This window comes from Streptomyces sp. NPDC019937 (genome assembly GCF_040631655.1).
Taxonomy (GTDB): domain Bacteria; phylum Actinomycetota; class Actinomycetes; order Streptomycetales; family Streptomycetaceae; genus Streptomyces.
Window position 1 is genome coordinate 1 of the sequence record NZ_JBEYAL010000043.1, and the last position, 54,443, is coordinate 54,443.

61 protein-coding genes, 1 tRNA gene and 1 pseudogene (1 of these 63 running past the window's edge) are annotated in these 54,443 nt (G+C 71.1%); 28 read left to right on the forward strand and 35 right to left on the reverse strand.

Annotated features, from left to right (window positions below):
- Positions 1-121: 121 nt before the first annotated feature.
- Positions 122-2,917, reverse strand: a complete 2,796-nt coding sequence (locus ABZ562_RS33145; protein WP_361486850.1) for a penicillin acylase family protein — start codon at positions 2,915-2,917, stop codon at positions 122-124.
- Between the two features lie 259 nt (positions 2,918-3,176).
- Between ABZ562_RS33145 and ABZ562_RS33150 the strand changes: the two genes are divergently transcribed.
- The 5 genes from ABZ562_RS33150 to mscL all read left to right on the forward strand — a co-directional run bounded on the left by ABZ562_RS33150 (position 3,177) and on the right by mscL (position 7,505).
- Positions 3,177-4,697 (forward strand): potassium/proton antiporter, encoded by a 1,521-nt coding sequence (locus tag ABZ562_RS33150; protein WP_361486853.1) that lies wholly within the window; start codon positions 3,177-3,179, stop codon positions 4,695-4,697.
- Positions 4,698-4,819: 122 nt separating this feature from the next.
- Positions 4,820-5,191 (forward strand): FmdB family zinc ribbon protein, encoded by a 372-nt coding sequence (locus ABZ562_RS33155; protein WP_361486855.1) that lies wholly within the window; start codon positions 4,820-4,822, stop codon positions 5,189-5,191.
- 97 nt (positions 5,192-5,288) lie between these two features.
- A complete protein-coding gene (locus ABZ562_RS33160; protein WP_361486856.1) occupies positions 5,289-6,137 on the forward strand; it encodes an S-methyl-5'-thioadenosine phosphorylase in 849 nt (282 codons plus the stop codon).
- A 150-nt stretch (positions 6,138-6,287) separates the two neighbouring features.
- Entirely contained in the window at positions 6,288-6,926 is a 639-nt protein-coding gene (locus ABZ562_RS33165; protein ID WP_361486858.1) for an RcpC/CpaB family pilus assembly protein, read from the forward strand.
- A gap of 93 nt (positions 6,927-7,019) precedes the next feature.
- Positions 7,020-7,505 carry a large conductance mechanosensitive channel protein MscL gene (gene mscL, locus ABZ562_RS33170; RefSeq protein WP_361486860.1) on the forward strand — a complete coding sequence of 162 codons (486 nt, stop codon included), beginning with the start codon at positions 7,020-7,022 and terminating at the stop codon, positions 7,503-7,505.
- Positions 7,506-7,521: 16 nt separating this feature from the next.
- Here the strand turns inward: mscL and ABZ562_RS33175 are convergent, their stop codons facing one another.
- Both ABZ562_RS33175 and ABZ562_RS33180 read right to left on the reverse strand, forming a co-directional pair.
- Positions 7,522-7,710, reverse strand: a complete 189-nt coding sequence (locus ABZ562_RS33175) for a hypothetical protein (RefSeq protein ID WP_361486862.1) — start codon at positions 7,708-7,710, stop codon at positions 7,522-7,524.
- Between the two features lie 3 nt (positions 7,711-7,713).
- Complete coding sequence (locus tag ABZ562_RS33180) at positions 7,714-8,256, reverse strand: AMP-binding protein (RefSeq protein ID WP_361486864.1); 543 nt, start codon at positions 8,254-8,256, stop codon at positions 7,714-7,716.
- Between the two features lie 202 nt (positions 8,257-8,458).
- Here ABZ562_RS33180 and ABZ562_RS33185 point away from each other — a divergent pair, with 202 nt between their 5' ends.
- Together ABZ562_RS33185 and ABZ562_RS33190 are read left to right on the forward strand one after the other, a co-directional pair.
- Positions 8,459-9,607 (forward strand): P1 family peptidase, encoded by a 1,149-nt coding sequence (locus ABZ562_RS33185; protein WP_361486867.1) that lies wholly within the window; start codon positions 8,459-8,461, stop codon positions 9,605-9,607.
- A gap of 79 nt (positions 9,608-9,686) precedes the next feature.
- Positions 9,687-10,607, forward strand: a complete 921-nt coding sequence (locus ABZ562_RS33190; protein ID WP_361486870.1) for an FAD-dependent oxidoreductase — start codon at positions 9,687-9,689, stop codon at positions 10,605-10,607.
- Between the two features lie 7 nt (positions 10,608-10,614).
- On the opposite strand, the gene ABZ562_RS33195 is transcribed toward ABZ562_RS33190, so the two are convergent.
- The 3 genes from ABZ562_RS33195 to ABZ562_RS33205 form a co-directional block, all read right to left on the reverse strand.
- Positions 10,615-12,756: a fructose-specific PTS transporter subunit EIIC gene (locus ABZ562_RS33195; protein WP_361486872.1), complete on the reverse strand. Its 2,142-nt coding sequence runs from the start codon at positions 12,754-12,756 to the stop codon at positions 10,615-10,617.
- 85 nt (positions 12,757-12,841) lie between these two features.
- Positions 12,842-13,786, reverse strand: coding sequence for a 1-phosphofructokinase (pfkB, locus tag ABZ562_RS33200; RefSeq protein ID WP_361486874.1), 945 nt, complete (start codon positions 13,784-13,786; stop codon positions 12,842-12,844).
- On the reverse strand, positions 13,783-14,544 hold the full coding sequence (locus tag ABZ562_RS33205) for a DeoR/GlpR family DNA-binding transcription regulator (protein ID WP_361486877.1): 762 nt from the start codon (positions 14,542-14,544) through the stop codon (positions 13,783-13,785). The genes pfkB and ABZ562_RS33205 overlap by 4 nt, the downstream gene beginning before the upstream one ends.
- Before the next feature lie 237 nt (positions 14,545-14,781).
- Here ABZ562_RS33205 and ABZ562_RS33210 point away from each other — a divergent pair.
- Positions 14,782-15,536 (forward strand): annotated as a pseudogene (locus ABZ562_RS33210) (SDR family oxidoreductase).
- A 146-nt stretch (positions 15,537-15,682) separates the two neighbouring features.
- Here ABZ562_RS33210 and ABZ562_RS33215 read toward each other — a convergent pair.
- Positions 15,683-16,684, reverse strand: coding sequence for a sigma-70 family RNA polymerase sigma factor (locus ABZ562_RS33215; protein WP_361486880.1), 1,002 nt, complete (start codon positions 16,682-16,684; stop codon positions 15,683-15,685).
- Positions 16,685-17,029: 345 nt separating this feature from the next.
- On the opposite strand from ABZ562_RS33215, the gene ABZ562_RS33220 reads away from it, so the two are divergent.
- Entirely contained in the window at positions 17,030-17,443 is a 414-nt protein-coding gene (locus ABZ562_RS33220; RefSeq protein WP_361486883.1) for a hypothetical protein, read from the forward strand.
- A 33-nt stretch (positions 17,444-17,476) separates the two neighbouring features.
- Here ABZ562_RS33220 and ABZ562_RS33225 read toward each other — a convergent pair whose 3' ends face one another.
- The gene (locus ABZ562_RS33225; protein ID WP_361487069.1) at positions 17,477-18,238 is read right to left on the reverse strand and encodes a class III extradiol ring-cleavage dioxygenase; all 762 of its coding nucleotides are present in this window, start codon (positions 18,236-18,238) and stop codon (positions 17,477-17,479) included.
- A 134-nt stretch (positions 18,239-18,372) separates the two neighbouring features.
- Between ABZ562_RS33225 and ABZ562_RS33230 the strand changes: the two genes are divergently transcribed.
- Positions 18,373-18,921, forward strand: a complete 549-nt coding sequence (locus tag ABZ562_RS33230) for a MarR family transcriptional regulator (protein WP_361487072.1) — start codon at positions 18,373-18,375, stop codon at positions 18,919-18,921.
- A gap of 72 nt (positions 18,922-18,993) precedes the next feature.
- Here ABZ562_RS33230 and ABZ562_RS33235 read toward each other — a convergent pair whose 3' ends face one another.
- Together ABZ562_RS33235 and ABZ562_RS33240 are read right to left on the reverse strand one after the other, a co-directional pair.
- The gene (locus ABZ562_RS33235) at positions 18,994-20,514 is read right to left on the reverse strand and encodes an MFS transporter (RefSeq protein WP_361486886.1); all 1,521 of its coding nucleotides are present in this window, start codon (positions 20,512-20,514) and stop codon (positions 18,994-18,996) included.
- 202 nt (positions 20,515-20,716) lie between these two features.
- Positions 20,717-21,382, reverse strand: a complete 666-nt coding sequence (locus ABZ562_RS33240) for a helix-turn-helix domain-containing protein (protein WP_361486888.1) — start codon at positions 21,380-21,382, stop codon at positions 20,717-20,719.
- Between the two features lie 263 nt (positions 21,383-21,645).
- On the opposite strand from ABZ562_RS33240, the gene ABZ562_RS33245 reads away from it, so the two are divergent.
- Positions 21,646-22,971, forward strand: a complete 1,326-nt coding sequence (locus tag ABZ562_RS33245; RefSeq protein WP_361486890.1) for a M6 family metalloprotease domain-containing protein — start codon at positions 21,646-21,648, stop codon at positions 22,969-22,971.
- Here the strand turns inward: ABZ562_RS33245 and ABZ562_RS33250 are convergent.
- Positions 22,937-23,563, reverse strand: a complete 627-nt coding sequence (locus ABZ562_RS33250) for a TetR family transcriptional regulator (protein ID WP_055548583.1) — start codon at positions 23,561-23,563, stop codon at positions 22,937-22,939. The two genes, ABZ562_RS33245 and ABZ562_RS33250, sit on opposite strands and share 35 nt — an antisense overlap.
- Positions 23,564-23,702: 139 nt before the next feature.
- Here ABZ562_RS33250 and ABZ562_RS33255 point away from each other — a divergent pair, with 139 nt between their 5' ends.
- The 11 genes from ABZ562_RS33255 to ABZ562_RS33305 all read left to right on the forward strand — a co-directional run bounded on the left by ABZ562_RS33255 (position 23,703) and on the right by ABZ562_RS33305 (position 34,164).
- Complete coding sequence (locus ABZ562_RS33255) at positions 23,703-23,858, forward strand: hypothetical protein (RefSeq protein ID WP_199830898.1); 156 nt, start codon at positions 23,703-23,705, stop codon at positions 23,856-23,858.
- A gap of 3 nt (positions 23,859-23,861) precedes the next feature.
- On the forward strand, positions 23,862-24,140 hold the full coding sequence (locus tag ABZ562_RS33260) for a DUF4190 domain-containing protein (RefSeq protein WP_361486895.1): 279 nt from the start codon (positions 23,862-23,864) through the stop codon (positions 24,138-24,140).
- A 78-nt stretch (positions 24,141-24,218) separates the two neighbouring features.
- A complete protein-coding gene (locus tag ABZ562_RS33265; protein WP_361486897.1) occupies positions 24,219-25,337 on the forward strand; it encodes an aromatic ring-hydroxylating dioxygenase subunit alpha in 1,119 nt (372 codons plus the stop codon).
- The gene (locus ABZ562_RS33270) at positions 25,334-25,534 is read left to right on the forward strand and encodes a hypothetical protein (protein WP_361486899.1); all 201 of its coding nucleotides are present in this window, start codon (positions 25,334-25,336) and stop codon (positions 25,532-25,534) included. The genes ABZ562_RS33265 and ABZ562_RS33270 overlap by 4 nt, the downstream gene beginning before the upstream one ends.
- Positions 25,531-26,520 carry a PDR/VanB family oxidoreductase gene (locus ABZ562_RS33275; RefSeq protein WP_361486902.1) on the forward strand — a complete coding sequence of 330 codons (990 nt, stop codon included), beginning with the start codon at positions 25,531-25,533 and terminating at the stop codon, positions 26,518-26,520. The genes ABZ562_RS33270 and ABZ562_RS33275 overlap by 4 nt, the downstream gene beginning before the upstream one ends.
- 174 nt (positions 26,521-26,694) lie before the next feature.
- Complete coding sequence (locus ABZ562_RS33280; protein WP_361486905.1) at positions 26,695-27,720, forward strand: ABC transporter substrate-binding protein; 1,026 nt, start codon at positions 26,695-26,697, stop codon at positions 27,718-27,720.
- 76 nt (positions 27,721-27,796) lie between these two features.
- Positions 27,797-28,687, forward strand: a complete 891-nt coding sequence (locus ABZ562_RS33285) for a siderophore-interacting protein (RefSeq protein ID WP_361486908.1) — start codon at positions 27,797-27,799, stop codon at positions 28,685-28,687.
- Positions 28,688-28,899: 212 nt separating this feature from the next.
- Entirely contained in the window at positions 28,900-30,471 is a 1,572-nt protein-coding gene (locus ABZ562_RS33290; protein ID WP_361486910.1) for an aspartate aminotransferase family protein, read from the forward strand.
- 32 nt (positions 30,472-30,503) lie between these two features.
- A complete protein-coding gene (locus tag ABZ562_RS33295) occupies positions 30,504-31,808 on the forward strand; it encodes a lysine N(6)-hydroxylase/L-ornithine N(5)-oxygenase family protein (protein WP_361486912.1) in 1,305 nt (434 codons plus the stop codon).
- Complete coding sequence (locus tag ABZ562_RS33300) at positions 31,805-32,377, forward strand: GNAT family N-acetyltransferase (RefSeq protein WP_361486914.1); 573 nt, start codon at positions 31,805-31,807, stop codon at positions 32,375-32,377. Before ABZ562_RS33295 ends, ABZ562_RS33300 begins: the two co-directional genes overlap by 4 nt.
- The gene (locus ABZ562_RS33305; RefSeq protein ID WP_361486916.1) at positions 32,374-34,164 is read left to right on the forward strand and encodes an IucA/IucC family siderophore biosynthesis protein; all 1,791 of its coding nucleotides are present in this window, start codon (positions 32,374-32,376) and stop codon (positions 34,162-34,164) included. Before ABZ562_RS33300 ends, ABZ562_RS33305 begins: the two co-directional genes overlap by 4 nt.
- 53 nt (positions 34,165-34,217) lie before the next feature.
- On the opposite strand, the gene ABZ562_RS33310 is transcribed toward ABZ562_RS33305, so the two are convergent.
- The gene (locus ABZ562_RS33310; RefSeq protein WP_361486918.1) at positions 34,218-35,474 is read right to left on the reverse strand and encodes a sialidase family protein; all 1,257 of its coding nucleotides are present in this window, start codon (positions 35,472-35,474) and stop codon (positions 34,218-34,220) included.
- 315 nt (positions 35,475-35,789) lie between these two features.
- On the opposite strand from ABZ562_RS33310, the gene ABZ562_RS33315 reads away from it, so the two are divergent.
- The 3 genes from ABZ562_RS33315 (at position 35,790) to ABZ562_RS33325 (ending at position 37,156) form a co-directional block, all read left to right on the forward strand.
- Positions 35,790-35,862 (forward strand) — tRNA-Arg (locus ABZ562_RS33315).
- A 526-nt stretch (positions 35,863-36,388) separates the two neighbouring features.
- Complete coding sequence (locus ABZ562_RS33320) at positions 36,389-36,643, forward strand: helix-turn-helix transcriptional regulator (RefSeq protein WP_361486921.1); 255 nt, start codon at positions 36,389-36,391, stop codon at positions 36,641-36,643.
- Positions 36,644-36,739: 96 nt separating this feature from the next.
- Positions 36,740-37,156: a hypothetical protein gene (locus tag ABZ562_RS33325; RefSeq protein ID WP_361486924.1), complete on the forward strand. Its 417-nt coding sequence runs from the start codon at positions 36,740-36,742 to the stop codon at positions 37,154-37,156.
- Here ABZ562_RS33325 and ABZ562_RS33330 read toward each other — a convergent pair.
- The 4 genes from ABZ562_RS33330 to ABZ562_RS33345 form a co-directional block, all read right to left on the reverse strand.
- Entirely contained in the window at positions 37,153-37,725 is a 573-nt protein-coding gene (locus tag ABZ562_RS33330) for a hypothetical protein (protein ID WP_361486927.1), read from the reverse strand. The genes ABZ562_RS33325 and ABZ562_RS33330 overlap by 4 nt on opposite strands.
- A 143-nt stretch (positions 37,726-37,868) precedes the next feature.
- Positions 37,869-38,054 carry a hypothetical protein gene (locus ABZ562_RS33335; RefSeq protein ID WP_361486929.1) on the reverse strand — a complete coding sequence of 62 codons (186 nt, stop codon included), beginning with the start codon at positions 38,052-38,054 and terminating at the stop codon, positions 37,869-37,871.
- A complete protein-coding gene (locus tag ABZ562_RS33340) occupies positions 38,051-38,242 on the reverse strand; it encodes a hypothetical protein (RefSeq protein ID WP_361486932.1) in 192 nt (63 codons plus the stop codon). The genes ABZ562_RS33335 and ABZ562_RS33340 overlap by 4 nt, the downstream gene beginning before the upstream one ends.
- On the reverse strand, positions 38,242-38,658 hold the full coding sequence (locus ABZ562_RS33345; protein WP_361486935.1) for a hypothetical protein: 417 nt from the start codon (positions 38,656-38,658) through the stop codon (positions 38,242-38,244). The genes ABZ562_RS33340 and ABZ562_RS33345 overlap by 1 nt, the downstream gene beginning before the upstream one ends.
- A gap of 146 nt (positions 38,659-38,804) precedes the next feature.
- Between ABZ562_RS33345 and ABZ562_RS33350 the strand changes: the two genes are divergently transcribed.
- The 3 genes from ABZ562_RS33350 to ABZ562_RS33360 are packed head-to-tail and all read left to right on the forward strand — an operon-like array spanning position 38,805 to position 40,709.
- Positions 38,805-39,983 carry a helix-turn-helix transcriptional regulator gene (locus ABZ562_RS33350; protein ID WP_361486938.1) on the forward strand — a complete coding sequence of 393 codons (1,179 nt, stop codon included), beginning with the start codon at positions 38,805-38,807 and terminating at the stop codon, positions 39,981-39,983.
- A gap of 1 nt (position 39,984) precedes the next feature.
- The gene (locus tag ABZ562_RS33355; protein WP_361486939.1) at positions 39,985-40,434 is read left to right on the forward strand and encodes a GNAT family N-acetyltransferase; all 450 of its coding nucleotides are present in this window, start codon (positions 39,985-39,987) and stop codon (positions 40,432-40,434) included.
- 41 nt (positions 40,435-40,475) lie between these two features.
- The gene (locus tag ABZ562_RS33360; RefSeq protein ID WP_361486941.1) at positions 40,476-40,709 is read left to right on the forward strand and encodes a hypothetical protein; all 234 of its coding nucleotides are present in this window, start codon (positions 40,476-40,478) and stop codon (positions 40,707-40,709) included.
- A gap of 49 nt (positions 40,710-40,758) precedes the next feature.
- Here the strand turns inward: ABZ562_RS33360 and ABZ562_RS33365 are convergent, their stop codons facing one another.
- The 19 genes from ABZ562_RS33365 to ABZ562_RS33455 form a co-directional block, all read right to left on the reverse strand.
- Entirely contained in the window at positions 40,759-41,457 is a 699-nt protein-coding gene (locus ABZ562_RS33365) for a collagen-like protein (protein ID WP_361486944.1), read from the reverse strand.
- Entirely contained in the window at positions 41,454-41,708 is a 255-nt protein-coding gene (locus tag ABZ562_RS33370) for a hypothetical protein (protein WP_361486946.1), read from the reverse strand. The genes ABZ562_RS33365 and ABZ562_RS33370 overlap by 4 nt, the downstream gene beginning before the upstream one ends.
- Positions 41,709-41,717: 9 nt before the next feature.
- A complete protein-coding gene (locus ABZ562_RS33375; protein ID WP_361486949.1) occupies positions 41,718-41,966 on the reverse strand; it encodes a holin in 249 nt (82 codons plus the stop codon).
- Positions 41,967-41,982: 16 nt separating this feature from the next.
- Positions 41,983-42,735: a peptidoglycan-binding protein gene (locus tag ABZ562_RS33380; RefSeq protein WP_361486952.1), complete on the reverse strand. Its 753-nt coding sequence runs from the start codon at positions 42,733-42,735 to the stop codon at positions 41,983-41,985.
- Between the two features lie 3 nt (positions 42,736-42,738).
- Positions 42,739-42,966 (reverse strand): hypothetical protein, encoded by a 228-nt coding sequence (locus tag ABZ562_RS33385; RefSeq protein ID WP_361486954.1) that lies wholly within the window; start codon positions 42,964-42,966, stop codon positions 42,739-42,741.
- 67 nt (positions 42,967-43,033) lie between these two features.
- On the reverse strand, positions 43,034-44,659 hold the full coding sequence (locus ABZ562_RS33390) for a right-handed parallel beta-helix repeat-containing protein (protein ID WP_361486957.1): 1,626 nt from the start codon (positions 44,657-44,659) through the stop codon (positions 43,034-43,036).
- 9 nt (positions 44,660-44,668) lie between these two features.
- Positions 44,669-47,812, reverse strand: coding sequence for a hypothetical protein (locus ABZ562_RS33395; RefSeq protein WP_361486960.1), 3,144 nt, complete (start codon positions 47,810-47,812; stop codon positions 44,669-44,671).
- Positions 47,813-47,825: 13 nt separating this feature from the next.
- A complete protein-coding gene (locus tag ABZ562_RS33400) occupies positions 47,826-49,988 on the reverse strand; it encodes a hypothetical protein (protein WP_361486962.1) in 2,163 nt (720 codons plus the stop codon).
- A gap of 25 nt (positions 49,989-50,013) precedes the next feature.
- The gene (locus ABZ562_RS33405) at positions 50,014-50,247 is read right to left on the reverse strand and encodes a hypothetical protein (protein ID WP_361486965.1); all 234 of its coding nucleotides are present in this window, start codon (positions 50,245-50,247) and stop codon (positions 50,014-50,016) included.
- A 104-nt stretch (positions 50,248-50,351) separates the two neighbouring features.
- Positions 50,352-50,723, reverse strand: a complete 372-nt coding sequence (locus tag ABZ562_RS33410; RefSeq protein ID WP_361486968.1) for a hypothetical protein — start codon at positions 50,721-50,723, stop codon at positions 50,352-50,354.
- 4 nt (positions 50,724-50,727) lie between these two features.
- The gene (locus tag ABZ562_RS33415; RefSeq protein ID WP_361486970.1) at positions 50,728-51,150 is read right to left on the reverse strand and encodes a phage tail tube protein; all 423 of its coding nucleotides are present in this window, start codon (positions 51,148-51,150) and stop codon (positions 50,728-50,730) included.
- Between the two features lie 4 nt (positions 51,151-51,154).
- The gene (locus ABZ562_RS33420; RefSeq protein WP_361486973.1) at positions 51,155-51,562 is read right to left on the reverse strand and encodes a DUF3168 domain-containing protein; all 408 of its coding nucleotides are present in this window, start codon (positions 51,560-51,562) and stop codon (positions 51,155-51,157) included.
- Positions 51,559-51,933, reverse strand: coding sequence for an HK97-gp10 family putative phage morphogenesis protein (locus ABZ562_RS33425; protein WP_361486975.1), 375 nt, complete (start codon positions 51,931-51,933; stop codon positions 51,559-51,561). Before ABZ562_RS33425 ends, ABZ562_RS33420 begins: the two co-directional genes overlap by 4 nt.
- A gap of 16 nt (positions 51,934-51,949) precedes the next feature.
- Positions 51,950-52,276 carry a hypothetical protein gene (locus ABZ562_RS33430; protein WP_361486977.1) on the reverse strand — a complete coding sequence of 109 codons (327 nt, stop codon included), beginning with the start codon at positions 52,274-52,276 and terminating at the stop codon, positions 51,950-51,952.
- A gap of 10 nt (positions 52,277-52,286) precedes the next feature.
- The gene (locus ABZ562_RS33435; protein WP_361486980.1) at positions 52,287-52,625 is read right to left on the reverse strand and encodes a phage head closure protein; all 339 of its coding nucleotides are present in this window, start codon (positions 52,623-52,625) and stop codon (positions 52,287-52,289) included.
- Positions 52,622-53,215 (reverse strand): hypothetical protein, encoded by a 594-nt coding sequence (locus ABZ562_RS33440; protein WP_361486982.1) that lies wholly within the window; start codon positions 53,213-53,215, stop codon positions 52,622-52,624. The genes ABZ562_RS33435 and ABZ562_RS33440 overlap by 4 nt, the downstream gene beginning before the upstream one ends.
- 13 nt (positions 53,216-53,228) lie before the next feature.
- A complete protein-coding gene (locus ABZ562_RS33445; RefSeq protein WP_361486985.1) occupies positions 53,229-53,738 on the reverse strand; it encodes a hypothetical protein in 510 nt (169 codons plus the stop codon).
- Positions 53,738-54,127: a hypothetical protein gene (locus ABZ562_RS33450; RefSeq protein ID WP_361486987.1), complete on the reverse strand. Its 390-nt coding sequence runs from the start codon at positions 54,125-54,127 to the stop codon at positions 53,738-53,740. The genes ABZ562_RS33445 and ABZ562_RS33450 overlap by 1 nt, the downstream gene beginning before the upstream one ends.
- A 17-nt stretch (positions 54,128-54,144) precedes the next feature.
- Positions 54,145-54,443: the 3' end of a P22 coat protein - protein 5 domain protein gene (locus tag ABZ562_RS33455; protein WP_361486989.1), read on the reverse strand. Its footprint extends 562 nt past the window's final position; 299 of the gene's 861 nt are visible here — the last part of the coding sequence; the start codon falls outside the window, past its right edge; it ends in the stop codon at positions 54,145-54,147.

Genomic DNA, 54,443 nt, shown 5'->3' on the forward strand with positions numbered 1-54,443 from the left:
GGTCATCAGGTACGCGCCGTCGCCGGAGGCGAACTTCTTGTGCCGGAAGGTTCGCGGGCTCCCTCCCCTGGCCGGGGGCGGGAGAGGCCCGCAGCGGGCCGTCTGCGGCCTCAGGGGCGCCTCAGGGAGTGAGGGCCAGCTGATCGTCGGTGGACTTGTCCACCGCGGTCTTGCTGAACGCCCAGGGCAGCAGCTCGCCCTTCGCCCACTTCTCGGTCTGGTCCGTGTAGTGCGCGTTGTAGGCGTGGCCGGAGGCGCCGGTGAGGTTGATCCACCGCGACTTGTCGAAGTTGTCCAGGTTGACGACCATCCGCATCGACGGCACCCAGGTGACGTCGTAGCCGCCCGCCGCGTTCCAGCCGGTCGCGTTGACCGCCGCCTCGCCGCCCGCGAGGTCCCACGGGCCGCGGTTCAGCATCCACTGGACGACCCCCGGGCCCTCGGTGCCCAGCGTCTGGTTCTTCAGCGTCAGCCGGTGCAGCCGGCCCCAGCTCCAGGTGTTGATGTTCTTGCCCAGCTTGGCGGTCAGCTCGGAGCGCGCGTTCTTCATGGCCTGGGCGAGGAGCTGGTCCCGGTTGGTCGCGCCCGGGTGGTTGCGGGTCCCGGCGGTCTTCCACCAGTCGTTGCCCGGCTCCTTGATGAGCTTCCGTACGACCTCGTACCAGCGGTCGCCGCCGTCGGGCTGGGCCTGGTCGGCGTCGCGCGTACCGCATTCGCGCACCAGGCGGGTGTTCCCGTCCAGGTCCTCCAGCGGACCGGAGTCCCCGGCCGGCCGCACCCGCAGGCACTGCCCCTTGACCCGCAGCTCCTTGGGCAGCTTGTCGCCGAAGGCGAGCATCAGGGTGTTGCGCCAGACGGAGTTGAAGTACGCGGCGGCCGCCGAATCGGCGTCCTGGGTGTAGTCCCAGCCCTCCAGGAGCTTCTGGGCCTCGCGGACGAACGGGTCCTTGACGTTGATCTTCAGCAGATAGGGCGTCAGCACCTTGGCGATCTCGCTGCTGTTGTCCGTCTGCAGGGACTGCATGTCATCCGTGGAGATCTTCCCGCCGTCCTTGATCTTGGATTCGATCAGGTCGGTGATGCGCTGGCTCCGCGCGCCGTATCCCCAGTCGTCGGTCAGCAGGTACGGATACTTCTTCTTGTCTATGACGGCCTGGTTGGCGGTGACGATGTAACCGCGGTCGGGGTTGTACTCCCAGGGCAGCGCCGACTGCGGAATGAACTTCGACGACCACCGGTAGCGCGAGTCCCAGCCGGGCGCCGGGTAGCGGCCGTCGCCCTCGTTGCGCACCGGAATCCTGCCCGGCGCCTGGTAGCCGATGTTGCCCTTGGTGTCGGCGTAGATGAGGTTCTGGGCGGGGACCGCGAAGTCGCGGGCCGCCTTGCGGAACTCGTCGAAGTTGCGCGCGGAGTTCAGCCCGAAGACCGCGTCCATGCTGTTGGACGGGGACAGGGCGGTCCACTTCAGGGCGACCGCGTAGCCGTCGCCGCGGTCGGGGGCCACATCGTCGGCCCCGCTGCCGACCGGCGCGCTCTTGCCGACGTTCGTCAGCTCGTCGTCCCGGTCGGAGACGATCGGCCCGTTGTTGGTGCTGCGTACCGTGATCGTGCGGTTCTTGCCGCCCGCGACCTTGATGGTCTCCTCACGGCTGCGGAACGGGACCTGCTTGCCGTCGTAGAGGTAGTGCGTCGCGGTGACCTTCTCCAGGTAGAGGTCGCTGACGTCGGCACCCAGGTTGGTCATGCCCCAGCTGATGTTCTGGTTGTGGCCTATGACCACGCCGGGCATCCCGGAGAAGGTGTAGCCCGCCGCGTCGAACGGGCACTTGCTGCTGACCTGGTTGCAGTGCAGGCCCATCTGGTACCAGACGGACGGCAGCTGGGGCGCCAGGTGCGGGTCGTTGGCCAGCAGCGGCTTGCCGGTGGTCGTGTACTTGCCGGAGACGACCCACGAGTTGGAGCCGATGCCGCTGCCGTTGGGGCCGAGCAGCGCCGGAACCTTCTCCAGGGTCTTCGACATCGACGTGAGCCGGCTCTGCAGCCCCTGGGTGGCTCCGCCCACCCCGCTCGGGACGCCGGTGGATCCCGCCGCGCCGCCCGTGGCGCCGGTGGACCCCGTGGCGCCCGCTGTGCCCGTCGACGTCGCCTTGGGGTCGAACTCGTCGGTGGCCTCGTTGAGCGCGCCGCCCTGGACGATCGGCTTGTTCCGGCTGTACGGATACGACGGGTACAGCTCTTCTATCTGCTTGGCGCTCAACCGGCTCGACGCCAGGGCGCGGTCCACCTCGTCCTGCATATTGCCGCGCAGGTCCCATGCCATGGCCTTGAGCCAGGCGACCGAGTCGACCGGGGTCCACTTCTCGGGCTTGTAGCCGTCGTTCTTGAAGTCCAGCGCCGCGTATTCGACCGACAGCGCCTTGCCCTCGTGATCCTTGAGGTAGGCGTTGACGCCGTCGGAGTAGGCCCGCAGATACTTCTTCGTCGACGGCGACAGCTTGGTGTCGTATTCCTGCTGCGCCACCCGGCGCCAGCCCATGGTGCGCAGGAACGCGTCGGTCTCCACCTGGCCGGAACCGAACATCTCGGAGAGCCGACCGGCCGTCATATGACGGCGGACGTCCATCTCCCAGAAGCGGTCCTGGGCCTGGACGAAGCCCTGGGCGCGGAACAGGTCCTCGGGTGAGTCGCCGTAGATCTGGGGTATGCCATTACCGTCGCGCTTGACCTGGACGGGATCGGAAAGCCCCTTGAGCTGCAGCGACCCCGTGGTCTCCGGGAAAGAGGCCCGCACGGTACTGATACTCCAGTACGTGCCGAAGCCGAGACCCCCCACGAGCAGCAGCACGACTGCGATCACGATCAGGCGGAGACGTCGGCCCTTCTTCTTGGGAGAAGAGCCGGTTTTGTTGGCGGGCATCGCTGTCCTTCGAGGGGCAGGGTGATCCTGGAGTGCTGGAGCAACCATAGGCGCAGGGCTGTCGCCGCCCCTACGCGGAGTCATGACTGACGCCGTCCACCGGCCACCGGACCGGGCCTCCCGCAGGTCTCCCACACCTCCGCGGGCGGCCCGTGTGGAAGGCCCGCGTCAAGAACCCGTAAAATGTTAGGTAAGGCAATGAAGTTCCGGTCGGCCGGGAACCGTTCATCTCGTCCCCGAAGGTCCTCCCGCCGCTCATGTGAGAAAGGTTCGGCCCCTGACTGTCCACCACCTCAATGAACTGCTGCTGGTCTGCTCTCTCGTCCTGCTCGTCGCGGTGGCGGCCGTAAGGATCTCCTCGCGCAGCGGGCTCCCCACCCTGCTGCTGTACCTCGGGATGGGCGTCGCCCTCGGCTCGGACGGGCTCGGCGTCACCTTCAACAACGCCGAACTGACGCAGGTCATCGGCTATGCCGCGCTGGTGGTGATCCTGGCCGAGGGCGGCCTGGGCACCAAGTGGCGCGAAATCAAACCCGCGCTGCCGACGGCCGCCGTGCTGTCGACCGCGGGCGTCGCGGTGAGCGTGGGGGTCACCGCGGCCGCGGCGCACTATGTGGTGGGGCTGGACTGGCGGCAGGCGCTGATCATCGGCGCGGTGGTGTCCTCCACGGACGCGGCGGCGGTCTTCTCCGTGCTGCGCAAGGTGCCGCTGCCCAAGCGGCTCACCGGCATCCTGGAGGCCGAATCGGGCTTCAACGACGCCCCAGTGGTGATCCTGGTCGTCGCCTTCTCCAGCCAGGGTCCGATCGACCACTGGTACGTCATGATCGGCGAGATAGCGCTGGAGCTGGCGATCGGCGCCGCCGTCGGACTGGCGATCGGCTGGCTCGGCTCGTACGGCCTGCGCCGGGTGGCGCTGCCCGCCTCGGGTCTGTACCCGATCGCGGTGATGGCCATCGCGGTCGTCGCGTACGCGGGCGGGGCGCTGGCACACGGCTCCGGCTTCCTCGCCGTCTACCTGGCCGCGCTCGTCATGGGCAACGCGAAGCTGCCCCACTGGCCGGCCACCCGCGGCTTCGCCGAGGGGCTCGGCTGGCTCGCCCAGATCGGCATGTTCATCCTGCTCGGACTGCTGGTGACGCCGCACGAACTGGCCGACGACATCTGGCCGGCCATCGTCGTCGGCCTGGTGCTGACCGCGGTCGCCCGGCCGGTGTCGGTGGTGGTCAGCACGATGCCGTTCCGGGTGGCGTGGCGGGAGAAGGCCCTGCTGTCCTGGGCCGGGCTGCGCGGCGCGGTGCCCATCGTGCTCGCCACCATCCCCATGGTCGGCGCGGTGCCCGACAGCCGCCGGGTCTTCAACATCGTCTTCGTCCTGGTGATCGTCTACACCCTGGTCCAGGGGCCGACGCTGCCCTGGCTCGCCACCCGGCTGCGGCTGGAGGAGACGGAGGGCACCGCGGACCTGGGCATCGAATCGGCGCCGCTGGAGCGGCTGCGCGGGCATCTGCTGTCGGTGTCGATCCCCAAGGACTCCCGGATGCACGGGGTGGAGGTCGCCGAGCTGCGGCTGCCGCCCGGGGCCGCGGTCACCCTCGTCGTCCGGGACGGCGCCAGCTTCGTCCCCCTGCCCTCGACCGTGCTGCGGCGCGGCGACGAACTCCTGGTCGTGGCCACCGACCCGGTCCGGGACGCGGCCGAGCAGCGGCTGCGGGCGGTCGGCCGGGGCGGCAAGCTGGCGGGCTGGCTGGGCACCGGGACGGCTGGCGGCAATGGCTGAGGACATGGCTGACGGCGTGGCGTAGGTCACCGTATGCCGTACCGCAGTGGACTGGCGGGCCGGAATACTGCACTATGGAGCGTCGTTAGCACTCAATGAGTGAGAGTGCCAGGAGGAAGTACGTGCCGACCTACCAGTACCAGTGCACCGAGTGCGGCGAGGGCCTCGAGGCGGTGCAGAAGTTCACCGACGACGCGCTCACCGAATGCCCCCAGTGCCAGGGCCGCCTGAAGAAGGTGTTCTCCGCGGTCGGCATCGTCTTCAAGGGCTCCGGCTTCTACCGGAACGACAGCCGCTCCTCGTCCAGCGGTTCGAGCGGCAGCTCGGCGAAGTCCGCGGCGAAGAGCGACAGCGGCTCGTCGTCGGACAAGACCTCGTCGTCTTCGTCCTCCTCCTCGGACACCTCCTCGGGGTCGTCTTCTTCCTCGTCTTCGTCGTCGACGTCTTCTTCTTCGTCGTCGTCATCGTCGAGCAGCACCAGCTCGGCCGCCTGACCTCGTACGCATCGCGCCCCCGTCCGCTTCCCGAGGGAAGCGGACGGGGGCGCGATGTGTTCCGGCGCCGCCCGCCGGGGCTGGCTAGGGTGATCGCATGGCCGAGACGAGCAGCGCACACGCAGACATAGGGGTCATCGGAGGGTCGGGGTTCTACGCCTTCCTCGACGACGTGACCGAGATCACCATGGAGACTCCCTATGGGGCTCCGAGCGATTCGCTCTTCCTCGGCGACATCGCGGGGCGGCGGGTCGCCTTCCTTCCCCGGCACGGGCGCAAGCACCATCTGCCGCCGCACCGGATCAACTACCGCGCCAACCTGTGGGCCCTGCGCGCGGCCGGAGTGCGGCAGGTGTTCGGGCCGTGCGCCGTGGGCGGACTGCGGCCGGAGTACGGGCCGGGGACGCTGCTGGTGCCGGACCAGCTGGTGGACCGCACCAAGGCACGCACCCAGACCTTCTTCGACGGTGAGCCGCTTCCGGACGGGCGGGTGCCGAACGTGGTGCACACGACCTTCGCCGACCCGTACTGCCCGGTGGGACGGCGGGCCGCGGTGGCGGCGGCACGCGGACGCGGCTGGGAGCCGGTGGACGGCGGGACGATGTGCGTGGTCGAGGGGCCGCGCTTCTCCACGCGGGCGGAATCGCGCTGGCACGCCGCCCAGGGCTGGTCGGTGGTCGGGATGACCGGACATCCGGAAGCGGTACTCGCCCGCGAACTGGGGCTGTGCTACACGTCTTTGACGCTGGTCACCGACCTGGACGCGGGGGTGGAGACGGGTGAGGGCGTCTCGCACGCCGAGGTGCTGAAGGTGTTCGGCGAGAACGTCGGGCGGCTGCGCGAGGTGCTCTTCGACGCGGTGAGCGGGCTTCCGGACAACGCCGACCGGGACTGCCTGTGCGCGCACGGGCACGAGGGCTGGGAACTGGGGATAGAGCTGCCGTAGCGGGCGGGCTGGGAGGGGTGCGCGCTCGTGTGGGGGACCGAGTTGTCCACAAGGCGGCGGCCGTCCACAGGCCCCGGCGGGATCGGGCGGGGACGGGCATGGTGAGGGGGCCAGAAGCTCCCGGCTCCTCACGGCAGGCGGTGTTGTGCCATGTCCCACCCGTTCTCCCCGTCCCCGTGCCCCGCGTCCTCGTTCCCGTCCCCCGCGTCCCCGCTCCGCGCGCCTTCTCCGCCGTCCCGTGCCACTCCCCCGGCCCGCGCGGTGCCGCCCTTCGGTCCGGTGCGGGTGGCGCGCGACGGGGGATACCGGCTGCGGCGGTCCGTGCGGCGACGGCGGCGCTCCATGGCGGCCGGGCTGGCACTGACGGCCGCCGCGCTCGCCGCCGCGGCACCGTCCGGTCAGGGCTCCGCGCGCCCGGAGCCCTCCCCCACCACCGCGGCCCGGAGCCGGTACGAGCCGTCGCACCCCGCCACGGTGTCCGCGCCCGTCCGGATCGCCGACGCGGCGGCGGTGCGGCTGCTGCACCCCGGCGACCGGGTGGACGTGCTGGCCGCGCCCACGTCCGAGGCCGTCCGGCGCCACGGCTCCGGTGCCCCGGCGCGGGTGGTCGCGCGCGGGGTCCGGGTGGCCTCCGTCCCCGGCCTCCGGGGCGGTGATCCGCCGGCGGTCGGGGTGGACGAACCGGATGCCGGGGCGCTGGTGGTGCTCACGGTGCCGCGTCCGGCCGCCGCCGACCTCGCCGGGGCCGAGGCCACCTCACGTCTGGCGGTGACCCTGTGCCGCTCCTGACACGCATGCCTCACCTCATGGGCCGAATCGACGCCGGTGTAGGTTGCGGAACCGTCCGCTCCTGCACCGTGGCGGCGAGAGAAAGGCAGTGGGTTGAGCACAGAGAAGGTGCCCGAGGAGAAGCAGAGCGTCCTGGAGGGCTTCAAGGCCTTCCTGATGCGCGGCAATGTGATCGACCTCGCGGTCGCGGTCGTCATCGGAGCCGCCTTCACCGCCGTCGTGAACTCCATAGTGAAGGGCTTGATCAATCCCATAGTCGGCGCCTTCGGCACGAAGGACCTGGAGAAGTACCGCTCCTGCCTCAAGGCGCCCTGCGAGACCAACGCGGCGGGCGAGGTGGCGCGCGGCATCCCGATCCTGTGGGGCAGCGTGCTGTCCGCCGTGCTGACCTTCCTCATCACCGCGGCGGTGGTGTACTTCCTGATGGTGCTGCCGATGTCGCGCTATCTGGCGCGCAAGGCCGCCCGGGAGCAGCGGGCGGAGGAGGAGCTGGCCGAGACGGAGGCCGAGGAGATCATCTTGCTCCGCGAGATCCGGGACGAGCTGGTGGCCCGCCGCGAAGGCGGCCCCAGCACCTGATCCAGCGCCTGCTCGGTCAGAGGTGGTGGGGCGGCTTCTCGTCGAGGAACCGGGCCAGATCCGCGGCGCTGTCGGCGCCGTGTCCGCCGGGAGTCCGCTCGCCCCACCCGCGGTCCGTGTCGTCCGAGGACGGCTGCGCCAGAGGGTCGTCGAAGATCAGCGCGGCGGCCGGATCGCGCGGTCCTGGGTCGGGGGCATCGCTCATGGCTCAAGCGTACGACCGCGGCAGCGGTTCGGTGTACCGGCCGAGCTCGTCGTGCCACCACAGGTCCCGGCCCGGCTTCCAGGACACCGGGCGGCCGAGGCGGTGCACGACCAGCACGTTCCGGACGCCGGGGCAGCCGGTGAGCGCCCGGTCGACGAGCTGCTTGAGCGGGTGCTGCTCGCCGCAGCGCTGTTCCCCGTCCGCGGTGATGACGATCTTGGCGTCCATCTCCCTGATCCGGTCGCGCAGTTCGTGCGGGCGCAGTCCCACCGGCAGGCTGCCGCGTACGACGTCGAGGCGGCCGCAGGCGAGCGTGGCGATCACGGATTCGGGCACCAGCGGCAGATGGACCGCCACCCGGTCACCGGCCCGGACTCCGAGCCGGGTGAGGGCGGCGGCGGCCCTGGCGGCCTGGTCGAGCAGTTCGGCGTGGGTCAGCTCCTCGGTGCAGTCGGGCTCGCTGATCCACCGGAGGGCCACTCGGGAGGTCTGCCGCGTGGCGGCGGCCAGGGTCGGGAGCTCCTCCGTCCGGGAGGCACGAGGCACGGCGGTATTCCTTGAGGCGGGGACGAACGGCATACCGCACAGCCTGCTGGCACGTCATCAACATCTGATGAACGACCGCTATATGAGGTGGAGATGGCCCGGCGCACGCAGCCCGGAGGTGCCCGCGGGAGCCCTCGTTCCGGGGCCGGTCACGCCTCGGTGCCCGACCATGACACGAGCCACCGTGCTACGCATAGCGTTCATGGATGCCGAGCGAACCACCCATGACTCCCCGCAACCCGGCCGGGCCGACGCACTGACGGATGTACCCGGGCTGCGCGTCGGCCATGCGCAGCGCACCGGAGGCGGATGGCTGACCGGAACGACCGTCGTGCTGGCCCCCGAGGGCGGCGCGGTCGCCGCCGTCGATGTGCGCGGCGGCGGCCCGGGCACCCGGGAGACCGACGCCCTCGATCCGCGCAATCTCGTCCAGCGCGTGGACGCCGTCGTGCTGACCGGCGGCAGCGCCTTCGGACTGGACAGCGCCTCCGGGGTGGCCGGCTGGCTGGAGGAGCACGGCCGCGGCTTCCGGGTGGGCCCCGATCCGGCGCAGGTCGTCCCGGTCGTCCCGGCGGCCGCCCTCTTCGACCTGGGCCGGGGCGGCGACTGGCGGGCCCGGCCGGGTGCCGACCTGGGCCGGGAGGCCGCCGAGGCGGCGGCCCGCTCGGAGCCGGGCGCGCCGGTGGCGCAGGGCAACGCGGGTGCGGGCGCGGGCGCGGTGGCCGGTGGGCTCAAGGGCGGCATGGGATCGGCGTCGCTGGTGCTGCCGTCCGGTGCCACGGTGGCCGCGCTGGTGGCGGTCAACGCGGTCGGATCGGTGGTCGACCCGCGGACCGGAGCGCTGTACGGGCAGGGGTATGGGCCGTCCGGTGATGCCGGGGCCCACCGCCCCGGTGGGGAGGAGCACGCGGAGGCGGCGCGCCGCCTGGCCGCCGCGCGGGCCGAGTCGGAGCGGCGCCAGGCCGCGTCGGTGCGGCCTCCGCTGAACACGACCCTGGCCGTGGTCGCCACCGACGCCGCGCTCAACCGGGCCCAGGCGCACAAGCTCGCGGGCACGGCGCACGACGGTCTGGCCCGGGCGATCCGGCCGGTGCATCTGATGTCCGACGGTGACACCGTCTTCGCCCTGGCCACCGGTGATCGCCCGCTGGTGCCGGAGGAGAGCGGGGACGGTGCGGAGGATCCGGCGTTCGGGGTGCACCGGGAGGCCGGGGCGCTGAACGAGGTGCTGGCGGCGGGGGCGGACGCGCTCACCCGGGCCGTGGTCAAGGCGGTGCTGGCGGCGGAGGGCGTGGACGGTCCGGGCGGGGTCTTCCCCGCGTACCGGGATCTGTACGGCGGACCGTTCTGAGCGGATGTCCGTCGGGCGGGCGAGAGGGCCCGAGTCGGGCCGAGAAGGGCTGAGCGGGATGAGAGGGAGGGGGATCACCATGGAGGCCGATCTGCTGGTTGTCGGCGGCGGTCCGGCGGGCTGTGCGGCCGCCGTGATGGCGGCGAGCCTCGGGATGCGGTCCGTCCTCGTCGAGTCGGGCGACGCGCTGTGCGGTGCGCTGCGGCGCATCCCGGTGGTGAACAACGTCCTGGGCTTCACCACCGGCCCGGGGATGGCGGCGGCGATCAAGGCCGACGTGGAGGGGTGTGACCTCTGCCGGGTCGCACTCGGGCGGCGGGCCACGCGGATCGAGGCGTTCGAGGACCGGGTGGAGGTGACGGTCCAGGGCCCGGGGGCGGCCGGCGCGCGGCTGACCGCGCCGTATGCCGTCGTCGCCACCGGGGTGGGGCCGCTGGCGCCCGCCGCCACCGGGTGGCTCTCGGGAGCGGAGGGCCGGGAGCTGCCCCAGCTGTGGGAGGCGGACGCCGCCGCGATCACCGGCCGCACGGTTCTGGTCCTCGGCGCGGACCGCCCACTGGGCACCCTCACCCGTGCCCATCCGGGCCTGCGGACCCGGTTCCTGGTCGCCCATCCGCCCGAGGACACCTACAAGACCGAGGAGATCGGGCAGGACGCCCGGGTGGAGCTGGTGGCCGTGCGGCGGCTGGAGTTGGGGCCTCCGTCCGCGCCGCCGCGGGCCGAGGCGCTGACCGTCGCGGGCGAGCGGCGTGCCCTCACGGCCGACCTGGTGTTCCTGAATCTGGGCAGCGCCCCGGCGCCGCCCGCCGGGTCCCTCGTCACCGGCGGGTCCGGCTACTGCCCGCCCGGGCGCCAGCCCCCACGTATCCGTACGGCCGGTGATCTGCGCTCCGCCCGCTTCCAGCGGATCGCGACCGCGATGGGCTCAGGCAGCGAGGCCGCGCTCAGCGCCTACTACGCTGCGCGCGGCCTCGCCACGGATGGGGTGGGGGATGGCTGAGATGGGGTCAGACCGCGACCGCCACCTTCTCCTCGTCCCCGGCGGCGCCCTTCGCGAAGGCGTCACCACCGGCCGTGGCCGTGGCGCCGGCCTCCGTCTTCTTCCGCAGCCCCTTGAGGAAGACCACCAGTCCGGCCGTCACCACCGTGCCCGCCACGATGGCCAGCAGGTAGAGGAACGGCTGACCGATCAGCGGGACCACGAAGATGCCGCCGTGCGGGGCGCGCAGCGTGCAGCCGAAGGCCATCGACAGCGCACCGGTGATCGCGCCGCCCACCATCGAGGAGGGGATCACCCGCAGCGGGTCGGCCGCCGCGAACGGAATGGCGCCCTCGCTGATGAAGGAGGCGCCCAGCACCCAGGCGGCCTTGCCGTTATCCCGCTCGGTCTTGGTGAACAGCTTCCCGCGCACGGTGGTGGCCAGCGCCATCGCCAGCGGCGGGACCATACCGGCCGCCATCACCGCGGCCATGATCTTGAGGCTGCCGTCGCTCGGGTTGGACACCGCGATGCCGCCGGTGGCGAAGGCGTACGCGACCTTGTTGACCGGGCCGCCGAGGTCGAAGCACATCATCAGGCCGAGGATCACGCCGAGGCCGATGGCGTTGGCGCCGGAGAGTCCGTTGAGCCAGTCGGTCATCGCCCCCTGGGCGGAGGCGATGGGCTTGCCGATCACCACGAACATCAGGAAGCCGACGATCGCCGAGGAGATCAGCGGGATCACCACGACCGGCATGATGCCGCGCAGTGCCGCCGGGACCTTGAACCGCTGGATGCCCATGACGACCGCGCCCGCGATCAGGCCCGCGGCCAGACCGCCGAGGAAGCCCGCCTTGATCGTGGTGGCGATGAAGCCGCCGACGAAACCGGGCACGAGCCCGGGCCGGTCGGCCATGCCGTAGGCGATGTATCCGGCCAGGACCGGCACCAGGAAGGTGAAGGCCGCGCTGCCGATCTGGAAGAGCAGCGCCGCCCAGCTGGCGGTCTCGGTCCACACGAAGTGGTCCGCGACCGACTTGGCGTTGGCGATCTCGTAGCCGCCGATCGCGAAGGCGAGCGCGATGAGCAGGCCGCCCGCGGCGACGAACGGGACCATGTAGCTGACGCCCGTCATCAGCCACTTGCGCAGCCGGGTACCGAAGTGGTCGCCGCCCGCGTCCATCGGGGCGGAGCCGTCCGAGGCGTCATCGGCCGCGTCCGCCGGTGCGCTGGTCTCGCCGCGCGCCGCCTTGTCGCGCGCCTCGGCCACCAGCTCCGCCGGGCGGTTGATGCCCGCCTTGACCCCGACGTCCACCGTCGGCTTCCCGGCGAACCGCTCCTTGTCCCGGACCTCCACATCGTGCGCGAAGATCACCGCGTCGGCGGCGGCGATGGTGGCGGCGGGCAGCTTCTCGAACCCGGCCGAGCCCTGGGTCTCCACGACCAGATCGACACCGGCCTCACGGGCGGCGTTCTCCAGCGACTCGGCGGCCATGTAGGTGTGCGCGATGCCGGTGGGACACGAAGTGACGGCGACGATCCGGAAGGGCGCCGCCGCGGCAGCCGGTGCGGGCGTGGCCCCGGCGGCCTCGGAGACCCCGGTCGGCGCGGAGGCCCCGGTCGGCTCCGCCGGGCCGTTCGCCGCGTCCTTCGGCTCCTCGGCCGCGGGCTCCTCCTCGGCGCTGTCCGGGGCGCTGGCCGCGGCACTGTCCGGGGCCGCGGAGGGTTCCTCGTCACCGCGGATCAGGGCGGCCGCCCGGGCCGGGTCGTCGGCGGCCCGCAGGGCGCCGGTGAACTCGGCGTTCATCAAAGAACGGGCGAGGCTGGACAGGATCGTCAGGTGATCGCTGTCGGCACCCGCGGGGGCCGCGATCAGGAAGATCAGGTCGGCCGGTCCGTCCGGCGCGCCGAAGTCGATCCGGGTCGCGCTGCGCCCGAAGGCCAGCGTCGGCTCGGTGACATGCTCGCTGCGGCAGTGGGGTATGCCGATGCCGCCGTCCAGGCCGGTCGGCATCTGCTCCTCGCGGGCCGCCACGTCGGCGAGGAAGCCGTCGAGGTCGGTGACCCGGCCCGCCGCGACCATGCGCTCGGCGAGCGACCGGGCGGCGGCTTCCTTGGTGTCGGCGGACAGGTCAAGGTCGACCAGATCCGCGGTGATCAGCTCACTCATCTCGCGGCTCCCTTGGGTGCGATACCGCCCTGGGGCAGGCGGGCGGAGGGGGTGGGGACTGGGGGGTGGGAGTGGGTCGGGCCGGTCACGCGGGCTCCTTGAGCACGCGTTCCAGCGGGACGTCCGACGTCGTGGTGACGGCGGACGGGTCCAGGTCGGCCGGGGTCGGCATCGCGCTGCCCGGCAGTTGTACGGCGGCCGCGCCATGGGCCACGGCCGAGGCGAGCGCGGCGGCTCCGGTGCCGCCCGCGGCGAGGAATCCGGCGAGCGAGGCATCGCCCGCACCGACATTACTGCGGACGGTCGCGACCTTGGCCGTACCGAAGTAGGCACCGGTCCCGTCGACCAGCAGCTGGCCGTCGGCGCCGAGGCTGGCCAGGACGGCGCGGGCACCCAGCTCGCGCAGCTCCTCGGCGGCCTTGACCGCCTCGCCCACGGTGGCGATCGGGCGGCCGACGGCCTGGGCGAGTTCCTCGGCGTTGGGCTTCACCACATCGGGGCGCTCGCGCAGGGCCGCGGTCAGGGAGGGGCCGGAGGTGTCCAGGGCGATCCTGGCGCCCGCGCGGTGGGCCCGGGCGACCAGCTCGGCGTACCACTCGGGGGCGAGCCCGCGCGGAAGGCTGCCGCAGCAGGCGATCCAGTCGGCGTCGGCGACCCGGCTCCGTACCGCCTCCAGCAGGGCCTCGGCCTCGGTGTCGCTCAGCTCGGGCCCGCTCGCGTTGAGCTTGGTGAGGGTGCCGTCCGGCTCGGCGACGGAGATGTTGACCCGGGTCGAGCCGCGCACCGGCACACCCGCCGCCTCGATGCCCAGCTCCTCGAGCAGCCGCGCCAGCAGCGCACCCTCGGGTCCGCCGAGCGGCAGCGCCGCCACGGTGCGGTGCCCGGCGGCGGCCACGGCGCGCGAGACGTTGACGCCCTTGCCGCCGGGATCGACGCGGTCGGTGGTGGCCCGCAGCACGGCGCCGCGCTCCAGCACCGGGATCTCGTACGTACGGTCCAGGCTGGGATTGGGGGTGACGGTGAGGATCATGCGCGTACTACTTCCGTGCCCTGCTTTTCGATGGCGAGGGCGTCCTGTGGGCTGAGACCGGTGTCCGTGATGAGCAGGTCGACATGGTCGAGGCCGCCGAAGCGGGCGAAGTGCTCCTGGCCGTACTTGCCGGAGTCGGCGAGCAGCACGACCCGGCGGGCGGAGCCGATCATGGCGCGCTTGACGGCGGCCTCCGCGAGGTCGGGGGTGGTCAGCCCGCTGTCCGGGGAGAAGCCGTTGGTGGCGAGGAAGACCACATCGGCCCTGATCTCGCCGTAGCCGCGCAGTGCCCAGGCGTCGACGGCGGCCCGGGTGCGGTGGCGGACCCGGCCGCCGACCAGGTGCAGGGCAATGCCGGGGTGGTCGGCGAGCCGGGCGGCGATCGGCAGCGCGTGGGTGACCACGGTGAGCCCGGCTTCCAGGGGGATGGCGGCGGCGAACCGGGCCGCCGTCGACCCGGCGTCGATGATCACGCTGCCGTCGGCGGGGAGTTCGGCGAGGGCGGCGCGCGCGATACGGTCCTTCTCGTCGGCGGCGGTGCTCTCGCGCTCGGCGAGGTCGGGCTCGAAGTCGAGACGTCCGGCCGGGATCGCGCCCCCGTGCACGCGGCGCACCAGACCGGCCCGGTCGAGGGCCCGCAGATCACGCCGCACGGTCTCGGCGGTGACCTGGAACTCCTCGGCGAGGGACAGGACATCCACCCGTCCGCTGTCGCGGGCGAGCCGGAGGATCTCCTGCTGACGCTCCGGTGCGTACATGTGGGTTTACGTCCCTTCCATGCCCGAACCTGTGATTTCGCGGCCAGATTACGTCGCCACTTCCGGAAAGTAAACAGACTCGGGCACGAAACAAACTCGACCGGACAGACTCGGGCCAGCTTCGAAAGCTGGGCCAGATCCCCGGCGCACCCCGCCAGGACCAGACATGTCCGAGGGCATCACAGCACACCCGGGCATCCCTCATCTTCATCGCATTCCTCGCATCCGGGAGCGGACATGACACTCGGCGGCAAAGTGGCCCTGATCACCGGAGGCAACCGCGGCATCGGCGGGCCATCGCCCTCCGGCTCGCCGAGGACGGCGCCGATGTCGCCCTGACCTACCACCATCAGGCCGGCCGCGCGGCCGACCTCGTCGAACGGATCAAGGCGCTGGGCCGCCGGGCCCTGGCCGTCCGGGCGGACAGCGCGGACCCGGCGGCGGCGCGGGCGGCCGTGGCCGGGGCCGCCGCCGAATTCGGGCGCCTGGACATCGTGGTCAACAACGCGGGCGTGCGAGCGCTCGGCCCGCTCACCGAGCTGTCGCCGGAGGACGTGGACCGCATCCTGGACGTCAACGTCCGGGCGCCGTTCCTGACCGCCCAGGCGGCGGTCGAGCGAATGGCCGACGGCGGGCGGATCATCACCATCGGCAGCTGCATGGCCGAGCGCGTCGCCTTCCCCGGCGGCAGCCTCTACGCGACCAGCAAGACCGCCCTGACCGGCCTGACCGGCCTGACCGGCCTGACCAAGGCGCTCGCCCGTGAGCTGGGCCCGCGTGGGATCACCGTCAACCTGATCCACCCCGGCCCGATCGACACCGACATGAACCCCGCCGACGGCGACAGCGCCGCCCTGCAAAGCGGCTTGACCGCGCTCGGCCGCTACGGACTGCCGTCGGAGGTGGCCGCGACCGTCGCCCATCTCGCGGGCGAGAGCGGCCGCTACATCAGCGGGGCGTCGATCGCCGTGGACGGCGGCTTCGCAGCCTGAGCAGCCTGACGGGAGCCGCCCGACGAGAGTCACCCGATCGCGAGTCACCCGATCAGGCAAGGAAGAGCCCCGGCGCTCGGGGGAGTGCGCCGGGGCTCGGTCTATGGGGTCTGTGACGTGCGGTCGGATCCATGCGGCGCGGCGGCTCAGGCCGCGGCGTCGAAGCCGGTCTGACGGGCCATCTTCTTCAGTTCAAGCAGCGCGTGCTTCTCGATCTGACGGATGCGCTCACGCGTGAGCCCATGCTGCTTGCCGACCTCGGTGAGCGTGCGCTCCCGCCCGTCATCGATGCCGTACCGCGCCTTGATGATGGAGGCGGTCCGGTCATCGAGGCGGCCGATGAGGTCTTCCAGCTCCTCGCTGCGCAGCAGCGTCATCACCGACTGCTCGGGCGAGACGGCCGAGGTGTCCTCCAGCAGGTCGCCGAACTGGGTCTCGCCCTCGTCGTCGACCGACATGTTGAGGCTCACCGGGTCGCGCGCCCAGTCCAGCACGTCCGAGACCCGCTCCGGCGTGGAGCCCAGCTCCTCGGCGATCTCCGAGTGCTCCGGATCGCGACCGTGCTCACGGTTGAACTCACGCTGCACCCGGCGGATCCGGCCCAGCTCCTCGACCAGGTGGACGGGCAGCCGGATCGTGCGGGACTGATCGGCGATCGAGCGCGTGATGGCCTGGCGGATCCACCACGTGGCATACGTCGAGAACTTGAAGCCCTTGGTGTAGTCGAACTTCTCCACGGCGCGCACCAGGCCCGCGTTGCCCTCCTGGATCAGGTCGAGCAAGGGCAGACCACTGCGCGGATAACGGCGGGCCACGGCCACGACCAGGCGCAGATTCGAGCGGATGAAGACATCCTTCGCGCGGGCACCCTCGGCGGCGATGGCCTCGAGCTCCTCTCGGCTCGCGCCCGCGGCTCCGGCGTCCTCGACCTCCCCGTCCAGAATCTGCTGGGCATATACACCCGCCTCGACAGCCTGGGACAGCTCGACCTCCTTCGCCGCGTCCAGCAACGGGGTGCGAGCGATCTCGTCGAGATACATGCCGACCAGGTCGCGATCGGCGATCTCCCCGCCTGTGGCGCGAACACTGTTGGCCCCCTCAGCACCACCGGTGGTGGCCTGATTGCGGGCGACGGCACGGGTTGCCATGCGTGCTCCCTTACAGATGGATCGGGCGCGGACTATGAACGGACCTTCCCTGGCCGGGTGCCCCGTCCGATGGAAACAACGACTGGAATCCGGACAGAATTCCCAAGCCGCGCCCACCTTTTTACGATCATGCAGTACCCTGTGCCGCCACAGGGGGTTCAGCGCGAGGCGACAGCGTCGAGAAACGCAGGTCAGGGGCGCCGACCGCGCCGGAGCGGCCACCTTTCCCCCGCCTTCCCACCCGCGCCTCTCATCCCACAAGACGGATCCCATGGCCTTCTGGTTGCCCGGACCGGTTGCCGGAGGCCCGGGGCGGGTGTGCGCTTGAGGGGAGGAGGTCCTGCCATGAGTCCTGTCATGAAGGCGCCCCCGGCCCGCGAGCGCCACCGGCCGCATCTCCCCGCCGTGCCGCTCCACGCCTCCGCGTCCTGGGTGGTCCCCCTCGTACTGGGTGTCCTCAGCGGCGGCTACGCGATGTTCATCGACCACAACCAGGGCGCGACGGTGCTCGCCGCCGGGCTCCTCGGCCTGGTCGGGGCGGTCGTCGTCGGCGCGGCCTGCTACCTGGTCGGGCGGATCCAGGGGCGGCTGCTGCCGGAGGCCAAGGCGGGGCTGTACGGAGCGCTCCTCGGCTGCGTGATCGGCTTCCTGTACTGCCTGAGCGGGGCGACCGTGGCCCGGGCGTCCGTCATCGCCCTCGCGGTGGCGCTGGCGATGGCGGCGGCGTCGTTCTACGTCTTCCACGCCCGGGAGGAGTGAGCGGACCGAACGGGCGGAGCCGCCCGCCCGGCCTCAGCCGAGCTGCAGCGACCGCTTCGCCAGCCCCATCCAGAAGCCGTCGATCACGCTCCGCTGGCTGTCCAGCTCCGACTCCGCCGCGCCCAGCGTGACGAACAGCGGGGCGAAGTGCTCGGTGCGCGGGTGGGCGAGGGAGCCGCTGGGGGACGCGTGCTCGAAGTCGAGCAGGGCGTCGATGTCCTGCCCGGCGAGGGCACGCTGACCCCAGTCGTCGAACTCGGTCGACCAGCCGGGCGGCGTCGGGCCGGCGTGGCGCAGCGCGGCCAGGTTGTGGGTGAAGAAGCCGCTGCCGACGATCAGCACCCCCTCGTCGCGCAGCGGGGCGAGCTTGCGGCCGATGTCCATCAGCTTCCGCGGGTCCAGGGTCGGCATCGAGACCTGGAGGACGGGGATGTCGGCGTCCGGGTACATCTCGACGAGCGGTACGTAGGCACCGTGATCGAGCCCCCGGTCGGGGATGTCCTGAACCGGCGTGCCCGCGGTGCGCAGCGTCTTGCGGACGCGCTCGGCCAGCTCGGGCGCGCCGGGCGCGGCGTAGCGGACCCGGTAGTAGTGCTCGGGGAAGCCCCAGAAGTCGTAGACCAGCGGAACCGTCTCGGTGGCGCCGATGGCGAGCGGGGCTTCCTCCCAGTGCGCGGAGATCATCAGAATGGCGGCGGGACGGGGCAGGTCCGCCGCCCAGGCGGAGAGCTGTCCGGGCCAGACCGGATCATCGGCGAGCGGCGGAGCACCATGGCTGAGATAGAGGGCGGGCATGCGCGACACGGCGGCGGCTCCTCGGCCAGACGAACATCAGAAAGCTTGAAGTCTCAAGCAGTATGCGACTTCACGGTATCGCACACTTGTTTAAAATTCAAGAAGTAGTCCTTACACTGAACGATGTGGACGCCATGAACTCCCCCGCAGCCGCAGACACAGACGCAGACACAGCCCCGGACACCGGAACAGGCACCGACACCGACGAGCCCCGCTGGCTGAACGATGACGAACAGCGCACCTGGCTCGCGTACGTCCAGGCCAGGATGTTGCTGGAAGACCATCTCGACCGTCAGCTGCAGCGCGACGCGGGCATGCCGCACATCTACTACAGCCTGCTGGTGAAGCTCTCCTGGGCGCCGCGCCACCAGATGCGGATGACGGAACTGGCCGAGGCCGCCAAGATCACCCGTTCCCGGCTCTCCCACGCCATCACCCGCATGGAGAAGGACGGCTGGGTACGGCGCGAGGACTGCCCCTCCGACAAGCGCGGACAGAACGCGGTCCTCACCGAGAAGGGGTTCGACGTCCTCAAGCAGACCGCGCCCGGCCATGTCCACGCCGTCCGCTCGGCGATCTTCGACCGGCTCACCTCGGAGCAGATCGCCCAGTTCGGCGACGTCTGCCGGATCATCGCCGACGGGCTCCAGCCCGAGGGCGCCGATCTCCCCTGGCTGCGCTGACCCAAAGGCGCACGCAGGCCCCGCTCCACCGGCGCATGCCGGGGAGCGGGGCCCATGCGTCCGTACGCGTCGTCAGTGCGCCATGACCGGAACGGCGTCCTCCACCGCCCCGTCGGCCGAACCGGCGACCGCGCCGCCGCCGTCCTGCCTCCCGGCGCTGATCAGGGTCGTGGCGATCGCCGCGGCCAGCAGCAGGATGCCGACGGCCCAGGCGATGGCCGCGGTGTAGCCGTGCACCATCGACTGCAGCTGCAGCAGCTTCGGCGACGAGGCCGTGGCCATGTGGCCCTTGGCGTAGGCCGTGGTGGCGCTGGCGGCGATGGTGTTGAGCAGCGCGGTGCCGATCGCGCCGCCCACCTGCTGCGAGGTGTTGACCATCGCGGAGGCGACGCCCGCGTCACGCGGCTCGACACCATGGGTGGCCAGGCTCATCGCGGGCATGAACGCCGTGCCCATGCCGAGGCCGAGCAGCATGATCGCGGGCAGGATCAGCGCCGGGTACGAGCTGTCCAGGTCGATCTGGGTCAGCAGCAGCATGCCGGACGCGGCGACCAGGAAGCCCGGGCCCATCAGCAGCCGCGGCGGAACCCGGGTCATCAGCCGGGCGCCGATCTGCGTCGAGCCGGTGATCATGCCCGCGACCATCGGCAGGAAGGCCAGACCGGTCTGGACCGGGCTGTATCCCTTGACGATCTGCATGTAGTAGGTGAGGAAGAGGAACAGACCGAACATGCCGATGACGGCGAGGCCCAGCGAGGCGTAGACCCCGCCGCGGTTGCGGTCGGTGACGACGCGCAGCGGCAGCAGCGGCGCCTTGACCCGGGACTCGACGATCACGAAGGCGGTCAGCAGCACGGCGGCCGCGACGTACAGCGCGAGGGTCGGGCCCGCGGTCCAGCCGTCGGACTCGGCGCGGGTGAAGGCGTAGACCAGCGCGACCAGACCCGAGGTGGCCAGCAGCACACCGGGGACGTCCAGCTTGGAGGGGTTACGGCTCTCGCCGGGCTCGCGGATCACGGAGATCGCGCCGACCGCGGCGACGATGGCGAACGGGATGTTGACGAAGAACGTCCAGCGCCAGTCCAGGTATTCGGTGAGGACACCGCCGAGGATGAGGCCCACGGCACCGCCGCCGCCCGCGATGGCGCCGAAGACGCCGAACGCCTTGGCCCGCTCCTTGGGGTCGGTGAACATCACGGCGAGCAGCGAGAGCGCGGAGGGCGCGAGCAGCGCGCCGAAGACGCCCTGCAGGGCGCGGGCGCCGAGCAGCATGCCGCTGCCCACCGCGGCGCCGCCGAGCGCCGAGGCCGCGGCGAAGCCGATGAGCCCGACGATGAAGGTCTGCTTACGGCCCCACAGGTCCGCGATCCGGCCGCCGAACAGCAGCAGGCCGCCGAAGGCGAGGGCGTAGGCGGTGATGACCCACTGCTTGTTGCCGTCGGAGATGTGCAGGTCGGCCTGGGCCGAGGGCAGGGCGATGTTCACGATGGTCGCGTCGAGGACGACCATCAGCTGCGCGAGGGCGATGAATATCAGCGCTTTCCAGCGCCGGGGGTCGGCGTATGGGGCCTTGTTCAGGGCCGTTTCAGGCATGGGTGGGCCTACCTAGCGGTGCGGAGAGTGATAAATGGGACGTTTGACACCCGGCTCGGGCCGGGCGGAGTCATGGAGTGAGCAGAAAGAAGGAGAGCCGGGACGAGGTGAGAGCTGACGAAGTGCGGCGTCGCACACAAGGAAGACCGGTGGACGCGCGAGAAGTAAGCGGTGTTCGGTGAGCGGCCGGGTGCGAGCTACGTCACGGCCGGTGCCGCAGATCCTCCAAGGTGACGGCTGAGCCGGGAAGTTCGGAGCGCGCCGGAGCCGACAGACCGTCCAGGAACAGCTGCAGATGCCGGTGCACGAAGGCGTCGAAGCCCGCACAGCCGCTGCCGGGCAGCGGCCGGGTGAGCTGGGTGAGCGCGACCATGAGATCGCCGACGTCGATGTCGGCGCGCAGACGGCCGGCCGCTCGGGCGGCCCCCATCAGGGCGTCGATACCGGCGTCCAGACGGTCGCGGGCGGCGATGTGGTCAGGGTGCTCCTTGTCGATGCCGTCGGAGAGCAGGGGGCACAGCGCGCCGATCCGCTCGTCCGCCGCCGCGTGGACGAAGCGCCCCAGCGCCAGGAAGGCGTCGGGCTCCTCGGCCAGGGCCGATTCGGCCTGTTCGGCGACGCGGGACATCACCGACAGGGTCACCTGGTGGATCAGTTCACGGCGGTCCGCGAAGTGCCGGTAGATGGTGGCATTGCCGACTCCCGCCCGTCGAGCGATTTCATCGAGCGGGACCTCGGCCCCGTACTCGACGAGCACCTCGCGGGCGGCGCTGACGATCCGCTCCCGGTTGCGCAGGGCGTCGGCGCGCAGTCGGGGCGGTGCGTGCCGTGCGCGATCCGCGGCCTGTACGGCGGTGGCTCCGGTCATGACAGCTCCCCTTTCTGTGTCCGATCGTCCCGGCATCGGACGATGCGAGGTGAACGATTCGAGGTTCAACATTTCCGGGGAGTGAGTCCCCGTTTGTTCGGTCACCGGTTCAAACGGGGAACCAGTCCCTGGAATTTCGCAGTCCGCAGGTGACCCGCGTCACACCTGACGCGCGCCCGTTTCGCCCGCCCGGCCCAGCGGATTCGCCCGCCCGGACGCACCCCACGGGCGCCCCGGCGCGCCCCGGCACACCGTGGGCCGCGATGAGGAAGACCGCCGAGGGCACCCGCCCTCGAATACGCAGGCTCCGCCGAGGCAGCGCGTTCATCGCCGCGACCGTGCTCACGGTCGCGGTGGTCGCCCCGGCGGCGATGCCGCGTCCGGGGAAACCGGCCGCCGCCGAGCGGGCCCCGGCACCGGTGACCACGGCGAAGGCCGGATCGCTGGAACCCTGCTCCCTCGCCCCCGAACCCGGGCTGCAGATGTCCGAGGGCATCCCCACCAACCGCGGCTACAGCCGCAGCACGGGGACGGTCAACGCCCTCAACCTGATGATCGACTTCCCGGATGTGCGCGGCAAGGGCACGGCCCGCGAGCGCTTCGAGGAGTTCTTCCCGCAGACCTCGCGGTGGTTCGCCCGCAGTTCCTACGGACGGCTCGACTACCGGCCCGCGATGCCGATCGGCCACTGGCTGCGCATGCCGCACTCGTTCCGCTCGTACGGCATAAAGCGCGGCAGCCCCTTCGAGCCCGGCTACCGCAAGCTGGTCGCCGACATAGCGAGGACGGCCGACGCGAAGGTGGACTTCCGCCGCTACGACCTGGTGAACGTCCTGGTCACGCCGAACGCCGGGCCGCCCGCCGCGCATGCGGTGCTCTCCGTGACGTACGCCGACAACCAGCGCGCCCCGATCGCGGACGGAGTTCCGCTGGCCAATGTCTCCTTTGTCTACAGCCGTCAGGACGACGGTTCCGGTTCGCTCCGGAAGACCGGCTTCCGGGTCCTTCCGCACGAGAACGGCCATGTCTTCGGGCTGCCCGACCTCTACACCCGCGGCGGCGGCGACAACGTCGGCCACTGGGACGTGATGTCCGAGGACTGGGGCGCCGGCAACGACCTGCTGGCCTGGCACAAGTGGAAGCTCGGCTGGCTCGGCATCCGCCAGGTCCACTGCGCCGCCCGCCCCGGCACCACGGTGCACGTGCTGTCGCCGCTGCACCGGCCGGAGGGCACCAAGCTCGTCTTCGTCCCGGTCTCGGACTCCGCCGGATACGCCCTGGAGGCGCGCACCGGCGGCGGCAACGACGAGGCGGTGTGCAAGCCCGGCGTCCTGGTGACCTGGGTGGACACCCATATCGACTCGGGCGGCGGCCCGGTCACCGTCCTGGACAGCTCCCCCGGCGGCCACGGCTGCACCCAGGAGCGCAACGTCCACCCCGGGCTCAGCGACGCGGCCTTCGGCCCCGGCGAGACGTACGAGGGGGGCGCGGGCGGCGTGCGCGTACGGTTCCGCGTCACCGGCCGGGACGCGGACGGCTCCTACCGCGTCGAGGTCACGCGCCGCGCCAGTACCGGCGCCCGAGGCTGATCAGCAGCAGCTGCTTACGGGCGGTGTCGGCGATCCGCTCGCGCTCCCGCTCGTCGTCCTGGGCCTCCATGAGCGCGGTCGCCGTCGTCACCATGCGGTCGACGTACAGCTCGGCCAGCATCGCCACGTCCTCCGGCGGCCAGCCCGCCGGGGTGAGCCGGGGCGCGAAGGCCGCGGCGACCTCGTCGACCAGCAGGCCCAGTTCGGCGGCGATCGCCGCCCGCACCGGCCGCACGCCGCCGTGCCGTTCGCGCGCGATGAAGCGGATGTGGGTGGGGTGGTGGCGCACATGCTCGGCGACCACTTCCATCACCGCGTCGATCCGCTCCTCATCCCCGTCCCGCTCGGCGAGGATGGCGCGGACCATGCCCTGCAGACTGCCCAGGGACTCCTCAACCAGGGCCACGCCCAGGTCCGCCATGTCCCGGAAGTGCCGGTAGAAGGCGGCCGGGGCCATGCCCACCACCCGGGTCAGCTCCCGCAGGCCCAGGCTGCTGAGGCTCTGGTCCTCCAGCAGCCCCAGCGCCGCGTCGAGCAGCGCGCGGCGCGATTTCTGCTTCCGTGCCTCGCGGATCCCGCATGTGTGACTCATATCATTCCAGTAAACAGGTGTTCGCCGACATTGGCCAGGCCTCTCCGGGGATACCTTAGATGTCAGTGAACACCTGTGAATCCAATTGTTCACTAATTGAGTATCCCGCTCAGGATCCACCACCACGAGAGAGGCTCACATGCTCTTCATCGTCGCGGCTCTCGCCCTGATGGGGGTTCTGCTGGGCGCGGCGGCACACACCCCGCTCCCGGTCTTCCTCGCCGCCTCCGGCGTCATCGGCGCATGGCTGCTCATCTTCTTCATCCGTGAACGCACCGGACACAAGGGGAGCTGACCCATGGCACTCACCGCACCCAGCCGCACGTCGCCGGTCCGCGCTCGCCGGGACGCCGACGGCATGGCCGTCGCCTCCTTCGTGCTCGGCCTGATCGGCACCCTCCTGTTCAACGCGGTCTTCGGGCCCTGCGCCATCGTCCTCGGAACGCTGGCCATCGCCCGGGAGACCCAGCGCCGGGGCCGCGCGCTGCTCGGCATCGCACTCGGCATCGCCGACGTGATCCTGCTGATCGTCCTGATGACGCTGGACCACTCCGTCTTCTGGCAGTTCGGCAGCTGAGCCCACCGCCCCGGCGGCCCTTCCACTGAGTGGAAGGGCCGTTGCCCGTGCGTGACCCCCGTCACCACGCTGCTGTGCATGACCGCATTCGCACGGAACCAGTGGTACGTCGCCGCCTACGGCCGGGAGATCGGCCGCGAGCTGCTGGCGCGCACCATCCTGAACGAGCCCATCGCCTTCTACCGCACCGAGCCGGACGACTCGGAGGGCGCCGAGCCGGGCGGCACGGTCGTCGCGCTCGCCGACCGCTGTGTGCACCGCCGCTATCCGCTCTCGGCCGGCCGCCTCGACGGCGACAAGGTCGTCTGCGGCTACCACGGCTTCACCTACGACACCGCCGGCACCTGTGTGTTCGTGCCCGGCCAGAAGCGCGTCCCGCGCACCGCCCGGGTCGCCTCGTACCCCGTCGTCGAGCAGGACTCGCTGGTGTGGGTGTGGATCGGCGACCCGGCGCTCGCCGACCCGGCCGCGATCCCGCGCGCCCCCTGGCTCGCCGATCCGCGCTGGACGACGGTCGGCGGCATGGAGCCGATCGACGCCGGATACGGGCTGCTCGTGGACAACCTGATGGACCTCTCCCACGAGACGTATCTGCACGGCGGCTACATCGGCACCCCCGAGGTCGCGGAGACGCCCATCACCACCGAGGTCGACGAGGGCGCGGGCATCGTGCGGGTCAGCCGCCACATGGACGACGCCGAATGCCCTCCCTTCTACGCCCGCTCCACCGGCATCGAGGGCCGCATCACCCGCTGGCAGGACATCGAATACCACGCGCCCTGCCTGTATCTGCTGCACAGCCGCATCGCCCCGGTCGGGGTGCTGCCGGAGGCCGACGGCTCCGATCCGGACGCCTTCCACGTGGAGATCACGTACGCCATCACGCCCTCCACCGACCGCACGGTGTACGACTTCTGGGCCGTCTCCCGGGACTTCGCCCAGGACGACGACGAAGTCACCACCTTCCTCCACGACTTCAACCGCACCGTGGTGACCCAGGACGTGGACGCGCTGAACCTGCTCCAGAAGGCGCTGGACACCGAGCGCGAGGGCTACCAGGAGCTGAGCATCAACATCGACACCGGCGGCCTGGCCGCGCGCCGCATCCTCGCCCGCCTCGCCGCCGAGGGCGAGCAGCGCACCACCCCGGCGCCCGGCCCGGCGACACCCGGCCCGGCGACCACGGCCGCGCCATGAGCGGCGCGCCCAGCGCCGAGGTCTACCGGATCGACTGGCTGCCCGGCACCGACGTGCTGCACGGCGTCTGCCACTGCGGCGCCGAGCGCACCGCACAGGACCCGGTCGAGCTGTGGCAGTGGATGCTCGCGCACCCCGAAGGACACACCCCGCACACGCCCGACCCCGGCCCCGCACAGAAAGGCACCGCCGCGTGAGCAGCGCCACCGAAGGCCACGAGTACGACGAGACCCTGCTGGTGGCCGCCCGGGCCGACGCCGCGCGGGACGTGGTGACGCTCACGCTCCGTCATCCGGCGGGGCGTGAGCTGCCCGGCTGGGAGCCCGGCGCCCATGTCGACCTCGTCCTCGAAGACGGGCTGGTCCGGCAGTACTCGCTGTGCGGGGACCCGGCGGACGTGGCGTCCTGGCGGATCGCGGTGCTGCGCGCACCCGGTGGACGCGGCGGTTCCGCCCGGGTCCACGACACGCTCACCGAGGGCGCGCGGGTGCGGGTGCGCGGGCCGCGCAACCACTTCGCGCTGCGCCCGGCCGCCCGCTATCTGTTCGTCGCGGGCGGTATCGGCATCACCCCGATCCTCCCGATGGCGGCCGCCGCCGAGGCCGCGGGCGCCGACTGGACGCTGCTGTACGGCGGGCGCACCCGCGCCTCCATGGCGTTCGCGGACCAACTCGCCGACGCCTACGGCGGAAAGGTGCGGCTGGTGCCGCAGGACGAGGCGGGACTGCTCGACCTCGCCGCGTATCTCGCCGAGCCCGATCCCGGCACCCTGGTCTACTGCTGCGGCCCGGAGCCACTGCTGCGGGCCGCCGAGGAGCGGTGCCGCGCCTGGCCGCCGGGCGCGCTGCGCACCGAGCGGTTCCAGCCCCGCCCGGCGGACGCGGAGTCCGCCGACTCCGCCGACTCCGGCGACTCCGGCGGCTTCGAAGTGGTCCTCGACCGATCCGGACGGTCCCTCACCGTCGAACCCGGACAGAGCGTGCTGCGCACCCTGGAGGCGGCGGGGGTGCCTGTTTTGTACTCCTGCGAGGAGGGCACGTGTGGTACGTGTGAGACGGATGTCATCGAGGGCGAGGTGGAGCACCGCGACTCCGTACTCACCGACGAGGAACGGGCGTCGGGCGAGACGATGATGATCTGTGTCTCACGCTGCCGGGGCCCGAAGCTGGTGCTGGACCTGTGACAGGCCCTGCGAAACGGCGCTGAACGACCGTCGCCGCCTCTCAAAACGAACGGGACCGGGTGACCCACCCACTGGACAAACAGGTTGGTTAGGCTAACCTAAGTACGCCTTCGGGGTGCCGTCCCCTGGGCACCGTCCCCGTACGTCTTGAGAAAAGGCACCACCATGCGGTCCATGCGCCAGGCCAGAGAACTTCCGCTCTCCCGTCGCGGTCTCCTCGCCGCGGGCGGCGCCACCGGTCTCGGAGCCCTCGTCACCGCCTGCGGCGGCAAGGGCGGTTCGGGCTCCGGCGACGGAGAGGGCGGCGGTTCCTGGTCGTTCACCGACGACCGCAAGAAGAAGATCACCACCGATGGCACTCCCCGGCACATCGTCGCCTACGTCGCCGCGGCGGCCGCCCTGTACGACTTCGGGATCGACAAGCAGATCACCGGCGTCTTCGGCCCCACCAAGCTGAAGAACGGCAAGCCCGACCCGCAGGCCGGGGACATCGACGTCGACCGGCTCACCAGCCTGGGCCAGACCTGGGGCCAGTTCAACGTCGAGAAGTACGCCTCGCTCAGCCCCGATCTGCTGATCACCAACATGTTCGACCCGGGCGCGCTCTTCTACATCCCGGACGACAGCAAGAAGAAGATCCTCCAACTGGCCCCCAGCTGCGCCATCACCACCGGCCGGGTCTCCCTGCTGGAGCCCATCAAGCGCTACGCCGCGCTGGCCGAGGCGCTGGGCGCCGACCTCAAGGCCAAGAAGGTCACCGACGCCAAGGCCCGCTTCGAGAAGGCGTCCGATGAACTGCGCAAGACCGTCAAGTCGCACAAGATCCGGGTCATGGCCTGCTCCGCGAGCGCCGACCTCTTCTATGTCTCCAACCCGAAGGTCAACGCCGACCTGATCTACTTCCAGGAGCTGGGCGTCGACCTCGTACAGCCGCGAAAGACCGACAAGGGCGGCTACTTCGAGAGCCTGAGCTGGGAGAACGCCGACAAGTACGACGCGGATGTGCTGTTCCTGGACAACCGCACCGCGACCCTCCAGCCGGGCGCCCTCACGTCCAAGCCGACGTGGTCGAAACTGCCCGCCGTCAAGGCGGACCAGATCACGCCCTGGAGCAGCGAGCCCCGCTTCTCCTACGCCGGCGCGGCCCCGCTCATCGAATCCCTCACCAAGGCCATCCAGGAAGCGAAGAAGGTCAGCTGACCCGGGCCGACCGGCCACGGGCGCCGGCCGGCCGCCGGCGCCGCCCCCAGGCAAGCGAAGGGAAGACGTCGCTCCCATGACCACCGCAGCCACCGCCACCCGCCCCTCCCCCACCGCCGTACCGTTCCGCTTCTTCGACGCGCACGTCGTACGGACCCGGGCGCTCGGACCGTCCATGTCCCGGATCACCTTCGGCGGCCCCGGCCTCGGCACCTTCACCACCGGCGGCCGCGACCAGCGCTTCAAACTGTTCCTCCCGCACCCCGGCCAGCCCGCCCCGGTCGTGCCGGTCGAGGACGGCGAGGGCTGGTTCGCCAGCTGGCGGGCGATGGACCCGGCCGTACGCGGCATCATGCGCTCGTACACCGTGCGCGAGCAGCGCCGCGAACCCGACGAGATCGACGTCGACTTCGCGCTGCACCACGACGGCGGCCCGGCCGCCCGCTGGGCCGCGCGCGCCGAGAGCGGCGACCGCGTCACCCTGCTGGGCCCGGTCGTCGAGGACAACGGCGGGGTCGACTTCCGGCCGCCGCCCGGCACCGACTGGGTGCTGATCTCCGGCGACGAGACCGCGCTGCCCGCCGTCGCCGGGATCCTCGACTGGCTGCCCGCCGGCACCCCGGCGAAGGTGTGGATCGAGGTCCAGCACGCCGAGGACATACAGGAGCTGCGCACCGCGGCCGACGCGGAGATCACCTGGCTGGTGCGGGACGGCGCCGCCCCCGGCTCCCCCCGCTCCGCCCTGCTGCTGGACGCCGTACGCGCCACCCCGCTGCCCTCCGGCACCCCGTACGCCTGGATCGCGGGCGAGGCCGGGACCGTCAAGGAGATGCGCCGCCACCTGGTGCGGACACGCGGCTTCGAGCGCAAGGCCGTGACCTTCACCGGCTACTGGCGGCTCGGCGCCTGTGAGGAGCAGCTCGTCGAGGAGGCCGTGAGCGGCAGCGGTCCGAAGTCCGACGACTGACCGGCGGCCCCTCGCCGCGACCGCTCACCGCATCCGCACGACTCACCTGGCCGACGGATCCCGATCGCCGTGGCGCGCCACCGCGCGCCCGGCGCCCCGGCCGGTGCCCTCGCATGCCCGTACTCACCCCACCTCCTCACCTCCCCACCCCACAGGCACGCCCGCGAGCGCGCGCACACCCGCGCGCCCGCACGCTCCAGGAAGGACAGACCGTGAGTTTCCTCGCGCAGACCGCTGAGGACCCGTCGCCGGAGTCGATACCCGGGGCGGCGGATGGCAGGTCCCACCTCTTCAACGGCCGTACGGCGGAGAGCTACCGGCGCTCCGTGACCGACGGCGTCGGCCTGGTGGCCTCCACCGTCGCCCGCACCGACCGCCCGTTCACCGGCGTGACCCCCGGTGAGCTGGCCCCGGAGATCTCCGGCATCGACCTGGAACAGCCGCTGGGCGACCCGAGCGCCGCGCTGAAGGAGCTGGAGCGCGTCTACCTCAAGGACGCCGTCTACTTCCACCACCCGCGCTACCTGGCCCACCTCAACTGCCCCGTCGTCATCCCGGCGCTGCTCGGCGAGGCGGTCCTGTCGGCCGTCAACTCCTCCCTCGACACCTGGGACCAGAGCGCGGGCGGCACCCTGATCGAGCGGCGGCTGATCGACTGGACCGCCGAGCGCATCGGCCTCGGCGAGGCCGCCGACGGCATCTTCACCAGCGGCGGCACCCAGTCCAACCTCCACGCGCTGCTGCTGGCCCGCGACGAGGCGTGCAAGCTGGTGGAGAAGGAGGCCGCCGCGGCCGGGGAGTCCATCGCCACGTCCGAGATCCTGCCGCGGCTGCGCATCCTCACCTCCCAGGCCGGCCACTTCTCGGTGCAGAAGGCCGCCGCCATCCTGGGGCTCGGCTACGAAGCCGTCATCGCGGTCCCCTGCGACCAGGACCGGCGCATGCGCACCGTCGCCCTGGCCCGCGAACTCGACCGCTGCCGTCAGGAGAACCTGGTGGTCATGGCCGTCGTCGCGACCGCCGGAACCACCGACTTCGGCTCCATCGACCCACTGCCCGAGATCGCCGAGCTGTGCTCCCGCCACGGCTCCTGGCTGCACGTGGACGCCGCGTACGGCTGCGGGCTGCTGGCCTCCCCCACCCGCCGCCATCTGCTCGACGGCATCGAGCGCGCCGATTCGGTCACCGTGGACTACCACAAGTCGTTCTTCCAGCCGGTCAGCTCCAGCGCCGTCCTGGTGCGCGACCGCGTCACGCTCGGCCACGCCACGTACCACGCGGACTACCTCAACCCCGAGCGCAGCGTCGAAAAGCTCATCCCCAACCAGGTCGACAAGTCCATCCAGACCACCCGCCGCTTCGACGCGCTCAAACTGTGGCTCACCCTGCGCGTCATGGGCGCGGACACGGTCGGGGCGCTGTTCGACGAGGTCGTGGACCGGGCCGCCGAGGCCTGGGGCGTGCTGGACACCGACCCGCGGTTCGAGGTCGTCACCGAGCCGCAGCTGTCCACGCTCGTCTTCCGCTACGTGCCGGGCGACGACTCCGACCCGGACCTGGTCGACCGCGCCAATCTGCACGCCCGCGAGGCCCTGGCCGCCTCGGGCGAGGCGGTGGTGGCGGGAACGGTCGTGGACGGCCGCCACTACCTGAAGTTCACCCTGCTCAACCCGGAGACGTCGCTGCGCGACATCGCGTTCGTCCTCGACCTCCTCGCCGAGCACGCCGGTCAGTACCTGGCCCTGCACATCGAGCCCGAACTCAGCCACTCCCGCGCCAGCTGAGCCGCTGACCGCACGTCCCCTCGGAGAACCCCGTGCCCACCCCGCACCTCTACGACTTCGTCGCCGTCGGCCTCGGCCCCTATAACCTGGGCCTCGCCTGCCTCACCGAGCCCATCGACGAACTCGACGGCCTGTTCCTGGAGAGCAAGCCCGACTTCGACTGGCACCCGGGCATGCTGCTGGACGGCGTCACCCTCCAGACCCCGTTCATGGCCGACCTCGTCACCCTGGCCGACCCCACCTCCCCGTACTCCTTCCTCAACTACCTGAAGGAATCCGGGCGGCTGTACTCGTTCTACATCCGCGAGATCTTCTATCCGCTGCGCGCCGAGTACAACAAGTACTGCCGCTGGGCGGCGGGAAAGCTGAGCAGCGTCCGCTTCGGCCACGAGGTCACCAGCGTCCATTACGACGACGCAGACGGCCTCTACACCGTGCGCTCCCGGCGCCCCTCCGGCGAGACCACCGAGCACCGCGCCCGCCATCTGGTGCTCGGCACCGGCACCCCGCCCTTCATCCCCGAGAGCTGCCGGGGGCTCGGCGGCGACCTGCTGCACAACGGGCGCTACCTGGAGCACAAGGCGGCGCTCCAGGCCAAGGAGTCCATCACGATCGTCGGCAGCGGCCAGAGCGCGGCCGAGATCTACCAGGACCTGCTGGCCGACATCGGCGACCACCGCTACCGCCTCACCTGGGTGACCCGCTCCCCGCGCTTCTTCCCGCTCGAATACACCAAGCTCACCCTGGAGATGACCTCGCCGGAGTACGTGGACTACTTCCACGCCCTCCCCGAGGACACCCGCTACCGGCTGGAGTCCGAGCAGAAGGGCCTGTTCAAGGGCATCGACGCCGACCTGATCAACTCCATCTACGACCTGCTCTACCAGCGATCCGTGGACGGCCCGGTGCCCACCCGGCTGCTGACCAACACCGCGCTCGACCATGCCTCGTACGACGAAGCCACCGGTACGTACACCCTCGGGCTGCGCCACGAGGAGCAGGAGCGCGACTTCACCCTCACCACCGAGGGCCTGGTCCTCGCCACCGGCTACCGCTACCAGGTGCCCGCCTTCCTGGAGCCGGTGCGCGACCGCATCCGCTGGGACGGCCACGGCCGCTTCGACGTCGCCCGCAACTACAGCATCGACACCACGGGGCGCGGCATCTTCCTCCAGAACGGTGCCACCCACGCGCACAGCCTCACCTCCCCCGACCTGGGCATGGGCCCGTACCGCAACTCCTGGATCATCCGCGAGCTGCTGGGCCGCGAGTACTACCCGGTCGAGAAGTCCATCGCCTTCCAGGAGTTCGGCGCGCCGGAGGGATCCCTGGCATGACCCTGTTCAAGCGTGACGACGACCGCCTCGGCGGCTTCGCCCTGCGCACCCTCGACCCGCAGGCCGACGCCCCGCTGCTGCACCGCTGGGTGACCCACCCCAAGGCGTCGTACTGGATGATGCGGGACGCGAGCCTCGCCGACGTCGAGGCCGAGTACCGCAGGATCGCCGACCACCCGCACCACGAGGCCTTCATCGGCCTGCACGAGGGCGAACCCGCCTTCCTCGCCGAGCGCTACGACCCGGCCGAGGTCGAGCTGGTGGGGCTGTACGAGCCCCGGAAGGGCGACATCGGCATGCACTTCCTGTGCGCGCCGACCGACACCCCGGTGCACGGCTTCACCCTCGCCGTGATCACCACCGTCATGGAGTTCTGCTTCGAGGATCCGGCCGTACGGCGCGTCGTCGTCGAGCCCGACGTCCGCAACGCGGCGGTGCACGCGCTGAACGCGGCGGTCGGCTTCGACGTCGTCGAGAAGATCGCCAAACCGGAGAAGGACGCCTACCTCAGTACCTGCACGCGCGAGCGCTTCGCCGCCGCGCGCGCCGCCCAAGGAGTATCCCGATGAGCCCCCGCGACGCCGTCGCCCATCTCACCCCCGACCTGTGGGAGCGGGCGGGCCGCCTCCTCACCGCCAAAGCACTCGCCGAATTCACGCACGAGCGCCTGCTGAAGCCCGAACCCGGCGACGACGGCCGGTACGCCGTCCACAGCGACGACGGCGCGGTCACCTACCGCTTCGCCGCCCGCGTCCTCACCCTCGACCACTGGCTGGTCGACGCGGACAGCATCACCCGCCACGGCCGCGACGGCGCCCAGCGCCCGCTGGACGCCCTCGACTTCTTCCTCGAACTGCGCGGCGCCCTCGGCCTCAGCGACGACATCCTCCCCGTCTACCTCGAGGAGATCAGCTCCACCCTCTCCGGTACGGCCTACAAGCTGGCCGCCGAGCCGGCCGACGCGGCCCAGCTCGCCAAGTCCGGCTTCCAGGAGATCGAGACGGGGATGACCGAGGGCCACCCCTGCTTCGTCGCCAACAACGGCCGCCTCGGCTTCGGCATCCACGAATACCTCTCGTACGCCCCGGAGACCGCGAGCCCCGTCCAGCTGGTCTGGCTGGCCGCCCACCGCGACCACTCCACCTTCACCGCCTCCTCCGGCCTCGACTACGACGCGCTGGTGCGCGCCGAGCTGAGCGAGGAGACCCGCACCCGCTTCGCGGACACCCTCAGCGGCCTCGGCCTCGACATCGCCGACTACCACCTGCTGCCGGTGCACCCCTGGCAGTGGTGGAACAAGCTGTCCGTCAGCTTCGCCGCCGAGGTCGCGCAAGCGCGCCTGGTCTGGCTCGGCCCCGGCGAGGACGCATACCTCGCGCAGCAGTCGATCCGTACCTTCTTCAACACCAGCGACCCGTCCAAGCACTATGTGAAGACCGCCCTGTCGGTCCTCAACATGGGCTTCATGCGGGGCCTCTCGGCCGCCTACATGGAGGCCACCCCGGCCATCAACGACTGGCTCGCCGGACTGATCTCGTCCGACGAGATCTTCCGGGCCGCCCGCTTCTCGATCATCCGCGAGCGGGCCGCCATCGGCTACCACCACCGCCAGTACGAGGCCGCCACCAACCGGTACTCCCCCTACCGGAAGATGCTCGCCGCCCTGTGGCGCGAGAGCCCCGTACCGTCGCTGGAACCCGGCCAGCGCCTCGCCACCATGGCCTCCCTCCTCCACCGTGACACGGGCGGCGGCTCCTTCGTCAGCGCCCTCATCGAGGAGTCCGGCCTCACCCCGGCGGCCTGGCTCCGCCGCTACCTGGACGCCTACCTCACCCCGGTGCTGCACAGCTTCTACGCGTACGACCTGGTCTTCATGCCGCACGGCGAGAACGTCATCCTGGTCATCGAGGACGGCGCCGTCCAGCGGGTGATCTTCAAGGACATCGCCGAAGAGATCGCCGTCATGGACCCGGACGCGGTCCTGCCCCCGGCCGTCGAGCGCATCCGCGCGGACGTCCCCGAGGACAAGAAGCTGCTGTCCGTCTTCACCGACGTCTTCGACTGCTTCCTGCGCTTCCTCAACGGCATCCTCGTCTCCGACGGGCTCCTGGAGGAGGACGCCTTCTGGCAGACGGTCGCCGACACCGTCCTGGCCTACCAGCGGTCCGTCCCCCACCTCGCGGACAAGTTCCACCAGTACGACATGTTCGCCGAGGACTTCGCGCTGTCCTGCCTCAACCGGCTCCAGCTGCGCAACAACCGCGAGATGGTCGACCTCCAGGACCCGGCGGGCGCGCTCCAGCTGATCGGCACCCTGAAGAACCCGATCGCGCCGTTCCGTACGACGCAGACCTGAGCCTTCGAGCGCCGGGCACCGCTGCGGAGGCGCAGCGGTGCCCGGCTGCTACGTCACGACCCCCCGATGGCGACGTACGGACGGCACACCCCGCCGTCGTAGTCCGTCGCGACCTCCAGCACCTTCCGGCCGTCTTCCGACGGCAGCAGGCTGGAACTGTAGTTGGGGCAGGAATCGAGCTTGCCGGACTTCACGGCGACGGGCGCCGGGATCTCGCGCCACGCCCCTTCCCCGCCCTCGCTGTTCGTCCAGATCGTGCGCCCGCTGCCCTCGGCCCGGCCGCCGTCCTTGTTGTACATCGCCTGACCGATCAGCAGCAGCTTGCCCTGCGGATTGCCCTCCTCCGGCGCCCAGGCCAGATTCGGCGCGTGCAGGAAGTACTTCCCGTCCGCCGTCTCCGCCCGGGTGCCGAGGTCGGCCGGGTCGCCCCAGTCCCATCCGTCGCGCGAGGTGCGCAGATGCGCCACGCAGGAGTACTTGCCTCCGGCCGCGCAGATCTCGTACGACATGACGTACGTGCCGTCCGGCAGCTTCCGCACGACCGCCATCCCGGGCCGGTCCGACGCCAGCTTGCCGGCCACGGTGTCGCGGGGCCCGCTCCACGAGACGCCGTCCTTCGACCGCACGGCGACGAGCTTCTGGCTGTGCCGCGGATCGGTCTCGTCGGAGTAGTGGCAGACCAGGTTCCCCTCGGCGTCGACGGAGAACTCCGGCTCCCACAGCCCCCTGGCGTTCGGCGAGGTGGCGACCGTGGACAGATGGCTCCAGTTCCGTCCGTGATCGGTGCTCCTGAACACCCGGATCGACATGCGGGGCTCGGGCTTCTCGTCCTGCCCGAAGGAAGCGGCCCACAGCAGCGTCCCGGCGGGCATGTCCCCGACCTGTTGCGGCAGCTCGTACAGCGTCGCGCAGCACAGCCCCTTGCCGTCCGCGGCCTTGTCGTCGGAGACGGTCCCCACGCGACGGAAGCTCCCGCCGCCGTCGGCGCTCTCCTGGATCTCCCCGACGCCGTTGCCACCCCTGTGGACGACGGACGAGGCGAGCACGCGCCCGTTCGCGCCCCCGCTGTGCCGCAGCCGGATCGCCCGCGGATAGAGGCCCCCGCCCTCCCCCAGCGCCTTGGCGCCCGCCATCTCCCCGGGCGCCGCGTTGTTCGCCACCCCCTTTCCACTCTCGCCGCCCTCGCCGTCCGGCGGAGGATCGCCGCGGCATGAGGTGAGGGAGAGAGCGGTGACGGCGGCAACGAGCGTCATGAGGAACGCCACCGGCCTGCTGCCCGGACGTGAACGGAGGTTGGTGCTTGTTGACATGAGACTTCCTGACGTTGTGGGCCGAGCCCATATGAACCCTGCGGCAAGACTCCTCGTCGCCGCTGATGATCGATTAGTGATCCACTAACGCGTCGCTAACAGGCTGTCAGGACCACCAGGCCGACCACGCCACCGCCCCACACACCGCTCCGGGCCGCCGAGACGACAACCGGACACACCTTGCGCGTGTGCAATAGTTGCACAAGCACTATATCGCCAAGCGCCCAATACCTCCCCCGCAACCCGCCGGCCGTACGCCCGACGGGGGCGAACCCCGAAGACCGCATCCGCTACGCTGTGGGTGGTCAGTCCGATGCCTCCGTAGCTCAGGGGATAGAGCACCGCTCTCCTAAAGCGGGTGTCGCAGGTTCGAATCCTGCCGGGGGCACAAGCAGTACCAGCATGAACGCGGCAAAGGCCCAGGTCACAGCGATTGTTGACCTGGGCCTTCCCCGTACCTTCCCGTTGTGTCTACGCTCTCTCCCGTTCTGAGAACGCACTGAACACAAGACTTGATCTCCCAAATTTCTCCCAAATGATCTTGGCGTAACCGCAGGTCGCGACGCCAACGAGCGCGAGCCCCCTCCAACTTCCGGAGGGGGCTCGCTGTGTGCCGGGCGCCAACGAAGGTGCCGCCAACGTGAGCACCCGACACGCCTAGGAGGTGACCACCAGCGAGACCAGATGGTTGCGCTGTACACCTGAATAGGGATGGGAACGCGTATGCGATTGTGCGCCGAGCCACCCACACGGAGGCTGTCGGCTCTTCGATCTGCGGCTACCGACCGGTCGGTGTTACGCGCAGATGATCACGCGTGTCGGGACTGCGTTGGACGAGTACCCTCCACTCAAGATCAAAAACTGTCACACAGTATGGCACTGACAAATGATCATGGGCCATCGAGCGTGGTCGGGTGCACCCGACCGATCCCCTGCCCGACTGGCTACGCCAGTGGCGCCACGAGATCGGCACCCGCATGCGAGACGCACGCATGCACCGGAACCTCACCCAAGAGGCGTTAGCTGAACTGGTTGGCGTGGAGCGGCGGACGATCCTTCGTATCGAGCTTGGGCTGCACTCGCCCTCAACGGATCGCATCCTGTACATCGCCCGCGCGCTCGACGTCGCGCCGGCCGAGCTGATGCCCTCCGCCGACGAGGACGAGTGAGGGGGCAGCGGCTGGCGTGCGCGTAGGCCAGCAGCGCGACCGGCATCGCCGCTAGGCTTCGGTGCGTCAGTCGGCTGCGACGGGCGGAGGCCGCAGATGCCAGAGGACCGCGGGGCGAGCCCCTTCTCGACTGATGGCGAGCGACCCGTATGCGGGATCTGCCCCTCGCTGCGGCTCCCCGGCGGCGCGTTCGACGTCCACGAGCGGCCGACCCGCGCCTCCGCGTTTGACCCCGAGACGGGCAACCGCTTCACGGCCGGCGGCGTGCCGGTGTGCGTCCACCCCGAGCGGGTCGGGCTCCCGGCCGCGGCATACGCCACCGAGCAGCTGCCTCTGCCATGGGAGGTGCCCCCGCCGGCCGACCCGGACGAGGTAGTCGTGTGGGTGCGCGAGGCGCTGACCGCAGCACCGCCGGACGTCTGCGACGGAGTGATCGACCAGGCGATGAGCATCCTGCGTGCCTCCGATCCGGCGATGGACGTGACGGCGGTGCTGCGGGCGGCGCTCAACTAGGCCACGGCCTCGAACGTGATGGCGTGCTCACGGCCGGACCGGCCCATGCCGATCGACTCGTACAGGCCGCCGAGGTGCTCACGGCGCCGGACGACCTCATCGTGGTCGAGCCAGTACCTGGGCGGCGGGGTGCCCCAGGCGGCCCGGTAGCAGTCGGCGGTGTAGCTGTCGCTGGTGTAGTCGGTGTGCTCCTGGTCGGTCTGGTGGATCACGGTGATGCCGTACCGCGACGCGATGCGGTGCAGGAGTTGGGTCTGCGCCAGCATCGCGTGCGTCATCTCATCGACGGGCACGGCGATGGCGACCTCGGCGGCGCGATCGTCGTTGGTGAGCGCGAACACCGCGGCCTTGAGCGAGATGGCCCGCAGGCCCTCCTCGAACAGCGGCTCGGCGTCGTCCTCCAGCTTCCATTCGCTGACGACGGGGAAGCCGGTGAAGCACTGCCAGTCGTCGCTGTACTCCAGGCTGGCGGCCCGGAAGGCGTCGAACTCCGGGTCGCCCTGGAGCAGGGCGAGGACCTGAACGGCGCCCTCGGCGACCAGTTCCGGTGCGGGCATCTGAACGGGCATGGCGAGTGTCCTCTCGTGGTGTGCGGTTGGGGCCCGCCCCCGGCGGGGGTTCCAGCGCTCCGCGGCCGGGGGCGGGGTGGAGAGGGGCGGGCCGCCGGGGCGTGTCCGGTCGGGGGACCCAGGACGCCGACGGCCCGCCCGGTCTACGGGGCCGCGGCGGTGACGGCCTCCCGCACCGCGCGGTGCAGCTGGTCCCCGAAGTCGCACCGCTCGCCCGCCCGGCAGCCGGGGCAGTCCATGGCGTGGTCGAGGAAACGGCTCCAGGCCGTCCCCCGAGCGACGGGGCGGGCGGCGGCCTTACGGCGGCCCTTCCCCCAGAAGGCCCTCATCGCGTCTGCCCGGTGCGGCGATAGCTGGACATCAGCCTGCCGTGGAACGGGTCGCGCTGTTTCGGGAAGGTGGGAGCGCAGCCGGGGCAGGCGTAGACGGTGCCGCCACCGGCGCTCGCACCGTGCCCGACCGCGACGACGACCGGCTCCTTGGTGGGCGTCTGGCAGCGGGCGCAGACCTTCGACATCACCGGGCCGTCGCCTCCTCGCCGGTGTCGGACTCGGCGAGCGCCCGGGCCATGGCCAGGCGCAGCAGGTGAGGATCGGTCACATATCGGTCGGGGCCCATCGGGATACGCCAGTGCAGGCGCGGGCCCTCCGTCCAGCTTGTGGGCGGCACACCGAGATACGTGACCTCGGCTCCGTGCGCGCCGAGAGCGTGGATGTCCCGGTGGAGGCGCCCCCAGTCCGCGGCGTGGCCCCTGGGGATGAGCCAGTACATCTGGCCATAGTCCGCGATGACGGCGCCGGACCGGTTATCGAGGAGAGCCAGGGCGCGTTCGCCAATCTCGGCAGGGGCCCGGACGGCGTCCCAGTGTAGGCCGACCTGGACCATCTCAACCTCGCCACGCGGCGGCGTCCACTGCTTGGTTCTGGTCGTCATGGCGCTCCCTGGACAGACACTCTCTTCACCGCGCCGCCTGAGGAGGCGCGTTGCAGGTAGCGTTTCCGACACGGATGCTCACGCACAGGAGTTGAGTGTCCGCCGCTGTCCGCACCGCTGCGGACACTGCGGACACGGAGGCGCGCATGCATGAGACCTTCGGCCAGGCCCTACGTCGACTACGCGGCAGCCGTTCCGTACGCGACGTCGCTCAGCTCGCCAACTGCGGCAAGACCCATGTCTCCGATCTTGAACGCGGGAAGCGATCTCCCACTCCGGAGATTGCAGAAGCACTCGATGCCGCACTCGATGCCGACGGTGAACTCGTCGCGCTGGCCTCCGTCCGGCCGGGTACATCTCCTCTTGAGCAGGCTGCAGCGCTTCAACGCGGCGTGCACGAGGCACTCTCGGCGGGGCCCATGACTGACGCCACCTTGGACGAGTGGGCGTACACGATCGCGCGCCACGGCCGAGCCACCCGCTACCGGCCTGAGGCCGAGCATCTGCCGGAGCTGATCAGCGACTTCTCCGACCTGCGGCTCCTGCTCTCCCACCGTCATGCCGCGCCAGTACGTCGTGCCCTCACGATCGCGACCGCGCAAATGGCTGGGCTGATGGCGCTCACCCTGCTGAAGCTCGGAGAGCCGTCGGCGCGGGACTGGTGGCGCACAGGCCGGGCAGCAGCCGCAGCAGCCGAGGACCGGGCCACCCTGTCATGGATCTACGCGCACGAGTCCTACCAGCTGTACTACAGCGGCGACGTTCTGGGAGCCGTCGAGTTCGCCGTCCGTGCGCAGCAACTCGCCGGAGGATTGCCGTGCGTCGGCGATGCCCTCGCGGCCCCGCTGGAAGCTCGCGCCCACGCGATACACCAGCGCGCCGACGCAGCAGCCGAAGCCCTCCACCGCGCGGAGGTGGCCCTAGAGCGGCTCGACCCGGCCGAGCGGATCGGCAGCGCGTTCGGCTACTCCGAGTCCCAGCTGGCTTTCCACGCTGGTAACGCCTGCACGCACCTCGGTGAGACGGCTCGCGCCCGTGATGAACACGAGCGGGCGCTGGAGCTCTATCCTGCCGAAGATCACACCGATCGGGCTCTGATCCAGCTTGATCAGGCCATATGCCTGCTGGCTGACGGTGATCCAGCAGCTGCGGCAGATCAGGCCACGCGGACGATCGTGGCTCTTCCCGCCCAGCACCGGAGTGCCCTGATCATGTACCGCGCGGAAGAGCTGACGGCTAGGGTGCCTCGGGCACGGCAGGCGCTGCCGGAGATGCGGGTGCTGCGCGAGGTGCTGGCGCTGCCCCCTGGTGATACGGAGGGCTGACATGGTGACGATCGACCGGGCGACGGCGACTGACGCAGGTGTGATCTCCGAGATGCTCGGAGAGATCGAGGAGTACTACGGCGGCCAGAACGCGCCGGGCGACCTCGACCAGATCCGCCACGCGCTGTTCGGCGACCGCCCGGTGGCCACGGTGCTGCTGGCCCGCGACGAGGACGCTGAGGTGGTCGGTATGGCCTCGTACTCCTTCCTCTGGCCAGCAGCGGGAGCTGACACCAGTCTGTATCTGAAGGAGCTGTTCGTCCGCGCCTCAGCGCGGCGCCGTGGTGTGGCGGGCGCGTTGATGGCTGCGTTGCGCAAGGCGGCCGCCGAGGCGGGGTGCTCGCGTGTGGAGTGGACCGCCGATCGCGACAACCCTCCAGCCCTGGCGTTCTACGCGGCGCTGGGTGTGGCATCGGAAGACGACAAGTTGATTTATCGCCTTCAGAAGTAGGGGCGCCTTCGGTGCTGGACGCGCCGCCTAGGATCCACGGCGTGGACATCCCCGACAGACTCATCGAACTCCAGCAGACCGCCGACGACGAACGCGCCGAGCTCACCGGGCTCGACGGCGACGAGCACGCCGCCCAGTGGCCGCGCTGGCGCGACGCCGCCGTCAAGATCCAGGCCGCCGTCACCGAGCACGCCCAGGAAGCCGGGCTCAACCGGGCCGCGCTGGAGGCCGAGGTGAAGAAGGCCGTACGACATCCGGCCCCGGTCGACGGCTGAACACAGCGAAACGCCCCCTCCCGGCCGCAGCCGAGAGGGGGCTCACGTATCAGAGGCGCCGCCGGTCAGGAGCGAGAGCAGCTGGTGACTGCGCGGAGGGCGTCGGCTCCGGCCCGGGCTGTGGCGCGCCGTCCCTCCTGCACACCAGCGCGTCCGGATCGTCGGCCGGAGCCTGGAGCGAGTAGCCGTCCGGACAGGGCGGGCCGGGTGGTCCCTGCTCGCCGCGGTCGCCCTTCTCTCCACGCTCACCCTGCTGCCCAGGGTCGCCCTTCTCTCCCGGCGCCCCGTCCTGACCCGGAGCGCCATCCTGACCGGGCGCGCCGGACGCCCCGGGCTGTCCTTCCCGGCCCGGAGCGCCGGTCTGGCCGTCCGACCCGTCCGTGCCTGGGCTTCCGTCCGTGCCGCCCCTGCCGGGTCGCCCCGAGGCGCCTTGCTCGCCCCGGGGCCCCGGGATCGGCACTGGCACCTCGGCGCGGTCAGGCAGGTTCTTGATTGCCTCGGAGGGGTCGGGGGCCACGGGGGTCTCCCCCTTGGCCTTGAGCTGTGATCTGAGCTGCCGCACGTCCGTCGCCAGTGTCGACACGGCGGTGCCGCGCCGGTCGGCTTCGGTCGCCAGCTGGTCGCCGCGGTGGTCGGCGGAGGAGATGCGCGCCCACACCAGCAGCACTGCCCCGGTGATGGCCACGAGCCAGCAGGCGAGCGCGATGGTGCGCCAGCGGTGGGCGAGGGCCCTCTGCGTGCGGGTCACGGGCTACCCCCCAGGCGCATGATCTCGGAGCGGAGTCTGATCAGCTCGGCTTGGTCGGCAGCACGCTGCGCGAGGGCCTCGGTGAGCTGCAGCCGGAGAGCGTCGCGCTCCTCCTGCAAGTCGTTGGTCAGCGAGCTGTAGCCGGTGAGGGCGTTCTCGCCGCGCTTCCCGATGGCCGTCACCACCGCGGTCGCCAGGCCGCCGACGCCGACGAGCAGCGCGCCGAGGGCGCCCAGGGTGGTGGCGTCCAACAGGGCCTCCTACAGGGGCAGGGAGCGGGGAGCGGGCCGGGCGACGGTCTCGGTGACGCCCGGTCCCTCGGCGCCGCCGGATGCCGCCACGGCCGTCAGCAGGGCGAGGACGGCGGCGAGCCCGCCGACGGACAGAGCCTGGCCCCAGTCGACGTCCAGGATGCCGAGGCCCTCGCCGCTGAGCAGCGCTATCTCGGCCTGGGCGAAGGTGCGCACTACGCGCTCGGCGGTGGCCTTCCAAAAGGCGCGAGTCATCATGTTTTCTCCTCGTAGATCAGACGTTGGGGACGCGGAGCTTGACCCAGGACGCGGCGCCCGGGATGCCGTCGGCCCCGGCCCCGGCGTAGCCGCACTTGCGCTGCCACGCGGCATACGAGCGCTCGTCACCACTGCCCCAGGTGTCGGCGTTTGCGCTGGACTGGTACTTGTTACAACCCTCGGCCACGAGCCGCTTGTGCATCGCCGCGATGATCGGCGACCGGCGGCCCGGCTTGAAGAAGCTGGCGCCCGGGAACGGCTCGTACGCCGGTCGTCCCGCCGTGCCACCCGCGGCCTTGATGATGGCCACCCGCTGAGCCTTGATCGGGTTGCCCGGGCATCCGGTGTGACCGCCCCACGCGGAGCCGCCCATGCCGTGCCAGCCGATTCCGCGGCCCTCGGGGCTGTCGGCGAGCTGGAGCGGGACGCCGTGCTCGGCGTGCGCCCACGCGACGATGCGGGCCGTCGCGGCGAGCTGCTTCTCGGTGAGCGCGTCACCGGCTTCGCCCTCGTGCTCGATGCTCAGCCAGGCCCGGTTGCCCGCGGCCTGGGCCCACGCGCGGTCGGCGGTGTCGACCCACTGGAAGATGCGGCCGTCCTTGCCGACGCCGAAGTGCGCGGACGCCTGGGACTTCGAGTTACGGAACCAGGAGTCGGAGCCGTCGAGGGTGCCCTGCATGATGTGGAGCACCACGCCGCGGACAGACTCCTGGCCGCCGCGGGTGCAGTTCGGTACGGGACGCCAGGTGGCGCCGGGCATTCTGGCCACGGTTCAGCTCTCCTGTCGTGTGTCGAGCGCGGCACGCACCGCGCAGTCCTTCGCCTCCAGCAGCTTCCGCAGGCCGGCCGTCAGTTCGGGCCCGTCGGGGAGCAGGTCCAGCAGCTCCTGGGCGAGGTCGTGGAAGAGGCGACTGACCGTCTGGAGGCCGGCGGGCAGGTGCTCGAAGTCGAAGTAGCGCGCGATGTGCGCGGTGCTGGGGTGACGTCCGCTGGCATCCATGTGGGCCCTCCTTGGGCACGAAGAAGCCCCCGGCCGGGCGGCGCGGGGCGGGGTATACGGGGCGGGATCAGGTGATGTCGGTCGCGCTGGTGGTCGGCGAGGTGGAGCTGTCCGAGAGGGCACCACCGGTGAACTGGGAGCCTCTCCAGTCGTTTCCCGACCGGGCGATCAGCGTGCACGCGTTCGTGATGCTCAGCCCGTTGATGGCTTCGTTGCCGCTGCCGTTGGGCCGGGTCTTGTTGCCGGTCAGGTGGATGCTGCTCGCGTTGGTCGAGATCCGGATGCCGTACCAGGTGGCGTTGGTCTGACGGCCGGGAGACTTGATGTAGTTGTTCCTGATCTGCATGTCCGAGCCGTCCTGAATCAGGACCCCGTTGTTGGCCGCGTACATGATGTTGTTGCCGTACAGGCCGAGGTGGTTGCAGGTGACGGCGGTGATGCCGTGGGCGTTCGGGGTGTAGATCTGGTTCGACGCCACGTTGCCGTTCACGCTGTTCTCCATGCTGACGGCGGTGCCGTCCACGTTGGAGATCGTGTTGCCAGTGACGGCGTATCGCTCCACCCGCTCCAGCCGCACGCCGTTCTGGCTGCCTGCCGTGGTGTCGATGGCGTTGCCGCTGACGGACAGATTGAGGATCTGCCCGGTGGTCTCGCCTAGCGCGAGCACGGGGTCGTCATACGAGCCGCCGAAGCGGAAGGTGTTGCCGCTCACGGCGAAGTTCTTGATGGACTGGCTGGCCGAGGTCTGGTTCCCGGCCGGGTCCTTGGTGTCCTCGGTGTCGGTCACGATCACGCTGCGGATGCGGACGCCGGAGCCGCAGCTGGAGAACGTGTTGGCCGACACCGTGACGTCCTCCCAGTTGTAGGCGCTGATCGCGTACTGCAGCACCGACTCGAAGGTGCAGCCGACGATCCGGATGCGCCGGTGGAACTTGGTGATCGTCGCCGAGTGGGAGCCGATGCCGCGCGGCCAGGCGGTCGTGCCCGCCGTGCCGGACGCGCCGAAGTAGCAGCCGGTCACGAGCACGTCTTCGGTGGGTGTGTGGTCGTATGGGCCGAAGCCGCCGAAGACGCCGCTGCTCTTCGCCAGGTCGATCTGGATCGCTTCGGAGAAGTCGCGGCCACCAGGGTCGATGTAGCCCCTGAAGCGGCAGTTCTGGATCGTGCCGCGCTTCGTGCTGTTCAGCTCGATCGCGTGGAAGCCGGGCACATCCCTGATCTCCAGGTCCCTGATCGTGATGTCGCTCGCGTGGCCGATCGAGATGCACATGACCGAGCCGGTCAGCCCGGCCGTGGTGCCGCGCATGTTCCACAGGCCGCCCTCGATGGTGATGTTCGAGTGCCCGGTGTAGCCGCCGAAGTTCTGCGCGGCGTCCCCGTTGATGAGCATCGTCTCGGCCATGTTGCGCCGCAGCTCAGCGCCGGGCAGCAGGGTCAGCCGGGTGTTGTCGTAGATGCGCAGCGGCAGCGTGGACAGCAGCCACGTCCCGGCGGGGACGATGACCCAGCCGCCGCCAGCGTCCCTGGCGGCGTTGAGCGCCAGCTGAATGCCGGGGGCGGCATCGGCCACCCCGTCGCCCTTGGCGCCGTAGGACGCCACCGTCAGCGCCTCCGACCGGCGCTCCAGCATGTACTGAAGCCGTCCGGCGGTGACCGGCATGGCGGGCAGCCACTTCTCGACGGGCGTGCTCAAGGGGTCCTCCTACAGGGCGGCGATGGCGCGGTCGGGCAGGGTGACGGCGGTGCCCGCGGCGTGCGGGATGACGACGCCGTTGACGGACCGCACGACGGTGAAGGTCTGCGGGCTGCTGCTGCCGGTGACGGCGGTGACGGTGACCCGCTCCCCGCCGAGGTCGGCAGTGACCGGCAGGTACGCGCCGCCGGTCGGCCACAGCGGTCCGGCCGTGACGGCGACGCTCAGCGTGGTGTCGTCGGCGTCCACCGCGGCCGCCAGCTCGGAGCCGTCGGTGTCGGCGAGGGAGCCGACGTCGGTCGGCGGGATGGTGATGGCGAGGTCATCGATGTAGACGGCGTCCTCGCCGCTGCTCGCCGAGTTGTCCTTGGCGTACCGGAAGGTGACGGCGGTCTTGCCGGTCACGTCGGCCGTGAACTGGGTCCAGGCGGTGGTGCCCTGGGCGCGGAGGGCCTGGACGCCGTCGACCAGGACGAGCAGCCGGTCCCCCTCGAACCCGGGGCCGCTCGCCTCGGATGAGGTGCGGTACCAGAACGAGAAGGTGGTGGCCCCGGACGGGATGCTCACGATCGCGTCGCTGGTCTGGTTGTTGGTGATGGCCCCGGAGCGGAGCGACCACGTGCCCGCGTGCGCCTGCGCGCTCGTGCGCGTCCACGGCAGGCTCCCGCCGGCCGCGATGGGGACCGTGTACGTGGTGTCCTCGAAGTCCTCGAGGACCGTCGCGGTGTCGCCGCCCGCGGCCGCCACGTTCCAGGGCCCGGCCGGGACGCAGGTGTAGGTGATGGTCCACTGGACGGGGGTGATGGTCTCGGAGTAGCCGGTGACCAGCAGATCAGCGGTGCCCGGGGGCAGCCAGGCGGGCAGGTTGCTGATGATGATGCGGTCGCCCTCTTTGACGGCGGCCGCGGCCGCCGCGAGGTGCGGGGCGGCGGCCAGGTCGACCGTCACGGTCGGGTACCGGGCCTCGTCCCAGGTGCCCAGGTGCAGACGCCAGTAGGCCATGGGCTCCGCCTGGGGGTCGCTTTCCAGGACGAGGGAGAGGGATTCGTCGTAGCGACCCACCCCGTCCGGCGGGGCCTGCACGGACAGGGCGCCCTCGGCGAGCACGGCGCGGGCGCTGGAGCCGCCTTCGCGGCTGACCGTGATGTCGTTGCGCACGTCGCTGTCGTCGTCCACCGGTTCGAGCCCGGGCGGCACCTCGCCGGGCGCGGTGTAGTCCAGCTCCAGCGCGGGGGGCTGGGCATAGAGGCTGGTCCGCGCGCGGTAGCGCAGCGCGAGCCGGTCGCGCTGCTCGCCGAGGATGCCGCCGTCGACCTCGGCCGCCTGGCCGAGGAGGTCCAGCAGGGTGGCGGGCCGCTGCGGGCCCATGGTCGGGGTGTCCGCTGCCGCTCCGCTGATGACCAGCGGCACCGACTCCTCCTGGCCGAGGCGGCGCATGCGGGACCACGCGGTGTCGCCGGTGAATCCGTGGTCCGCGAAGTTGTAGACGAGGGACGTCCAGTCGCGCATGACGGACAGGTGGCCCATGGCCAGGGTGACCTCGTCCAGCCCGGCGCCGGGCCCGGCCGCCACGGCGGTGACGTGCCCGGCCGTGATGCCGGGCAGGACGTTGGTCAGCCCGTGCGCGTCCTCGCCGATGGTGACCCAGCCGCACCGCAGCGTCGTGGACCCGCCAGCCTCGGAGGCCCAGACGTGTAGCCGGTTCCACGCTCCGGCGAAGCCGGTCGAGGGCCCGATGTTCATGATCAGGGTGGTGGTGGAGCCGCTGGTCCCGTACAGGCGCACGTTGTCCGGCCGGACCTCGACACGCAGCGTCGAGTAGGTGCCGGTGGTGCGCACCTCCAGGATCGTCGCCGAGGTGGCCGGGTAGTCCGACAACTTGTAGACGCACTCCACCCGCCAGGCCCCGTTCGGGGCGGTCGGCACCTGCGCGCCGATCGCGGCGGTGGCGCTGAGGGTCGGGAGCGCGGACGATCCGGCGAGTGTGTCGTCGGCGGCGAACTCCACGCCGTTGATGACCATGGGCTGTACGCCCGCGATCGGACTGTATGCCTGGGTGGCGTCCCGGTCTTCCTCCATCGGCCAGTAGGCCAAGAGGTTCGGATCGGTGGGGATGCGCCGGCGCAGCGTGGAGTCGAGGGGCTTCACGCCCTGGCCGAGGCGGCGCATGATGCCGGCCGCTTCGATCGGCACCCACACGTCGTTGCCGGACAGGTCCCAGCGTGCGGGCCAGCTGGAGACTTCGCCGACGAACCGCGTCCGCCACTGGGTGACGGCGGCGGTGCCCTGCAGAGTCCAGGCGCGGCCCGCGGCGTCCGTGAACGACGTGGTGCCGGGCGCCTGGGTGGTGAAGTCGGGGGCCGCGACGATCGTCCCGTTGATGCCGTTGCGGACCTCGAACCGGTAGCCGGAACCCGCGAATGGGACGCGCGGCGGGCTGGTGGTCGCATCCGGGGAGCCGACCACCAGCGGCGCGGTGCCCGCGTAGATGCTGGTCACGCCCGCCCCAGTGACCGGTGTGCCGATCTGTGTCCACGGCTCGGCCAGGGAGCGGGCCCAGTAGAACGTGACGCTCCAGCCGCCAGCCCCGGTGTCGACATCGAGGGCGGCCCGGAGCGCCGCGTGGTCGGGCAGGGTCGGCAGGGACACGGAGGCGGACAGGGAAACGGCGCCGTCGGCTGACCAGTTCATCAGCAGCCGCCCGTCCAGCACGCGCAGCGAGTAGGAGCGTTGGTTCGTCGCCCCGTCCCACTTCCCGAGCAACACCTGGTTCAGGCCGGACGCGGTCGCGTCCGTATCTACCTCGGCCCGCAGGTCGAGATCTCCCACGATGTCCAGGGACGCAGCGTCCGGCGTGGTGACGACACCGGTGGTGGAGCCGTCCAGGACCAGGCGCACGGTGGGGTCCAGGACGGAGACGCGCAGCGGGGTGTTGCGGCCGATCAGCCCGTAGTAGGGCGACGCCGGATTACGCGGGGAGTACTGGCCGAGCCGGTTGTTCAGGGTCAGCGTGCAGCGGGACGGGTCGGCACGGCTGGCGCCGTCCTGCAAACCGCGGCGGGTGGTGACCGGGTCACGCTCATAGACGGCGCTGGTGATGTCGGTCCACGTCCCGCCCACCTGCAGCTCGTAGCGGAATGCCGGGAGCGCCACGGCGCCCTCCCTTCTATCGGGTGCCGAGTCCGGCCTGCACGTTGGTGGAGTGGCCGTTGGTCTTCAGCCAGTTGCGGACGACGCGGATCAGGTCATCGGAGCCGCCGGTGACGTCCACGACCAGGCGCTGCGGCTCCCGGCCGCCGGCGGCCCGGGCGACGCCGCGGGGCGTTGCGGACGCGGGCAGCGCGTCCGAGGCCAGCTGCGCGGTGTCGCCCATGGTCTTCCGCAGCAGGGCCTGACGCTGGGCGATACCGGCCGCGAAGCCGTCGATCAGCGCCCGGCCGGAGTACAGGGTGTAGCCCTTGCCAGAGAAGGGCCCCTCTTTCGCGGGGCTGAACGGAAAGAGCCCGCGCACCTTGCTGACCAGGCTGCGGGCCTTGCTGAACAGGGCGCCAGCCTTGGAGGCGATGCCGCGGATGAACCCGGAGATCAGCGATTGACCCGCGTTGAACAGCGTGCCGCCAAGGCCGCCGAGCGCGGACCGGGCCCGGCCGGGCAGACCGCGCACCTTGCTGATCGCGCTGTTGGCCTTCGCGGTGATCGCGGAGACCATCCGGCCACCAGCGGCCGAGACGGTGTTCCACAGGCGCCCGCCAAGGGACGAGATCGCACCGATCGCCCTGCCCGGCAGGCCCTTCAACCAGGTCACCATGGAGGTGGCCTTCTGCACGGCCGCGTCCTTGGCGCGGCCGAACCAGGCGCTGACCTTGCCCGGGATCGTAGCCAGCCAGCCGACTGCCGCGAGCACACCGTCAACCGCTCCGGATACCCACGACTTCACCGCGGACCAGGCGGCGAGCGTGGCCGATTTGACGACGTCCCACTTGGCGATGATCAGCGCGACCAGGGCGATCACGATGGCGATGATCCAGCCGATTGGGCCCATGGCGATCAGCCACTGCGCGGCCATGACCGCCGCCCACGCGACCGCCCGCGCGGCCATCAGCAGGAACTGGGCGACGGTGACGGCGGCGACCCGCAGGATCGTCAGCAGCCAGGTGGCCGTCGCGCGCGCGGCCGACGCTGCCCACACCGCCGCCGTGCGCGCCGCGTTCGCGACCGCCGAGGCGGCGATCCGCACCATGGCCGCCGTCGAGCGGGCGGCCGACGCCACCCAGGCCGCCGCCGCACGGACAGCGGACGACTGAATGATGGCCGAGGCCCCTGCCACGACCGCCGCCCCCGCGCGGTACGCCTTCATGCTGATGACCACGCCCGCGATGGCGGACGCGAGTACCTTCAGGACGCTCGGCGGCAGGGCGTTGATGAGGCGGGCCAGCTGCATTGCCACGAGCGAGGTCACCCCGATCAGGGGCGAGATGGCCACGAACAGCCGCAGCGCGGCGGCGCCCAGCATGCCCAGGGTCTGCGCGCCCTGCTTGGCCAGGGCGACGAACTTGGCGAAGCCCTCGCTGCCCTTGAGGCTCTGTCCCCACGCGGCGAACTTGGCGGTCATCTTCTCCAGGCCGCCGGACATGTCGTCCGACATCGGGGTGAACGCGGAGATGATTCCGGCGATGCCGATGAACACGTTCTTCATCGACCGCAGGAACGCGCCGAGGTTCTTCTCTGCCGACTTGGCCAGGCCCTGGGCGAAGTCCTTGATGCTGCCGTTGTCGACGCCCTTCTGGATGTCGTCCAGGAAGTCGCCGATCGCGGAGGCTGCGGCCTTCACCAGGGGCGTGAGGGCGGGCAGCAGCCCGCGCAGGATCTTCAGCCCCTGGGTGAAGATTGGCATCGTGGTGCTGCTGAGGCTGTCCGACCACTTGCTGAAATCGGACTTGAGCCCGATGAACTCCTTCGCGGTCGCGCGGGTCGCGGGCGGCAGCTTGTTGAGCGCGTCGGTGTACTCCTTCTGTGCCGCCGCCGCTTCCTTCCCGCCCTTGGCGGCAGCGTCCTCGGCCTTGGCCGCCAGGTCGGCGACGTTGGCGACCGATTCCAGCTGCGGCTGCGCGGCGAGCTGGAATGCCTTCGCCGCGATGCCGGCCGAGGCGAACGCCGCAGCCATGCCGCCCACCGCGACGACGCCGGCGGCCGCCGCCGGGACGCCCACTCCGAGCGCAGCGACGGCCTTGCCGAGCCCGGTCAGGGTCTTCTTCGCGCGGTCGGCTCCGGCCTGCAGCCGGTCGGTGTCGATGCCCAGCCGCACCGTCATGCTCGCGAGGGTGGTCACCGGGCCCACCCCCTCTCACGTGCTGCTATTCGGTTGTCGTGGTGATGCTGCCGCCGAGCGCGGTGTTCGCCTGCATGGCCGCGGCCCACATCTCTTCAGGCGTCATCGCCCGGGGTCGGTCCCACTTGGGGATGAAGTCCTTGGGCTGCAGCGCGCGGCCCTTGGAACGCTGGGAGTTGGCGACGGTGGAAGCGATGATGGCGGCCTGGATGTCGCCGCGGCGCCCGTCCAGCGGCCCGGTGATCCGCTCATACGCCATCCACTCGGACAGCTCTCGGCTGCCGGTCTCGGCGAGCAGCTGGCGGACGGTCTTGCCGAGGTGCCCGGCCAGGCGGAAGTAGAACAGCCGCTCTGGCCGGGCCCTTAGTTTCCCGTCAGCTCGGCGACGTCCTGATCGCCCATGCCGGACAGGCGCATGGCCGCGTCGACCACCCGCTGCAGCGCGTTCGCGGACTTCTCGCCGAGCCGCTTGGTCTCCGCGGCGCTGCGGAACAGGGGCTTGCCGTCGGCGTCCACGATGGCGGCCGCGGCCAGCCGGGCGCGGAACCCTTCCAGGCCCTCGGACCGGATGGACGCGCCGTCCTTCCCGAGGAACTGGGCCTCGAACTTGTCCCGCTCGGTGCCCGGCAGCTCGCGCACGCGCACCGTGCCGCCCCACTCGGGTACGTCCACGTCCTCGTATCCGAGGTCGTTGGCGCCGAGGATCTGCTCGGCGGACAGGTACGTCATGGTCATGTGGTCAGCTCCCGGGGGTGAGGGTCGGCTTGCCCGAGACCTGGAAGGTCAGGGAGGCGGCGAGCTTGTCGTCGTGCGGGGCCTCGGGCTCGAAGCCCTTGAGGATCGCGGCGAAGCTCCAGCTGCCGAGGGTGCCGGGCCAGACGACCTTGTAGTTGCGCGGGTTGGGGTCGTCGAAGTCGGCCACCAGGACGTCGTGCAACCTGGGGTCGTAGTTGATGTCGATGCTCACCTCGCCGCCGTCCTTGAGGCCGCCGATGTACTCCCGCCACTGATCCGGCGATCCGTGCGAGGTGACGTCCAGCGTCTCCCGCTCCAGGGCGGGCGGCGTGATGTTGGTGGCGTTGGCGATCGCGGTGAACGACTCGGTGGGGGTACCGCCGTCACCGCGCTGCAGCTGGGTGCCGAACGCGTCGAGACCAGCCATGCTCTTACTCCTCTTCCTTGGTCATCCACACGCGGTAGGTGACGTTGATGTGCCTGATCTCGGGGTCCGGGTCCCGTAGCTCCTGGTGCTGCTGGTGGGCCACGGAGACGTCCTTGAAGCCGTCCACGGCCAGCGGCCGGCGGTCGAGGACCGCGTCCAGGGCGGCGAAGACCTCGGCCGCCTCCCGGAACCCCAGCTGCGTCGACCAGACGTGCAGCACGAGATTCGTGGTCAGGCCGCGCTGGTTGTGCGCGTCGTCAACCAGCTCGGTGATGGAGCCGAACGAGACGTAGGGGAACGCGGCGCTCTCGCGCACCTCGTCGTAGACCCCGGTCACGAGCGACATGAGCGGGGTATCGGCGGTGAGCGCGGCGTAGACGGCCCGCTGCAGCGGCCACAGGGCGGTGCTCATCCGGCGCCCAGGTGCCGACGCAGAGCGGCCCGGTACTTGCGCGGCACGGAGGGCCGGGCGGCCTCGAACGCGGGCACCAGGTACGGCTGGTCGGCCATGGAGCTGGTGCCCTTCTCCACATAGATGGCGTACTCGAGGGCGGCCTCGTTCCACACGCCGACCTCGGCCCGCCCCCACTGCTCGACCACGTCGTGGTCGAGGGCCGTCTCGAGACGGCCCGTCCGTACCGGCACGCGGGCCTCGGCATCCCTGCGGGTCTCGTCCGCCCAGTCGTGCAGGGTCTCGGCGCGTGCGTCGCGCATCGCCTCCGGGACGCGCTGCACCGCGCGCAGCGCGCGGCCGAGACCTTCCAGCCGGGCACGTGAAGCCATCGCCGGTACCTCCCTGTCAGGGCAGTCGGACGACCGCGACGGTGACCGTGGTGGTGCCGCTGTAGGTGATCGCGGCACGGCCGGTCATCGGGTCCCGGAAGGTGTTGGTCAGCGGCAGGAACGCCGCGCCCGATGCGGCGATGGTCTGCTGCGCGTCAGCGACGTCCAAGCCGCCAACGGTGCCGGGCGTCGCCAGGGTGACGGTGATGGACGAGCCGCCGCCGTTGCGGACGTGCAGGAACAGGCCCTGCCCGACCGGGGCCTGGTCGCCGCCGGACGCGGCGGAGGCATAGGTGGGCTGCAGCCCGCCGAGCGGCAGGTTCTGCGCGGTCAGTACGGCCATGGGTCTCTCCTCAACTGCGGGTGGGCTGGCGGGCGGTGCAGTCCGCCCGCAGGTAGGTGCCGGGCTCCGACGGCTCGTAGACCGCGGTCACGGTCAGGACCTGGCCGTCGGCGCGGCGCAGCTCGTCCCGGCGGCGCACGTCCGTGCCCGGGGTGAAGTAGTAGATGTGGGTCAGCTCGGCGCCGGACTGGTCGGCGGCCTGCCGCTCGCGCGCGGACGGCTGCGAGGCGCGCGCCCGGGCGGTGCCGACTTCCTGCCTGGTGGTGGACTGGCCGCCGCCCCCGTCGTCCGCGGTGACCTCTCGCCACACCTCCACCGTGGTGTTCAGCAGGCGTCCGACGCGGCTCACCGGGACTTCACCAGCCCGGCGCCGCCGCCGAAGCGGGCGGCCAGGCGTTCGCGCAGGTAGTCGGGCAGCTCCACCTCGGTGATCCGCCCGTCGTCCCCGTAGGTGACCGAGTAGTCGCCGATGCGTTCGGCGCGCACGTCGCGCGCGGCCAGGCCGGTGCCGTCCTGCTCGGACCGGTAGGCGATCAGAGTGGCGGCCGCGATCCGGCACACCAGGTCCACGATGTCCGCCGGGACGGTCGGCAGGCCGTGGATGTAGGTGACTTCGACCTCGGACGGGCCGTCTGACCCCGTCCAGCCGCCCGCGCGCCACAGCCGCCCGGAGCGCAGCCGCCAGTCCGCGACCAGCTCGCCGTCGACGTAGACGGCGACGACCGCGGTGACGGGCGGGCCGGGCAGGTCCAGCCACTGGGCGGCAGGGCCTTCCAGGGTGACGGTCGAGGTGGTCTGGCTGATCGGCACCCCGGCCGCTTCCCGTACGGCGGTGGAAGCGACGTCGAGATAGACGCCCATCAGGGCGATCTCGGCGACGTCGATGACCAGGCCGCGGGCGGTGCAGTCGGCCACCGTCGCCAACGGGGTCAGTGCCACGGTGGCCTCCTGTTCACTTGGCCATGTCGATCAGGTCTTCGCGGGTGTAGTTCGCCGCGTCCTCGGCCGAGAGCTGGCCGGTGGAGACGATGTAGGCGATCCAGTCGGCCTTGGGCGCGTCCTCGTCCGGGCGCGGCGAGCGGCCGGCGGTCAGGTCGCTGTCCCGGCCGGTCGACTCGCCGTCGGGGGCGGGCTGGTCGGGCAAGTCCTGCAGATCGCCCTTGGTCATGCCCTCGGCTACCTCGGGGTCCAGGCCGTGGACGGCGACGGCCCAGCCGACCCAGTCCGCCTTGCGCGCGCCCGCGGCCGGCCGCGGGGGCACCCCGTTGGTGAGTGCGCTCCCGCCGCCGGTTTCGTCGGCGGGAGCCGACGGCGACGGCCCGCCGAGGTACGGGGAGCCGTCGGCGTTGACGCGTCGCAGTTGGCCCTTGGTGAGCCGGTCGGCGATGTGGTCGGGCAGGGGCAGGTCCATCGCGATGACCTGCCCGCCCTCCCCTTGGATGTGGATCGTCATCTCGGCCATCAGGTGTTCCTCGGGACGCGGAAGGCGGTGATGGTTCCGGCGACGAAGCCGGTGGCGATGTCCACCAGCATCGAGCCGTCGTTCTGCAGGAACCGGCCGGACTCGAACGGGCCGATCCACTGGGTGGCCGAGTTGGCGACGGCCACCACCAGGTCGCCCTGTCCCGCGGCGATGGCGGGCGGGTTGGTGCCGGCCTTGACGGTGACGTTCCCGCCGGTGGCCCCGGCGGTCACCCGCAGGATCGTCAGCTCGGGCAGAGCGTCGGCACCGGGCTGGGTCGCCGGGATGACGTGCCCGTTGCCCGCGCCCGCGTTGGTCGCGGTGCCGGCCGGGTCGGCGAGGTTGCCGTTCGGGATCAGGTTGCTGTACGCGACAGCGGTACGCGCCATGGTCTCCAGTCCTCCTGTTACGCCGGGTCGATGTAGGCGGCGGCCAGGCAGTCCGGGCGCACCAGCTTGGCCCCATACAGGGCCAGGCCCTTGATGGCGTCGCTGAAGGACGACTCGGGCCGGTATGCCTCGGTCTTGTTGATCTGCTCGGCGAAGCTGATGGCCGAGTTGACGCCCGCGATGATGACCTGGGTGTCGCCGGAGGGCACGGGCACGTTGTTCGACTCGAGGATGTCGAACCCCGCGGCGCGGCCGACCATGCCGTTACGCAGGCTGGTGTCGGTGCCGGACTCGTTGACCTTGATGAACCGGCCAT

Bases quoted from the DNA above. Each gene is read 5' to 3' on its own strand.
- ABZ562_RS33185 (WP_361486867.1), top strand. From the start codon at position 8,459: ATGGATGCCGAGCGAACCACCCATGACTCCCCGCAACCCGGCCGGGCC.
- ABZ562_RS33230 (WP_361487072.1), top strand. From the start codon at position 18,373: ATGAACTCCCCCGCAGCCGCAGACACAGACGCAGACACAGCCCCGGAC.
- ABZ562_RS33375 (WP_361486949.1), bottom strand. From the start codon at position 41,966: ATGATGACTCGCGCCTTTTGGAAGGCCACCGCCGAGCGCGTAGTGCGC.
- ABZ562_RS33305 (WP_361486916.1), top strand. From the start codon at position 32,374: ATGAGCCCCCGCGACGCCGTCGCCCATCTCACCCCCGACCTGTGGGAG.
- ABZ562_RS33325 (WP_361486924.1), top strand. From the start codon at position 36,740: ATGCCAGAGGACCGCGGGGCGAGCCCCTTCTCGACTGATGGCGAGCGA.
- ABZ562_RS33300 (WP_361486914.1), top strand. From the start codon at position 31,805: ATGACCCTGTTCAAGCGTGACGACGACCGCCTCGGCGGCTTCGCCCTG.
- ABZ562_RS33350 (WP_361486938.1), top strand. From the start codon at position 38,805: ATGCATGAGACCTTCGGCCAGGCCCTACGTCGACTACGCGGCAGCCGT.
- ABZ562_RS33270 (WP_361486899.1), top strand. From the start codon at position 25,334: ATGAGCGGCGCGCCCAGCGCCGAGGTCTACCGGATCGACTGGCTGCCC.
- ABZ562_RS33255 (WP_199830898.1), top strand. From the start codon at position 23,703: ATGCTCTTCATCGTCGCGGCTCTCGCCCTGATGGGGGTTCTGCTGGGC.
- ABZ562_RS33175 (WP_361486862.1), bottom strand. From the start codon at position 7,710: ATGAGCGATGCCCCCGACCCAGGACCGCGCGATCCGGCCGCCGCGCTG.
- ABZ562_RS33425 (WP_361486975.1), bottom strand. From the start codon at position 51,933: ATGGCTTCACGTGCCCGGCTGGAAGGTCTCGGCCGCGCGCTGCGCGCG.
- ABZ562_RS33355 (WP_361486939.1), top strand. From the start codon at position 39,985: ATGGTGACGATCGACCGGGCGACGGCGACTGACGCAGGTGTGATCTCC.
- ABZ562_RS33415 (WP_361486970.1), bottom strand. From the start codon at position 51,150: ATGGCTGGTCTCGACGCGTTCGGCACCCAGCTGCAGCGCGGTGACGGC.
- ABZ562_RS33195 (WP_361486872.1), bottom strand. From the start codon at position 12,756: ATGAGTGAGCTGATCACCGCGGATCTGGTCGACCTTGACCTGTCCGCC.
- ABZ562_RS33405 (WP_361486965.1), bottom strand. From the start codon at position 50,247: ATGGCGTATGAGCGGATCACCGGGCCGCTGGACGGGCGCCGCGGCGAC.
- ABZ562_RS33335 (WP_361486929.1), bottom strand. From the start codon at position 38,054: ATGAGGGCCTTCTGGGGGAAGGGCCGCCGTAAGGCCGCCGCCCGCCCC.
- ABZ562_RS33410 (WP_361486968.1), bottom strand. From the start codon at position 50,723: ATGACCATGACGTACCTGTCCGCCGAGCAGATCCTCGGCGCCAACGAC.
- ABZ562_RS33330 (WP_361486927.1), bottom strand. From the start codon at position 37,725: ATGCCCGTTCAGATGCCCGCACCGGAACTGGTCGCCGAGGGCGCCGTT.
- ABZ562_RS33265 (WP_361486897.1), top strand. From the start codon at position 24,219: ATGACCGCATTCGCACGGAACCAGTGGTACGTCGCCGCCTACGGCCGG.
- ABZ562_RS33215 (WP_361486880.1), bottom strand. From the start codon at position 16,684: ATGGCAACCCGTGCCGTCGCCCGCAATCAGGCCACCACCGGTGGTGCT.
- ABZ562_RS33450 (WP_361486987.1), bottom strand. From the start codon at position 54,127: ATGGCGCGTACCGCTGTCGCGTACAGCAACCTGATCCCGAACGGCAAC.
- ABZ562_RS33250 (WP_055548583.1), bottom strand. From the start codon at position 23,563: ATGAGTCACACATGCGGGATCCGCGAGGCACGGAAGCAGAAATCGCGC.
- pfkB (WP_361486874.1), bottom strand. From the start codon at position 13,786: ATGATCCTCACCGTCACCCCCAATCCCAGCCTGGACCGTACGTACGAG.
- ABZ562_RS33225 (WP_361487069.1), bottom strand. From the start codon at position 18,238: ATGCCCGCCCTCTATCTCAGCCATGGTGCTCCGCCGCTCGCCGATGAT.
- ABZ562_RS33345 (WP_361486935.1), bottom strand. From the start codon at position 38,658: ATGACGACCAGAACCAAGCAGTGGACGCCGCCGCGTGGCGAGGTTGAG.
- ABZ562_RS33420 (WP_361486973.1), bottom strand. From the start codon at position 51,562: ATGAGCACCGCCCTGTGGCCGCTGCAGCGGGCCGTCTACGCCGCGCTC.
- ABZ562_RS33160 (WP_361486856.1), top strand. From the start codon at position 5,289: ATGGCCGAGACGAGCAGCGCACACGCAGACATAGGGGTCATCGGAGGG.
- ABZ562_RS33445 (WP_361486985.1), bottom strand. From the start codon at position 53,738: ATGGCCGAGATGACGATCCACATCCAAGGGGAGGGCGGGCAGGTCATC.
- ABZ562_RS33280 (WP_361486905.1), top strand. From the start codon at position 26,695: ATGCGCCAGGCCAGAGAACTTCCGCTCTCCCGTCGCGGTCTCCTCGCC.
- ABZ562_RS33240 (WP_361486888.1), bottom strand. From the start codon at position 21,382: ATGACCGGAGCCACCGCCGTACAGGCCGCGGATCGCGCACGGCACGCA.
- ABZ562_RS33340 (WP_361486932.1), bottom strand. From the start codon at position 38,242: ATGTCGAAGGTCTGCGCCCGCTGCCAGACGCCCACCAAGGAGCCGGTC.
- ABZ562_RS33220 (WP_361486883.1), top strand. From the start codon at position 17,030: ATGAGTCCTGTCATGAAGGCGCCCCCGGCCCGCGAGCGCCACCGGCCG.
- ABZ562_RS33310 (WP_361486918.1), bottom strand. From the start codon at position 35,474: ATGTCAACAAGCACCAACCTCCGTTCACGTCCGGGCAGCAGGCCGGTG.
- ABZ562_RS33205 (WP_361486877.1), bottom strand. From the start codon at position 14,544: ATGTACGCACCGGAGCGTCAGCAGGAGATCCTCCGGCTCGCCCGCGAC.
- ABZ562_RS33430 (WP_361486977.1), bottom strand. From the start codon at position 52,276: ATGGCCGTACTGACCGCGCAGAACCTGCCGCTCGGCGGGCTGCAGCCC.
- ABZ562_RS33260 (WP_361486895.1), top strand. From the start codon at position 23,862: ATGGCACTCACCGCACCCAGCCGCACGTCGCCGGTCCGCGCTCGCCGG.
- ABZ562_RS33165 (WP_361486858.1), top strand. From the start codon at position 6,288: ATGTCCCACCCGTTCTCCCCGTCCCCGTGCCCCGCGTCCTCGTTCCCG.
- ABZ562_RS33385 (WP_361486954.1), bottom strand. From the start codon at position 42,966: ATGGATGCCAGCGGACGTCACCCCAGCACCGCGCACATCGCGCGCTAC.
- ABZ562_RS33245 (WP_361486890.1), top strand. From the start codon at position 21,646: ATGAGGAAGACCGCCGAGGGCACCCGCCCTCGAATACGCAGGCTCCGC.
- ABZ562_RS33145 (WP_361486850.1), bottom strand. From the start codon at position 2,917: ATGCCCGCCAACAAAACCGGCTCTTCTCCCAAGAAGAAGGGCCGACGT.
- ABZ562_RS33190 (WP_361486870.1), top strand. From the start codon at position 9,687: ATGGAGGCCGATCTGCTGGTTGTCGGCGGCGGTCCGGCGGGCTGTGCG.
- ABZ562_RS33285 (WP_361486908.1), top strand. From the start codon at position 27,797: ATGACCACCGCAGCCACCGCCACCCGCCCCTCCCCCACCGCCGTACCG.
- ABZ562_RS33235 (WP_361486886.1), bottom strand. From the start codon at position 20,514: ATGCCTGAAACGGCCCTGAACAAGGCCCCATACGCCGACCCCCGGCGC.